This window comes from Streptomyces sp. SAS_281, from assembly GCF_052542855.1.
The window spans coordinates 1-54,715 of record NZ_JBMNDO010000002.1 but is presented as its reverse complement, the minus strand read 5'-3'; the positions used below and the strand labels follow the sequence as shown (position 1 = coordinate 54,715).

General features: G+C 70.3%; 62 protein-coding genes and 2 pseudogenes (1 of these 64 cut by a window edge). 21 read left to right on the top strand and 43 right to left on the bottom strand.

Annotated features, from left to right (window positions below):
• The 10 genes from ACN6LM_RS01530 to ACN6LM_RS01485 form a co-directional block, all read right to left on the bottom strand.
• Positions 1 to 1,268 carry the 5' portion of a TIGR02677 family protein gene (locus ACN6LM_RS01530; protein ID WP_445063426.1) on the bottom strand. The gene continues 301 nt to the left of window position 1, outside the view, so 1,268 of the gene's 1,569 nt are visible here — the first part of the coding sequence; it begins with the start codon at positions 1,266 to 1,268; the stop codon falls past the left edge of the window.
• A gap of 325 nt (positions 1,269 to 1,593) precedes the next feature.
• Positions 1,594 to 2,388, bottom strand: a complete 795-nt coding sequence (locus tag ACN6LM_RS01525; protein ID WP_445063425.1) for a phosphotransferase family protein — start codon at positions 2,386 to 2,388, stop codon at positions 1,594 to 1,596.
• A 4-nt stretch (positions 2,389 to 2,392) separates the two neighbouring features.
• A complete protein-coding gene (locus ACN6LM_RS01520; protein WP_445063424.1) occupies positions 2,393 to 2,872 on the bottom strand; it encodes an NUDIX domain-containing protein in 480 nt (159 codons plus the stop codon).
• A gap of 43 nt (positions 2,873 to 2,915) precedes the next feature.
• Positions 2,916 to 4,514, bottom strand: coding sequence for a hypothetical protein (locus tag ACN6LM_RS01515; RefSeq protein ID WP_445063423.1), 1,599 nt, complete (start codon positions 4,512 to 4,514; stop codon positions 2,916 to 2,918).
• Positions 4,511 to 5,527, bottom strand: a complete 1,017-nt coding sequence (locus tag ACN6LM_RS01510) for a glycosyltransferase family 4 protein (protein WP_445063422.1) — start codon at positions 5,525 to 5,527, stop codon at positions 4,511 to 4,513. The genes ACN6LM_RS01515 and ACN6LM_RS01510 overlap by 4 nt, the downstream gene beginning before the upstream one ends.
• A 6-nt stretch (positions 5,528 to 5,533) precedes the next feature.
• Entirely contained in the window at positions 5,534 to 6,085 is a 552-nt protein-coding gene (locus tag ACN6LM_RS01505; protein ID WP_445063421.1) for a hypothetical protein, read from the bottom strand.
• A complete protein-coding gene (locus ACN6LM_RS01500; RefSeq protein ID WP_445063420.1) occupies positions 6,082 to 7,167 on the bottom strand; it encodes an ATP-binding protein in 1,086 nt (361 codons plus the stop codon). The genes ACN6LM_RS01505 and ACN6LM_RS01500 overlap by 4 nt, the downstream gene beginning before the upstream one ends.
• Entirely contained in the window at positions 7,164 to 8,588 is a 1,425-nt protein-coding gene (locus ACN6LM_RS01495) for a protoporphyrinogen/coproporphyrinogen oxidase (protein WP_445063419.1), read from the bottom strand. Before ACN6LM_RS01495 ends, ACN6LM_RS01500 begins: the two co-directional genes overlap by 4 nt.
• 202 nt (positions 8,589 to 8,790) lie before the next feature.
• Positions 8,791 to 9,045: a hypothetical protein gene (locus tag ACN6LM_RS01490; RefSeq protein WP_445063418.1), complete on the bottom strand. Its 255-nt coding sequence runs from the start codon at positions 9,043 to 9,045 to the stop codon at positions 8,791 to 8,793.
• A gap of 64 nt (positions 9,046 to 9,109) precedes the next feature.
• The gene (locus tag ACN6LM_RS01485) at positions 9,110 to 10,294 is read right to left on the bottom strand and encodes a helix-turn-helix domain-containing protein (protein WP_445063417.1); all 1,185 of its coding nucleotides are present in this window, start codon (positions 10,292 to 10,294) and stop codon (positions 9,110 to 9,112) included.
• Between the two features lie 121 nt (positions 10,295 to 10,415).
• On the opposite strand from ACN6LM_RS01485, the gene ACN6LM_RS01480 reads away from it, so the two are divergent.
• Positions 10,416 to 10,970 carry a flavoprotein gene (locus ACN6LM_RS01480; RefSeq protein WP_445063416.1) on the top strand — a complete coding sequence of 185 codons (555 nt, stop codon included), beginning with the start codon at positions 10,416 to 10,418 and terminating at the stop codon, positions 10,968 to 10,970.
• Between the two features lie 115 nt (positions 10,971 to 11,085).
• Here ACN6LM_RS01480 and ACN6LM_RS01475 read toward each other — a convergent pair whose 3' ends face one another.
• Both ACN6LM_RS01475 and ACN6LM_RS01470 read right to left on the bottom strand, forming a co-directional pair.
• Complete coding sequence (locus tag ACN6LM_RS01475) at positions 11,086 to 11,325, bottom strand: peptide deformylase (protein WP_445063519.1); 240 nt, start codon at positions 11,323 to 11,325, stop codon at positions 11,086 to 11,088.
• Positions 11,326 to 11,502: 177 nt separating this feature from the next.
• Positions 11,503 to 11,925: an AAA family ATPase gene (locus tag ACN6LM_RS01470; RefSeq protein WP_445063415.1), complete on the bottom strand. Its 423-nt coding sequence runs from the start codon at positions 11,923 to 11,925 to the stop codon at positions 11,503 to 11,505.
• Between the two features lie 11 nt (positions 11,926 to 11,936).
• On the opposite strand from ACN6LM_RS01470, the pseudogene ACN6LM_RS01465 reads away from it, so the two are divergent.
• Together ACN6LM_RS01465 and ACN6LM_RS01460 are read left to right on the top strand one after the other, a co-directional pair.
• Positions 11,937 to 12,503: pseudogene (locus ACN6LM_RS01465) on the top strand (FkbM family methyltransferase); the annotation flags it as partial.
• Positions 12,487 to 12,939, top strand: a complete 453-nt coding sequence (locus ACN6LM_RS01460) for an FkbM family methyltransferase (RefSeq protein WP_445063414.1) — start codon at positions 12,487 to 12,489, stop codon at positions 12,937 to 12,939. The pseudogene ACN6LM_RS01465 and the gene ACN6LM_RS01460, both read left to right, overlap by 17 nt.
• 453 nt (positions 12,940 to 13,392) lie before the next feature.
• Here ACN6LM_RS01460 and ACN6LM_RS01455 read toward each other — a convergent pair whose 3' ends face one another.
• From ACN6LM_RS01455 to ACN6LM_RS01440, 4 genes are all read right to left on the bottom strand, one after another.
• A complete protein-coding gene (locus ACN6LM_RS01455; RefSeq protein WP_445063413.1) occupies positions 13,393 to 14,166 on the bottom strand; it encodes a PIG-L deacetylase family protein in 774 nt (257 codons plus the stop codon).
• A gap of 35 nt (positions 14,167 to 14,201) precedes the next feature.
• Positions 14,202 to 15,362 (bottom strand): bifunctional class I SAM-dependent methyltransferase/NUDIX hydrolase, encoded by a 1,161-nt coding sequence (locus tag ACN6LM_RS01450; RefSeq protein ID WP_445063412.1) that lies wholly within the window; start codon positions 15,360 to 15,362, stop codon positions 14,202 to 14,204.
• A gap of 31 nt (positions 15,363 to 15,393) precedes the next feature.
• Complete coding sequence (locus tag ACN6LM_RS01445; protein ID WP_445063411.1) at positions 15,394 to 15,978, bottom strand: class I SAM-dependent methyltransferase; 585 nt, start codon at positions 15,976 to 15,978, stop codon at positions 15,394 to 15,396.
• A gap of 110 nt (positions 15,979 to 16,088) precedes the next feature.
• Positions 16,089 to 17,858 (bottom strand): ABC transporter ATP-binding protein, encoded by a 1,770-nt coding sequence (locus ACN6LM_RS01440; protein WP_445063518.1) that lies wholly within the window; start codon positions 17,856 to 17,858, stop codon positions 16,089 to 16,091.
• A gap of 407 nt (positions 17,859 to 18,265) precedes the next feature.
• Here ACN6LM_RS01440 and ACN6LM_RS01435 point away from each other — a divergent pair, with 407 nt between their 5' ends.
• Complete coding sequence (locus ACN6LM_RS01435; RefSeq protein WP_445063410.1) at positions 18,266 to 18,826, top strand: NUDIX domain-containing protein; 561 nt, start codon at positions 18,266 to 18,268, stop codon at positions 18,824 to 18,826.
• Between the two features lie 252 nt (positions 18,827 to 19,078).
• Positions 19,079 to 19,462: an HIT domain-containing protein gene (locus ACN6LM_RS01430; protein WP_445063409.1), complete on the top strand. Its 384-nt coding sequence runs from the start codon at positions 19,079 to 19,081 to the stop codon at positions 19,460 to 19,462.
• 164 nt (positions 19,463 to 19,626) lie between these two features.
• Here the strand turns inward: ACN6LM_RS01430 and ACN6LM_RS01425 are convergent, their stop codons facing one another.
• Complete coding sequence (locus ACN6LM_RS01425) at positions 19,627 to 20,880, bottom strand: hypothetical protein (protein WP_445063408.1); 1,254 nt, start codon at positions 20,878 to 20,880, stop codon at positions 19,627 to 19,629.
• A 143-nt stretch (positions 20,881 to 21,023) separates the two neighbouring features.
• Here ACN6LM_RS01425 and ACN6LM_RS01420 point away from each other — a divergent pair, with 143 nt between their 5' ends.
• On the top strand, positions 21,024 to 21,551 hold the full coding sequence (locus ACN6LM_RS01420) for an NUDIX domain-containing protein (RefSeq protein WP_445063407.1): 528 nt from the start codon (positions 21,024 to 21,026) through the stop codon (positions 21,549 to 21,551).
• 20 nt (positions 21,552 to 21,571) lie between these two features.
• Here ACN6LM_RS01420 and ACN6LM_RS01415 read toward each other — a convergent pair whose 3' ends face one another.
• From ACN6LM_RS01415 to ACN6LM_RS01375, 9 genes are all read right to left on the bottom strand, one after another.
• Positions 21,572 to 22,111, bottom strand: coding sequence for an NUDIX hydrolase (locus ACN6LM_RS01415; RefSeq protein WP_445063406.1), 540 nt, complete (start codon positions 22,109 to 22,111; stop codon positions 21,572 to 21,574).
• A gap of 2 nt (positions 22,112 to 22,113) precedes the next feature.
• The gene (locus ACN6LM_RS01410; protein ID WP_445063405.1) at positions 22,114 to 22,962 is read right to left on the bottom strand and encodes a class I SAM-dependent methyltransferase; all 849 of its coding nucleotides are present in this window, start codon (positions 22,960 to 22,962) and stop codon (positions 22,114 to 22,116) included.
• A gap of 64 nt (positions 22,963 to 23,026) precedes the next feature.
• Positions 23,027 to 23,950: a DUF2797 domain-containing protein gene (locus tag ACN6LM_RS01405; RefSeq protein ID WP_445063404.1), complete on the bottom strand. Its 924-nt coding sequence runs from the start codon at positions 23,948 to 23,950 to the stop codon at positions 23,027 to 23,029.
• Positions 23,951 to 23,983: 33 nt separating this feature from the next.
• Complete coding sequence (locus tag ACN6LM_RS01400; protein WP_445063403.1) at positions 23,984 to 24,676, bottom strand: dTMP kinase; 693 nt, start codon at positions 24,674 to 24,676, stop codon at positions 23,984 to 23,986.
• Positions 24,673 to 25,752: a hypothetical protein gene (locus ACN6LM_RS01395; protein ID WP_388688911.1), complete on the bottom strand. Its 1,080-nt coding sequence runs from the start codon at positions 25,750 to 25,752 to the stop codon at positions 24,673 to 24,675. The genes ACN6LM_RS01400 and ACN6LM_RS01395 overlap by 4 nt, the downstream gene beginning before the upstream one ends.
• A complete protein-coding gene (locus tag ACN6LM_RS01390) occupies positions 25,749 to 26,570 on the bottom strand; it encodes a hypothetical protein (protein ID WP_445063402.1) in 822 nt (273 codons plus the stop codon). Before ACN6LM_RS01390 ends, ACN6LM_RS01395 begins: the two co-directional genes overlap by 4 nt.
• Positions 26,570 to 27,247 carry a GTP cyclohydrolase I gene (gene folE, locus ACN6LM_RS01385; protein ID WP_445063401.1) on the bottom strand — a complete coding sequence of 226 codons (678 nt, stop codon included), beginning with the start codon at positions 27,245 to 27,247 and terminating at the stop codon, positions 26,570 to 26,572. The genes ACN6LM_RS01390 and folE overlap by 1 nt, the downstream gene beginning before the upstream one ends.
• Before the next feature lie 2 nt (positions 27,248 to 27,249).
• A complete protein-coding gene (locus tag ACN6LM_RS01380; RefSeq protein WP_445063400.1) occupies positions 27,250 to 27,981 on the bottom strand; it encodes a 7-carboxy-7-deazaguanine synthase QueE in 732 nt (243 codons plus the stop codon).
• A complete protein-coding gene (locus ACN6LM_RS01375; RefSeq protein ID WP_445063399.1) occupies positions 27,978 to 28,385 on the bottom strand; it encodes a 6-pyruvoyl trahydropterin synthase family protein in 408 nt (135 codons plus the stop codon). Before ACN6LM_RS01375 ends, ACN6LM_RS01380 begins: the two co-directional genes overlap by 4 nt.
• A 342-nt stretch (positions 28,386 to 28,727) precedes the next feature.
• Here ACN6LM_RS01375 and ACN6LM_RS01370 point away from each other — a divergent pair, with 342 nt between their 5' ends.
• Positions 28,728 to 30,137, top strand: a complete 1,410-nt coding sequence (locus ACN6LM_RS01370; RefSeq protein WP_445063398.1) for a Twin-arginine translocation pathway signal — start codon at positions 28,728 to 28,730, stop codon at positions 30,135 to 30,137.
• 136 nt (positions 30,138 to 30,273) lie between these two features.
• On the opposite strand, the gene ACN6LM_RS01365 is transcribed toward ACN6LM_RS01370, so the two are convergent.
• The 15 genes from ACN6LM_RS01365 to ACN6LM_RS01295 all read right to left on the bottom strand — a co-directional run bounded on the left by ACN6LM_RS01365 (position 30,274) and on the right by ACN6LM_RS01295 (position 40,193).
• Entirely contained in the window at positions 30,274 to 31,581 is a 1,308-nt protein-coding gene (locus tag ACN6LM_RS01365) for a M14 family zinc carboxypeptidase (RefSeq protein WP_445063397.1), read from the bottom strand.
• Positions 31,578 to 31,943, bottom strand: coding sequence for a hypothetical protein (locus ACN6LM_RS01360; RefSeq protein WP_445063517.1), 366 nt, complete (start codon positions 31,941 to 31,943; stop codon positions 31,578 to 31,580). The genes ACN6LM_RS01365 and ACN6LM_RS01360 overlap by 4 nt, the downstream gene beginning before the upstream one ends.
• Before the next feature lie 5 nt (positions 31,944 to 31,948).
• Positions 31,949 to 32,884 carry a helix-turn-helix transcriptional regulator gene (locus tag ACN6LM_RS01355; protein WP_445063396.1) on the bottom strand — a complete coding sequence of 312 codons (936 nt, stop codon included), beginning with the start codon at positions 32,882 to 32,884 and terminating at the stop codon, positions 31,949 to 31,951.
• Positions 32,881 to 34,749 carry a glycoside hydrolase family 15 protein gene (locus ACN6LM_RS01350; RefSeq protein ID WP_445063516.1) on the bottom strand — a complete coding sequence of 623 codons (1,869 nt, stop codon included), beginning with the start codon at positions 34,747 to 34,749 and terminating at the stop codon, positions 32,881 to 32,883. Before ACN6LM_RS01350 ends, ACN6LM_RS01355 begins: the two co-directional genes overlap by 4 nt.
• Before the next feature lie 14 nt (positions 34,750 to 34,763).
• Positions 34,764 to 34,958 carry a DUF5999 family protein gene (locus ACN6LM_RS01345; protein ID WP_445063395.1) on the bottom strand — a complete coding sequence of 65 codons (195 nt, stop codon included), beginning with the start codon at positions 34,956 to 34,958 and terminating at the stop codon, positions 34,764 to 34,766.
• Between the two features lie 60 nt (positions 34,959 to 35,018).
• Complete coding sequence (locus tag ACN6LM_RS01340; RefSeq protein ID WP_445063394.1) at positions 35,019 to 35,807, bottom strand: hypothetical protein; 789 nt, start codon at positions 35,805 to 35,807, stop codon at positions 35,019 to 35,021.
• Positions 35,804 to 36,376, bottom strand: a complete 573-nt coding sequence (locus ACN6LM_RS01335; RefSeq protein ID WP_445063393.1) for a hypothetical protein — start codon at positions 36,374 to 36,376, stop codon at positions 35,804 to 35,806. Before ACN6LM_RS01335 ends, ACN6LM_RS01340 begins: the two co-directional genes overlap by 4 nt.
• 59 nt (positions 36,377 to 36,435) lie before the next feature.
• Entirely contained in the window at positions 36,436 to 36,612 is a 177-nt protein-coding gene (locus tag ACN6LM_RS01330; RefSeq protein ID WP_445063392.1) for a hypothetical protein, read from the bottom strand.
• Positions 36,609 to 37,328 carry a GntR family transcriptional regulator gene (locus tag ACN6LM_RS01325; RefSeq protein WP_445063391.1) on the bottom strand — a complete coding sequence of 240 codons (720 nt, stop codon included), beginning with the start codon at positions 37,326 to 37,328 and terminating at the stop codon, positions 36,609 to 36,611. The genes ACN6LM_RS01330 and ACN6LM_RS01325 overlap by 4 nt, the downstream gene beginning before the upstream one ends.
• Positions 37,329 to 37,330: 2 nt before the next feature.
• The gene (locus ACN6LM_RS01320) at positions 37,331 to 37,492 is read right to left on the bottom strand and encodes a hypothetical protein (protein ID WP_445063390.1); all 162 of its coding nucleotides are present in this window, start codon (positions 37,490 to 37,492) and stop codon (positions 37,331 to 37,333) included.
• A gap of 281 nt (positions 37,493 to 37,773) precedes the next feature.
• Positions 37,774 to 38,247, bottom strand: a complete 474-nt coding sequence (locus ACN6LM_RS01315; RefSeq protein ID WP_445063389.1) for a DUF6082 family protein — start codon at positions 38,245 to 38,247, stop codon at positions 37,774 to 37,776.
• Between the two features lie 14 nt (positions 38,248 to 38,261).
• Positions 38,262 to 38,669 (bottom strand): hypothetical protein, encoded by a 408-nt coding sequence (locus ACN6LM_RS01310; protein ID WP_445063388.1) that lies wholly within the window; start codon positions 38,667 to 38,669, stop codon positions 38,262 to 38,264.
• Positions 38,666 to 39,277, bottom strand: coding sequence for a DUF6624 domain-containing protein (locus tag ACN6LM_RS01305; protein WP_445063387.1), 612 nt, complete (start codon positions 39,275 to 39,277; stop codon positions 38,666 to 38,668). The genes ACN6LM_RS01310 and ACN6LM_RS01305 overlap by 4 nt, the downstream gene beginning before the upstream one ends.
• Positions 39,274 to 39,735: a hypothetical protein gene (locus ACN6LM_RS01300; protein ID WP_445063386.1), complete on the bottom strand. Its 462-nt coding sequence runs from the start codon at positions 39,733 to 39,735 to the stop codon at positions 39,274 to 39,276. The genes ACN6LM_RS01305 and ACN6LM_RS01300 overlap by 4 nt, the downstream gene beginning before the upstream one ends.
• Positions 39,729 to 40,193: an ATP-binding protein gene (locus ACN6LM_RS01295; protein ID WP_445063385.1), complete on the bottom strand. Its 465-nt coding sequence runs from the start codon at positions 40,191 to 40,193 to the stop codon at positions 39,729 to 39,731. Before ACN6LM_RS01295 ends, ACN6LM_RS01300 begins: the two co-directional genes overlap by 7 nt.
• Positions 40,194 to 40,473: 280 nt before the next feature.
• Here ACN6LM_RS01295 and ACN6LM_RS01290 point away from each other — a divergent pair, with 280 nt between their 5' ends.
• The 4 genes from ACN6LM_RS01290 to ACN6LM_RS01275 all read left to right on the top strand — a co-directional run bounded on the left by ACN6LM_RS01290 (position 40,474) and on the right by ACN6LM_RS01275 (position 44,039).
• Positions 40,474 to 41,382: a helix-turn-helix domain-containing protein gene (locus tag ACN6LM_RS01290; RefSeq protein ID WP_445063384.1), complete on the top strand. Its 909-nt coding sequence runs from the start codon at positions 40,474 to 40,476 to the stop codon at positions 41,380 to 41,382.
• Between the two features lie 7 nt (positions 41,383 to 41,389).
• The gene (locus tag ACN6LM_RS01285) at positions 41,390 to 41,578 is read left to right on the top strand and encodes a DUF397 domain-containing protein (protein WP_445063383.1); all 189 of its coding nucleotides are present in this window, start codon (positions 41,390 to 41,392) and stop codon (positions 41,576 to 41,578) included.
• A gap of 164 nt (positions 41,579 to 41,742) precedes the next feature.
• On the top strand, positions 41,743 to 43,149 hold the full coding sequence (locus tag ACN6LM_RS01280) for a helix-turn-helix domain-containing protein (RefSeq protein ID WP_445063382.1): 1,407 nt from the start codon (positions 41,743 to 41,745) through the stop codon (positions 43,147 to 43,149).
• Complete coding sequence (locus ACN6LM_RS01275; RefSeq protein WP_445063381.1) at positions 43,146 to 44,039, top strand: phosphotransferase family protein; 894 nt, start codon at positions 43,146 to 43,148, stop codon at positions 44,037 to 44,039. The genes ACN6LM_RS01280 and ACN6LM_RS01275 overlap by 4 nt, the downstream gene beginning before the upstream one ends.
• Positions 44,040 to 44,084: 45 nt before the next feature.
• On the opposite strand, the gene ACN6LM_RS01270 is transcribed toward ACN6LM_RS01275, so the two are convergent.
• A complete protein-coding gene (locus tag ACN6LM_RS01270) occupies positions 44,085 to 45,200 on the bottom strand; it encodes a hypothetical protein (protein ID WP_445063380.1) in 1,116 nt (371 codons plus the stop codon).
• A gap of 172 nt (positions 45,201 to 45,372) precedes the next feature.
• Between ACN6LM_RS01270 and ACN6LM_RS01265 the strand changes: the two genes are divergently transcribed.
• The 10 genes from ACN6LM_RS01265 (at position 45,373) to ACN6LM_RS01220 (ending at position 54,455) form a co-directional block, all read left to right on the top strand.
• A complete protein-coding gene (locus ACN6LM_RS01265) occupies positions 45,373 to 45,714 on the top strand; it encodes a hypothetical protein (protein ID WP_445063379.1) in 342 nt (113 codons plus the stop codon).
• Between the two features lie 988 nt (positions 45,715 to 46,702).
• The gene (locus ACN6LM_RS01260; RefSeq protein ID WP_445063378.1) at positions 46,703 to 47,008 is read left to right on the top strand and encodes a helix-turn-helix transcriptional regulator; all 306 of its coding nucleotides are present in this window, start codon (positions 46,703 to 46,705) and stop codon (positions 47,006 to 47,008) included.
• 50 nt (positions 47,009 to 47,058) lie between these two features.
• On the top strand, positions 47,059 to 48,285 hold the full coding sequence (locus ACN6LM_RS01255; protein ID WP_445063377.1) for a tyrosine-type recombinase/integrase: 1,227 nt from the start codon (positions 47,059 to 47,061) through the stop codon (positions 48,283 to 48,285).
• 119 nt (positions 48,286 to 48,404) lie between these two features.
• Complete coding sequence (locus tag ACN6LM_RS01250; protein WP_445063376.1) at positions 48,405 to 49,256, top strand: HipA family kinase; 852 nt, start codon at positions 48,405 to 48,407, stop codon at positions 49,254 to 49,256.
• Entirely contained in the window at positions 49,253 to 49,636 is a 384-nt protein-coding gene (locus ACN6LM_RS01245) for a DUF3037 domain-containing protein (RefSeq protein ID WP_445063375.1), read from the top strand. The genes ACN6LM_RS01250 and ACN6LM_RS01245 overlap by 4 nt, the downstream gene beginning before the upstream one ends.
• A gap of 212 nt (positions 49,637 to 49,848) precedes the next feature.
• Positions 49,849 to 50,610, top strand: a complete 762-nt coding sequence (gene fabG, locus ACN6LM_RS01240; protein ID WP_445063374.1) for a 3-oxoacyl-ACP reductase FabG — start codon at positions 49,849 to 49,851, stop codon at positions 50,608 to 50,610.
• Between the two features lie 20 nt (positions 50,611 to 50,630).
• A complete protein-coding gene (locus ACN6LM_RS01235; RefSeq protein ID WP_445063373.1) occupies positions 50,631 to 51,386 on the top strand; it encodes an SDR family oxidoreductase in 756 nt (251 codons plus the stop codon).
• Between the two features lie 117 nt (positions 51,387 to 51,503).
• The gene (locus tag ACN6LM_RS01230; protein ID WP_445063372.1) at positions 51,504 to 53,090 is read left to right on the top strand and encodes an ABC transporter substrate-binding protein; all 1,587 of its coding nucleotides are present in this window, start codon (positions 51,504 to 51,506) and stop codon (positions 53,088 to 53,090) included.
• A 101-nt stretch (positions 53,091 to 53,191) separates the two neighbouring features.
• Positions 53,192 to 53,875, top strand: a complete 684-nt coding sequence (locus ACN6LM_RS01225; RefSeq protein ID WP_445063371.1) for a uracil-DNA glycosylase — start codon at positions 53,192 to 53,194, stop codon at positions 53,873 to 53,875.
• Between the two features lie 94 nt (positions 53,876 to 53,969).
• Positions 53,970 to 54,455: a hypothetical protein gene (locus ACN6LM_RS01220; RefSeq protein ID WP_445063370.1), complete on the top strand. Its 486-nt coding sequence runs from the start codon at positions 53,970 to 53,972 to the stop codon at positions 54,453 to 54,455.
• 25 nt (positions 54,456 to 54,480) lie between these two features.
• Here the strand turns inward: ACN6LM_RS01220 and ACN6LM_RS01215 are convergent.
• A pseudogene (locus ACN6LM_RS01215) lies at positions 54,481 to 54,715 on the bottom strand (hypothetical protein); the annotation flags it as partial.

Genomic DNA, 54,715 nt, shown 5'->3' with positions numbered 1-54,715 from the left:
CGATCCGCCAACTGCTGCTCACGTAGCCGGGCATGGGCACCACGGCGGGTACGGACCGGTTGCGGGCCACCCGGTGCTGGCCGCTTGCCGTGCCGGAACAGGCTGATGCTGACCTCTACACCAGGCGCATCCCACCACGTCGTCCGCGGCGAGATCTGGTCATCGTCGTCGTGGGCACCCGATAGATGCCGTACCGAGCGGAGGTCGAAGGCGGCGGACACGAGGGCGTTCGCAGCCTGCTCATCCGGCGCAGCCGCTGCCCAGGCGGCAAGATGCCGGAGTTGGGTGGTCCGGCTCACCCCTCCTCGACGTGACTCCGTCACCTGCCGCAGCAGGGCGATGACCCCCGAAATGGCCGTGCGCGTAGCGCCTTGCAAATGGGCGGCTTTGGTCTCCGCGGGGCCGTCCGCCAAGAACCATTGGCGCAGCCCGATCCAGCGCCGCCGCCAGTCCTCCAGGCGTGCGGACGGCCGCATCATGGGCCGCTCATCCACTGCGGCGGCCCGCTCCAGCAAGGTCTCGACCCCGGTGTCTTCCACCTCGTACACGGCCTCGGCCAGCCGGGGCGCGTAGCGCTCCAGTTCCGCTGTGAACTCACTCATGTGTGCCAGCAGCGCGTGCTTGTAGCGCAGGAACGTCTCAGGAGAGACATCTGTCGTGCGCGCCACGTCGTTCAGGGTCAGATAGAAGCGCGCCGCCCGCTGGGTCATGTCTTCCAGCACGCTGTCGAGGCGTGCGAGCTTGCGGTACACCTCGTCCCGGTCGCCTTCCCGGTTCGCTGTCGCCAGCGCCTTGAAGTCCGTCAGGATGTCGGCAAAGGCCAGCCGCGACAGGTTCGCGTCCTGTACGCGGGAGCCGATGACCTCCTCCACCGCGCGGTAGACGCGGTAGCCGATCTCCGTGAACTGGTAGACCGATTGCCGGTTCCGGTATGCGGCAAGATTGCCGCACCGCAACGGATCTTCCACTCGATAGAGGACCTGCTCGTCGTCCGAGGAGAGGTTGTCGAGCATGCCCCGCAGATTCAGATCCGCAGCAGACGGTACCTCGTCGTGCTCTGTGGCGAGCTCCTTCAACGTGTTCGCCACGTCGTCAGGGTGAACCTGTAACTGGTGTACCGATCGCAGTACGTTCATCGCACGCAGCACCCACAAATATGCGACAGGATCATCGCGCTGCGTGAAGTTGAACAGTCGCAGGCGGTCGCCCACCGTCAATGAATCAAGATCGAATGACTTGGAGACTCCAGAGTCATCACGCTGGAACACTTACGCCGCCCCTCATCTCGGCACGCATTGCGCATACCCTGACAGACACCACTGACAATCGAGGCCAGAAGAGAAGCGGCTCCCCCTCTTCAGCGCTCTCGGCAGAATCGAACGGCCTCGCCTCCTTCGATCGTTTGGCCGCCCCGACTCGTTGCCGCCACCCTCGCGAGTCTCGGCATCGCCCTCGCCATCGCCCGCGAGCCGATGCGCCTGGAATGGGGCGACTGAAACCAAGTTCCTGGCCAACGATCTTCCAGAACTGTTGGATACGCAGAGTCGCCCCTCAGTAGCGGTGAACAGCGAGGGGCCTGCGAGAGGTCGTGGTTCACGAGGGAAGGAGTGGGTACAGCTCTCCCCCCAGGCGAGCCCGGCCGCGGTGCCGTACGACTGGATCGGTGCTGAGGGCTGCGTCGGCGAACTGATGAATGCGCCAGTACATCTGGACTCTGCGGACGGCGTTCGGAGCGGGCTGGTGGGCGACCTGAAGCACACGGGTGGGATCGGTGAGGTCGAGACGGACGGCGAGGCGGGCGAGGTCGGACAGCGGGTCGCCGAAGGCGGCGAGTTCCCAGTCCAGTAGCAGTGACCCGCCAGCAGCGGGCCTGACGAGGTGGCCCGGCTGCAGGTCGTGGTGCAGCAGTCTGGGCTCGATGTCCAGGTTCGTCGTGTCGAGTTGGCGGCGGAGGGCCGCCGCGGCGGGCGCGAGGTCGGGCGCGGCAGTCGTGTACATGTCGAGACGGCCGTGAAGGTAGCGGTGCCAGGTGCGGTACTGCCGGGCTCCGGCGAGCCGACCGGTATGGGGGCCCGTGATGCGATGGACGGCGGCGAGGGGGCCGGCCAGCTCGTGAAGGAGCAGGCCGGCGGGGACGGGCTCAGCGTGGACCGCGGTCTGCGCGGTCCACGCCGGACTGCCCCCGGGACCGGATCCGAGGAGCTCGGGAGCCGGGGCACCGTGCATGGTGAGGAGGGCCAGGGCGGCAGCCTCGTTGGCGGCGCGGTTCGGGTCGCCGTAGTGCTTGAGTACATACGGCACTGGGCCGTCGACGTACCAGACGCGGTTGGCCTGTCCGGTCGTGATCTCTCGGGCACCGTCAGGGACCCTGCCGTCTATCGCCGCCACGGGTTCAGGCGACGTCGCCGAGGTAGCCGGATGAGGGCTGGCCCGTGGCGAGGGCGGCGATCGGCTGCCGGAGGGCGTGGGGCAGCAGGTTCAGACCGGGAACCTTCTCCAGTTCCACCCATTCCAGGCCGGTCTGCACGTCGTCTTCGGCGTGTCCGCCGAGGCGGCCGGGGGTGCCTTCGGGGGTGCAGTGGAAGATCGCTTCGATGCGGTGGGTGCCGGCCTCGGTGTCGGCGTGGTCGTGGTTGGCGCCGATGTACTCGCGTAGCCACAGCAGCTTGTCCACGGTGACGGTCAGGCCGGTTTCCTCGTGGACCTCGCGGCGGGCGGTCTGGTTGAGGGGTTCGCCGGGGTTCTGGCCGCCGCCGGGCAGGAAGTAGCAGTCCTGGCCCTCCCAGTTGGCTCGTTGGAGCAGGACCTGACCATCGTGGACGACGACGGCTTTGGCGGAGGTGCGGATGGTAGGCGTGACAGGCTCGGCCACGAGTGGGCTCCAACTCTGCTTCGGTGGTGGGTGGGAAGGGTTGTCAGCGTTCAGTCTTGCCGAAACCTCGGTGGCGTCCGGCCGCCTTCGCGAAGATCAGCTGCCAGGGTCCGGCCAGTCGTACGAATGGCTGGAACGGGCTGGCTGCCACCAGCGATGCAAGGTGTGCTGGGGACGTCCGGGGCAGGGCGGCGAGACCGGGCGGTGGGATGACGGCCGCGTGCAGGGCCGGGGCGAGGGCCAGTAGCCGGGCGGTGGCCACGGGGCCGTGCAGCAGCACACCGGCCGTTGCGACGACCGTCCAGACGGGCCCGGCCCACCAGGCGGACAGGACGGCCGCCGCCATCAGCGGGGCGCCGAGCAGCCAGGCGGCCTCGTCCGCCCACTCCCGGGCCACCAGGACCACCTTGGCTGGGCGGGAGAGGGCGGTGGGAAGGTGCGCGACGGCGGCAGCGTGGCGGTCCGGGCGGGCGGAGGCGGTGAAGGCCAGCGCGTGGAGGTTGGCCAGTCCGGAGGGTTCGGTGTAGGGCTCGTCGAGGACGGCGACGGTGGAGGCGGTGAGGTCGGCGCCGAGCAGGGACAGCCGGTGCCCGGTGCCGAGGTCTTCCATCGGTTCGGGGAAGCCGCCGAGCGCTTGGACAGCAGGGAGATGGACGGCCATGCCGCAGCCCACGCCGTACACCATGGGCCGCAGCCACATCCGTACTGCCTCCGGCAGACGGGAGGCGGCCAGGAAGCGGTGGAGGCGGACGCGGGCGAGTTCGATGCCGAGGGAGCGCCGTAGCTGGTAGGCCCATTCCCCCTCCAGCAGCAGACCTATCGGGCCGGCCGGGAAGGGGCGGCGGGCCAGCAGCGGCAGCCGCTGCTGCTGGATGAGGGCCGGTGCGTGTCGGGTGCGGGTTCGGTGTGCGGTGGCCTCGGTGGCGAACGCCTGAAGGGTGCGGCGGTCGGGGGCCGCGTCGGCGTCGTAGACCACTGCGTACGTGTCGTCAGCGTGCTCGTCCTCCCTCCACCCGAGTGGGCCGAGAACCCGCTGCAGGCGGTCGAGGGCGAAGTTGAGCTGTCCGGCCTTGCGTCCGCCGACATCGGGCTGGTGGAGGTGCACCAGCGGCAGCCCTCTCTCCGGCAGGCGGGCGGCCAGGGCCGTCACGATGTCGGCGGTGGTCGGCTCGGTGTCGAACAGTTCGGTCAACACCCGTAGCCGGTCGGCTGGTCGTTCGGCGTTGACCGTCTCGGCGACCTTGCGGCAGCGGGCGGCCGGGAATAGGCCCCGCAACTGCCCTGCCTCCAGCGGGGCGTGGGCTGTCAGGGCCGCCAGCCGGTCGCGGTGTCCGGCGCGTGCGGAGACTTCGCGTTCGGTGGTGATGACCACGACGGCGGCGCGGTCGCGCGGGTAGTCCAGTGCCCTGAACGCGGTCACCGTCTCCTCCGCGATGGTCTGCTCGCGCAGCATCGGCAGCAGCACCACCAGCCACGGCACCGCGTCCTTCCCCACCTGCGTCTCAATGGGTGTGCTGCCGGCGGAGGCGAGGAGCCACCTCGCGCATACCTCGACCGCGATCAAGGCCCACATCGCGCGGGCCAGCAGCAGCGCCAGCAGGACGGGCACGGTGGCCTGCAGCCACATCTCGGGCGCGGTCACCGTGCTTCCTCCATCAGTTGGTAGACGCCGCGCATTTGGTCGGCGACGAGGGGCCAGGCGAACCGTTCCGCCTGTTCACGAGCGGAGGCCCGCCTGGCGGCGTGCGCGGCGGTGCCTGTGTCGGTGAGGACTTTCTCCACCGCTTCCGTCGCAGCGGCGGCGTCGCCGGGTGGGGGGAGCTGGGCTGCCTCCCCCGCGTAGTGGCGGATGCCGCCGACGTCGGTGGCGACGACCGGCGTGCCGCAAGCCATCGCCTCCAGGAGCGCGTTGTTGGCGGTCGCGTCGAGTAGAGGCAGCAGCATCACGGCTGCCTGCCGGTACAGCGCGACCAGGGTCTGCTCGGCGACGCCTTCGAGGACGCGAGCGGCCGGGTGCCAGGCCCGGGTATGGGCCTGGCGGGTGACGACGACCAGCTCGACGCCGTCGCCATAGCGGCGGTGCAGCCGCTCGTGGACCGCGTCCAGGACGGTCCAGTCCCGCAGCCACCAGCCGACGGTCAGCACCAGCGGTCGGTCCGACGGGGGCGGTGCGGGCGCCGGAGTGAAGGCAGTGGTATCGATCCCGTGGGGTATCAGGTGGACGCGGTCGGCAGGCACCAGGTCGGCGAAGAACGTCTGCTGGTGCGGGTCGAGGACGACGATGCGTTCGGCAGTCGGCGCGAGCTTTCGCCACGTGCGGGCCGGCAGGTGCTGCTGGAGGTGTGCGGGCGGCTGGTGATAGGTGACGGCGGTTGGGCCGAGGCGGCGGCGGGAGAACCAGTATTGCTCGTCCCCGTACAGCACGTGGGCGGCCGAGCGAGAGGCCAGCAGGTACAGGTCGGTGGCGCAGTGCTCGACCGGGTAGAAGGGCAGCGGGCAGCTTCGGACGAGCAGGCGGTGGGCCTGTCCGGTTGCCCTGGTGGCGAGCGGTCCGGCGGGTGGGGTGATGCGGCGGACTTCGGGGAGATGGTCGAGAAGGCGGTCGTAGCCGCCGTGGGCGGTGTGCCAGGGGACGCGGACGACGGAGGCGATCACGGCGACTCACGCCTCCTTCGGGGCGAGAAGACCGAGAGACCGCAGTCGGCCGGTGATGGCGTGGGGACGGTTGAGGTGGACGACGGGCTGTCCGTCGGCCTGGTCCGGGTTGAGATGCTCGGCCCAGCGGCGGCGGTGCCGGCGGTGGTGGGCCGGGCCCCACCACAGGATCGAGTCGCGGGCGAGCAGGTGGCTGAAGGTCTCCCGATTCCCGGCGAACAGCTCCTGCCGGGTGCCGGCCCGCCGGAGCGAGCGGCGGATCAGCCGGGGCAGACAGACCCTCAGCGGCAGGTCGAGCCAGATCACGAGTTCGGCGCGGGCCAGCAACCTCTCGCCGACTTCGCCGCCGTAGTTGCCGTCGGCGATCCAGAGATCCGAGGCCAGGGCTTCGCGGACGCGGGAGCGGAAGAGCTCAGGGCTGACGGGGGTCCACATCGGTCCCCAGAACAGCTCGTCCAGGTCGAGGTGGGGCAGTCCGGTGTGGGCCGCGATGGCGGCGGCGAGGGTGGACTTCCCGGAGGCCACCGGGCCGACCAGCGCGATGCGCTTGGGTATCACGGAAGCCTCCTCGCGACGGCGTCAGCGAGCCGTTCCAGCAGGTGAGAGGTGTGCACTCCGACGGTCACCTGCATCACCGGCACCCGGGCGACCAGCTCGTCCATGACGTCGGCGGCCTGCCGGGCCAGTTCGCCCTCGGGACGGGTGCGGTCGGCGAACCACGGGTGCAACCAGTCCTCGTCGTACGGGGTGCAGCACACGGCGGCCAGCGCGGCGCGAGCCGCCGCCGCGCCAGGGAAGGCGATGCTGATGTCCCGGTCGTCGTCATGGAGCCGCGGGAACACGACGAGCCGCAGCGGGGCGCTTTCCCTCACACGGACGGCGAAGGCACCAGCGAAGCCGTTCGGGGTGCACGAGGCTTTTCGGGACGTGCCGAAGTCGGTCGGCAGCACGCTGTGCGGCGGCAGGCTGCTGTTCGGGGCCAGCGCGGACAGGGTGCCGCCGGCGATGCGGACCGAGATCGGTACCCCGACCACGCTCGCGGCGGACTCGGTGACCAGTACGCGGTCAGACCCGACGAGGTCGGCGCGGTGATGGGCGGCCAGGGCTGTGAGCAGGGTGGTCTTGCCGGCCCCGGATGGGCCGACGATCAGGACCCCGTGGTTGTCGACCGTGGCGGCTGCGGCGTGGAAGGCGGTCCAGCCGCGGTGTTCGGCGCAGCGCAGGACGACCTCGCGGATCACCCGCAGGGCGTACCGCTCGCCGCGGTCGGTCCCTGGGTGCAGCACGATGTGCAGCTGGCCGGTCGCGTCGCGGGCGTACAGGTGGTCTGCCGGCAGGTGCGAGGCGGGGTCGGGCCTCCACCAGCGGACCTGCCCGAGCCGTGAGGACAAATACGGCTCGTCGCGGAACGGCAACACCTCCAGCGACTGTGCATCGGCCAGGCGGGCCTCGTGGTCGCGAAAGAGGTCTTCGCTGTGGTGGATGCGTATCTGCGTGAGCTGCCCGCACATCGGTGCCGGCGAGGTCTCGGGGGAGAAGCTCTGCAGGTGGATGCTTTGGTCAGCGTGGAAGGTCTCGTCGGTGCGAACGTCGAAGCGGTGCCCGGCGAAGGCGACCGTCCCGTTGCTGCGGCCGCTCACCTCCGTCCCCCTGTTGCCGCCATGGCGTCGGGTGCCTGAATGAGGAGTTCTTCAGCGGTGCCGTGCACCAGGCGTCGGGCGATGTCGATGCCCATCTTCACCGCGTGGTCCATGTTGCCGATCTCGTACCGCCACGTCCCGAACCGGCCTCGTGGGTAGATCCCTTGGGACTCCATCCACGGCACCACTGTGTCCAGGACCTCATCACGGTCGAGGGTGGGTATCGGGTAGGCGTAGTCGATCAGTTCCAGGTGGGTACTGGCCAGCGGCGCGTCCTCGGGCACGAGGCCGTGGCGCCGCAGGGCCTGGTCGCAGTCGCGTATGAGCCGGTGATGGTCTAGCCGGGTCCCCGGCAGCAGGGAGGTCTCGGTCATCCACGCGCTGAATGCCATTGTGTCGGCGCCGGGGACGTTGGCGGGCGCGTACTTGCTGAAGTTCGTGGCCCGGTAGAACGGCACCTCAGGCTGGGGGAAGTACAACCAGGACCGTTCGTCGGTGGTCGGGGCCTCGTAGCCGAGGCCGACCATGGCCACCGTGGTGTGCCGCAGCCGTCCGGCTGCCGCTCGCACCGCGTCCGGGGCGCCGGCCGTGATGGCGGAGAGCTGGTCAAGGGGACCGGTGGCCACCAGGTGGTCGAAGCCGATGAGCTCGCCGTCGGAGAGCGTGACAGCGCGGGCGGCCGGGTCGACGGCGACCGCGCGGACTGACGTCCGCAGGCCCGCGTCGAGCCGTGCGGCCAGGCGGCGCCAAATCTCTCCGGTGCCGCCGCGGGCGGGGAAGGCGAAGGTGGCGTTGGGTCCCCACCGGCGGGCCGGCGGGGCGGTCCCCGAGAAGGCAGCCAGGATTTCACCGGGATCGACCGGGGCGACGCGTTCGGCGACCCAGGACGAGGCCATCTGCTCAGGATGCGTCGCCCAGACCTTGGAGTTGTACGGGCCGAAGAACCGCTCCACCAGGCCCGATCCGTACATCGCCTGCAGCCACGTGGCGAAGTCCGTACCCGCGGCCATCCCTTCCTCGCGCCGTTGGCAGGCGCGAAGAAGATCGTGCACACACGCCTCGGCATCCTCGGCCGGGAGACGGTGAAGGTACTGCTGAAAGGGGTAGGGCACCCACCGGTCGCGGAAGCGGACGTAGGACGACCGGTCATGATGCAGCAGCTCGTCGGGGGCGAACAGCTCGGCAAGCAGCCGGTCGAACTCGCCGAAGTGGGAGAAGACCACGTGCCCGCCCAGGTCCCAGGTGAAGCCGGCCGGATCGACCACGGACGAGGCAAGTCCGCCGGGCAGAGGGGCAGCCTCCAGCAGCGTCCAGGAACGGTGACCCAGCCGCTTCAACTCGTCCGCACAGGCCAGGCCACAAGGGCCGGCACCGAGAATGACAATCCTCTCGGAGGGTAAGACGTGCGGTGAATCGGGCATGAAGCCTCCTTCGATCGGCAGACGGTAAAGCTATGGCCCGCGTCCGGCGGGCGCCGGTGAGAGAACGGGGGGTGGGGTGACCCGACCGACGATGCACGGGAAGCGGCGGGGTCACCCTGCTCAGGGTCGGCTTCGACCGCGAGAGGTTGGTGCGTGAGCGCGGGCCGCCAACAAGGTCCGGCCGGCGCAAGCTGAAGGAGCCTCAGGTCGCCAGCCCCTCGATGTCCGGGTCCACGTGTGCGTTGTGGATGTGGAAGTAGGCCACCTCCACCTGCTCCTCGAAGCCCTTGCCGTCCACGAGCGCCTGGAACATCGTCTCGCTGACGGACCGGCAGTAGTCGCAGGACTCCACGCCAGCGGGTCCCTCGCGGCGCGCCATGGCCGCACGGGCCTGCTCCACTGCTTCGGGAGACAGCCCGTCCAACAATTCCTCGGTCAGGTCCGCGTCATCGCTCACGCCGCCATCGTGGCCACTGAGGACCCTGGAAACTCTTTCACTTGAGCGAGAGTCCCAGCGGCCCCTACATGCCGATCCAGCCCGCCATGTTCCGCAACGGCTCCGGCGTCCGGCGGGAGAGGTGAACGAGCCCGCGGATCGTCTCCCTGGCACCAGGGTGATAGCGGGTCTGCTCCGGCGCCGCCCGCCGCGCCGCCCAGAGCGACCTCAACGACGGCTCTGCTTTGCCCAGTTCCATCTCGACGCGGGCCCGGTCGATGAAGAAGTGCGCGCGGCGGGACGTCGCGAGCGAGGCCGGCAGCTTGATCGCCTTGGCCTGCCGCAGCGCCTCGTCGTACTGACGCATCTCCACCGCCACGGTCATCTCGTGCAAGGCCACGTTCACCGGGCCGAAATTGAGCCAGTGCACCTTGCTGGCGTCTCCGACCCGCCCCGCGTACTCGCGGGCCCGTGCGATGTGGTCGGCGGCCGCGCTAGCGTCCTCCGCCCGCGCCGCCAACACGGAACCGCCGAGGTGAAGCTGGCCGGCGACGGTGAGGGCTTCACGGGTCGAGTCGCCCGGGCCGAGCAGTTTGTGGCCGGAGTGGACCAGGCGCAGGCCGATGCCGTACTCCCCTTCGCGGAAGTAGACCAGCCCCCGGAAGTACTGCCGCATGGCCGCCAGGCAAGGGTCCGAGGCCCGCTCCGCGGCCCAGCCGAGCCGGTCGAGGGCGACGCCGGCAAGATCGAAGTACCCCAGCTTCACCGTGACGTCGTGCGCGGTGCGATAGGCGGAACCCAGGGCCTGCCACAGCTCCGTCGTCGGCGAGCGCCAGCACAGGACGGTCAGCTCCGTGATGACGTCCGGAAGGGCTGCCGCCGCCGCGTGCAGGTGGGTGGCGCGGACGTGGGCGCACAATTCCTCGGTGGCGGTGACGAGCTCCTCGGCCGTGCGCGTGGTGACCCGGGGATCGTCGCCGAGGTCGTACAGGTCGAGGGACTCACGGATCGGCCGGATCAGCTCCGCCAGCCGGTCCTCCTGCATCTGCGTCACGTACGGTTGACCCGTCAGCACGGTGACATCGATCCGCAGCGCTCGCGCGACGGCCGCGACGAAGTCCGAGGACGCCGGCCGGGCGCCGCACTCGACCTGGGTGAGCCAGCTGTACGAGTACGGAATCCGGTCGGACAGCTCTCGCTGCGTCAGCCCCGCTAGCCTCCGCTGCTCCTTGATCCGCGTACCGGTGTGGTCCCCGTCCCGCGTCGGCATACCGGACTCCCGTCTCTGACTCGTTACTTGGAACGCTACGCGTTGCTCTATGCCGCGACAGGTGGATTCACAAGGGACTCCGCCGAGTTGGTGGGCGCCTGGCTGTGATCGGATAGCCCCCATGACCACTCCGACCCTGTACCTGTTCAGCAGCGCGGCCCCGCCTGTCTTCGACGTCGCGCGCGTCATCGAGGAAGCGCAGGCCGACGGCTGGGACGTATGCCTCGGTCTTACCCCGACAGCCGCCCGCTGGCTCGCCGACTCCCTCAACGGCCTCGCCGCCCTCACCGGCCACCCCGTCCGCTGGGACTACCGCCTCCCCGGACAGCCGGACGTGTGGCCGAAGCCGGATGCCGTCATCGTCGCTCCAGCGACCTTCAACACGATCAACCAGTGGGCGCTCGGGATCACGGATAAATGGCTCGTCGGCGTAGTTGCCGAGGGCATCGGCAAGGGCATCCCCATGGCGATGATGCCGTGCGTGAACCGGGCATACGTTGCGCACCCGCAGTTCGAGCGCTCGATCGATGCCCTTCGGAGCGCTGGGGTCCGGGTGCTGTACGGCGAGGGCGGCTTCATCGCGAACGAACCGGGCCAGGGAAATCCCGCCACCTACCCGTGGCGGTCTGCCCTGGACGCCGTCGCCGACGTACTCGACCCGACCTCGACCGTTTAACAGGACCTGCTGACCGGCTGGTAAGGCCGCAGGAACACAGCAGCGGCACGAATCAGAGGTGTCCGACGGCAAGAACCTTCGGGTGCGGGGCGAGCTCGGTTGACGTCCAGGCGGCCTACTTGTCGTAGGTCCATGCCCGTCCGGTCTGGCGATACTCCTCGACAGGGATGGGTACGACGCCGGCCCGCCTCTGTGCGGTGTAGAGCAGGCCGTCCAGGTGGTCGATCTCGTGGTGGACCAGCCGAGCGAGCCCACGCTCGTAGACGGCGGTCTCCACCCGGCCCTCCAGGGTGGCGGTCTCCACGGTGATCCGCAGCGGCCGGGGGACAAGGCCGCGGACGTCGAAGAACGACAGGCAGCCTTCCCCGGGTCACCCTCGACCGTCTCCCCGAGGGCTGGGCCACCGAAGCGGCCACGATCACCACCGCCTGGCGCCCGCCCACACCTCAGAACCAGTCTGGGGCCACGATCTCCTCGCCCTCGCCCTGAGGCTCCTCGAACCGGGCGAAGAAGTCGTCCAGCGCCTCCGGCGTCACGACGAGCGCGTTCGCGTCCCCCCGTGCGTTGCGCTCCGCCAGCCGACGCAGCAGCTCGGCACGGGCCACGGGGAAGTACAACAGCCGCCACCGCCCGCGCCGGCCGACTCCACCAGCGTCTTCATCGCATCACGGTCCTTGCGCGGCCACAGCCCGTGGTCCCACGCCACATCCCGGCCCTCCGCGACCAGCTCGGCCAGCCGCTCGTGCAGCTCGGCGACGACCGGGGCCTCCTTCTCGAAGTAGGTGTTCTCCGCGTAGTCGACGTCGTACCGGCCGTGCCGCTCAAAGACCACCTCGTCCACCGACAGCCGCACCGCCCCCCTGGGCTCCAGCACCCGCTGGGCATAGGTCGTCTTCCCCGATCCGGTGAGCCCCACCAGCAGGAAGACCGTCGGAGCGCCACTCTCGACCACCATCAACTCCCCTCATGCCCGCCGTCGTTCCCGGCAGTCTGCCACCGCCGGCCGGGCCGGACTCCCGGTCCCGGCCGCCGCCACCCGAAGGAGCCCGTCCGTGCCCGCCTCCGCCCTCGCCCGCGCTCTGCGCACCTACGTCCGCCACGCCCCCGGCACCCTCGGCAAGGCCCAACTCGTCGACCGCTTCCTCGACGAGCACCTGCGCACCCACCCCGTCCACACCACCGTCCGGCTCCTGTCCGGCGATACGGTCCCCGTCACCACCAGCGACGTCATCCAGCGCTTCCAGTACCTGTTCGGCGAGTGGGAGCCGAACCTGTCGGCCTTCCTGCGCGACCGGCTCCACCCCGGCGAACACCTTCATCGACGTCGGCGCCCACCGCGGCGCCTTCAGCCTCCTGGCCTCCCACGCCGTCGGCCCCCACGGCCGCGTCGTCGCCATCGAACTCCACCCCCGCTTCCACGACGACCTGACCGCCGCAGCCGCCGCCAACCGCCGCACCAACATCCACACCGTCCGCTCCACCGCATCCGACACCACCGGAGCCCTGACCTTGTACCTTGAGGACCCCTCCAACTTGGGCCACACCACCGCCATCCGCCCCCGCCACGTCCACGCGACCGCCGAGGTCCCCATCGCCCCTGTCCGACCTGATCAGCCGGGCCGACCTCGCCACCACGCGCGTCATCAAGATCGATGTCGAAGGCGCCGAAGCCGCCGCGATCCGCGGACGCCTGCCCGCACTCCCGTACCTGCGCGACGACCCCGAGCTCGTCGTCGAGGTCACCCCCCGGCTCCTGGCCAAACAGGGCGAGAGCGCCGCCGCAATCATCGCCACCCTGCGCACGCACGGCTTCCACCCCTACACGCTCACCAACGACTACGACCCGGCCACTTACCCCCGGGCCATGTGCCGGCCACAGCCGCCCATCCGGTGCACCACGACCCCGAAGGACATGACCGACCTGGTCTTCGCCCGCACCGACGCCACTAGCCTCCCGCTCGCGCCCTGAGCACCGCTGGCTGTTCTCAGGCCCCTTCGAGGGGTGGCACGACAGCCTCATCGCCGAGGGCCAAGAACCGGGCGGCCTTTCGGGCGAGCAGGGCTTCGAAGAATGCCGGGGCCTCGTCACCGAGCATCCGGTGCAATGTGACGAGACTCGTGATCGCAGTGTCGACGACCTCCTCCTGGACGTGCTCCCAGGTGTGGCTCTGCCCCTTCCGCGGATTGGTGGCCCAGGCACCGATCCGCGGAAGGGGCCGACTCGCCCACCTCCTCAGTGAGTCTGAGGACCTGCAGGGTCCACTGCTGCTCAGCGGAAATCCCGCGCGCGGTATCAAGGCGGGTGAAGAGATCGGCGAGTCGGCCGATGGTCTCCCACGGGGAGGGGCTCAAAACGGGCTCCAAGGTCTTGGGTCCGGCGCGCGTAGCGCGCCGGTGATCCGGTTTGTGGTCATTGCGCGCTTCAGCTGGTCAGTTCCGGCAGCATGCCGGGCACGAAGCCGGTGGAGAGGCGAGTGAAGTACTCGGTCCGGATGAGCGGCTCGCGGTCGACGGGAGCGAGACGGGAGAGGATGCCGGGCAAAGGGCGTTCCCTGGCGACCTGGCTCCTGTGGGCGAGGATGGCTCTCCACTTCTGGTCGAGATGACTGCCCACGTCGACCGCCGTGGTGACCTGCTCGTCCGGGACGCTCAGTGTTGTCTTGCCGACCCGCTTCATGAGCGCGCTCAGCGTGCCGGCACGCGAGTGCGGGTGCGTGGCCGCGTACAGGGCCTGGGCGTGCCAGGGCGGTCCCGCGTCCGGGTAGCGGTGTTCGAGGCCGACGGCGTGGAAGGCGAGGACGGTCGCCTGGTGGGTGCGGACGTGATCAGGATGCCCGGTCAGCTGACCGTACGCGTCGTGGGTGATCAGGACCTGCGGGCGTACCGCCCTGATGTGCGCGACGATCGCCTCGACCAGCTCGTCGATCGGCGCGTCGCACAGTCGTGGCCGACCCGGGGACGACTTGGGGACTCGCGCATCGGCGTAGCCGAGCATCCGCGGTTCCCCGGCGCCCAGAACGGTCAACGCATCGGCCAGCTCCGTGGCTCGATGGGTGCCAGTGGCCCACGTCGCAGTGACGACGGCCGTCTCCGCTCCTGCGGCGGCGTGCTGCGCCAGGACGCCTCCTGCCAGCAGCGCTTCGTCGTCGGGGTGGCCGAAGACGGCGAGAAGTGAAGGGCGGGATGGTCGGGCCATGACGGGGCTCCTTTCCTGAGGTGGTGGCCGCCGGGCTAGGCGAGGCGGGTGTTGTAGGGCTGGAAGTCGGCCGGTGGGTGGTCGAGGGGGAGGTCCTGATTCCACGCCGTCAGGCACTGGCTGCTCGGCACGAAGAGGGGCTGGGGCAGTGCGTCGAGGCTCCAGAACCGCCACGAGCCGATCGTTCTCTCCAGCTCCCGTGGGGTGCCGGACCAGCGGGTGATCAGCGCGGGCACCGTGAGCCGGAGGACTCCGCCCACATGGTCGAGAAGAGTGCCGAGCACCTGCACGTCAGTCGGCTTCGCGATCAGTCCGGTTTCCTCGGCGAGCTCTCGGATCACGGCCTCGACGAACGTCTCGCCGGGCTCCAGCGATCCGCCGGGCACTTCCCACGTGCCGAGCCGGTGGCGCCCCAACAGAACACCGTCCGGGCCGTGCACGATGATGCCGACCCCCAGCGCCGCGTGGGGCGCGGGCGGCGCCGACGTCCGGGCCCGGCTGCGGATCCGTTCCGGGCGGCGAGCCGCGTACAGCCGGTACGACAGCGGCTGGCCGGCCTGCGGGGAGTCGATCGTCGTGACCGTCTCCATGACGAGGCCGTGGTCGACGAGGAGGTCCTCCCACAGCTGCGGTTCGAGGACCCACATGGGCAGCTGGTGCTCGGTGTCCGCACCAGGGAGCCGCAGGATCTCGGGGCGGGCGGTGACGGCGTTGGAGGGGCCGTCGCCGTTCGAGTTGGTGTGCAGCGCGCTGAACAGAAGCCGCCCACCGGGCCTGAGGCTGTTGGCCAGGGCGGGCAGAAGGCGGTGCGGATCCAGGAAAGGGACGCCGCTGACGGAGTAGATCAGATCGTAGGGGTCGGCTTCCTGCAGGTGGTCTACGGTGTCGGCGCACACCAGGCGAAGGCCGGCGGTGTCGGGGTAGCGGGCGAGGGCACGCTGGTGCTGGGTGGGGGAGGCGTCGACAGCGGTGACGTCGGCGCCGAGGGCGGCCAAGTGTGCGGCGTGCCGGCCGACGCCGGCTCCCAGGTCCAGGACGCGTAGGCCGGCGACCTCGCCGAGCACCTCGATGCCGGGCCCGGCCTGCGGGATATCCCAGGCCCACGTGTCCAGCTCCGGCAGATCGAACGAGCGGCCGAGCTGATGGCGGCCATAGAGATTCCAGATCTCGCCGATGTCCTTCTCAATGTCCAGCACGAGGGACTTCCTTCCGTTCGCGGGCGGATGATCAGGGGCGCAGGGCATAGCAGCGCAGGACGTCGAGGTCGGCGGTCCGCGCGACGGACCAGCCGGTCGCGAGCAGCTCGGCGTCCGTCGGCGGGATGCCGAGTCCGAGGAGAGCCGGGTCGGTGGTCGTGCGGCGGCCGGCGATCTCGGTGACGACCCAGAACGTGCCGCCAGGCGCGAGCAGGCTGCGGACCCGGCCGAGGAAACCGGGCTTGTCGTCCATCCACCGGTAGACCAGACGACAGGTGATGAGGGCGTATGCCGGATCCGGCAGGGTGTCGAGGTCGCCCGTGGCGATGTCCAGGCACTGCCACGTCGGTCCGGGGCCGGAGCCCTGGGCGGCGGCGAGCGTGATGGCGCTGGGGGAGCAGTCGATGCCGGTCGTGCGGTAGCCGAGCTCGTGGTGGAGGTGGCGGGCGAGCCCGCCGTCGCCGCTGCCGATGTCGAGGGCGGGGCGGCCCTCGCCAGGGCCGAGGTGTTCTGCCATCAGCTGTTTCTCGGCCTCGCACAGCTGCCGGTAGCGGCGGCCGTCGGCCCAGAGCAGCTCCCAGTAGGCCGCGTTCGCGGTTGATGTGGTGGCGGTCACAAGGTTCCCTCTCGGGCGGACGGCACGGCCGCAGGGGCGGGCAGGATGGGCATGGTTCGCAGAGCGCATACGGGAGAGGCTGTGCGGCAGGGGCGGGACGGACAGCGGCGTCAGCGGTCCTGGGAAAGTTCCAGGAGTTCGGCGAAAGTCCCGCCGCCGTGGGCGAGGTCGTCGTACCGGCCCTGCTCGGTGATCCGGCCGTGCTCCATCACGATGATGTGGTCGGCGATCTTGGTGTTCTCCAGGCGGTGGGTGACGACGATGGTGATGCGGTCGGCGGCGATGGCCTTGATCTGCTCGAAGATCTGGTGCTCGCCCCGGGGGTCCATCTGGGAGGTGGGCTCGTCGAGGATCAGCAGTTCGGGCCGGCGGTACAGGGCCCTGGAACACGCGATGCGCTGCCACTGACCGCCAGACAGCTCCGTGCCGCCCCACAGGTCCCGGGCGAGGAGGGTGTCGAGGCCGGCGGGTAGGTCTTCGATGGCGTCGAGCAGCCCGACCGCGTCGACGGCCTCCCACACCGGGGCGTCGTCGCCGCTACGAGGCTGGCCGAGGGTCACGTTCTCGCGGACGCGCAGCGGCCACTGCGCGAAGATCTGCGGCACCAGGCCGGTCAGGCGCCAGACCGAGGCCGGGTCGGCGTCGGCGAGGTCGGTGCCGTTCCACGAGACCGTGCCCTTGTCCGCCAGGTAAATGCCGGTCAGCAGCCGCGTCAGGGTGCTCTTCCCGGACCCGTTCGCCCCGACGATCGCAAGGATCTGACCGCGCCGCAGGGTCAGCGAGACGCCGTCGACGGCGGGCTTGTCCTTGCCCGGGTACCGGTAGACGACTTCTTCCAGACGGATCTCGTCTACCGGCGCGGCCAGACGGCAAGGACCCCGCTGGGGCGCGCGGTCGACGGCCTCGTCGAGGAAGCTCTGCATGTCACCGAGGTACAGGCTGGTGTGGAAGACTGCGGCACCGCCGGTGACGACCCGGGTCAAGGCGGCGAGCATGGTCTGCACCGCGATCACGGCCGTCGCGGCGACCGCGAGGTCGATCCGGCCGGAGACCGCCAGCCAGGCCAGTGCACCCCACGTCGCCGCAAGGCAGATGCCGCCGGCGAGCGCGGACAGGAGAGCGATCCGCAGGGTTCGTGGCGCGGCGGCCAGGGTGCGCCGATCACACCGGTCCGATAGGGCCCGGTACCAGTAGACGAGATAGTCGACCATGGAGTTCGCACGGACCTCGTCGCTGTACTTGGATTCGGTGGCCCACCAGCGCATCATCCCGCGTACGTTGCGATCGGCGATGTTGCCGTAGTGGATCTCGTAGTCCACCCGCGCGCTCAGCACGGCCCCGATCCCGGCCGGTAGCACGGCGAGCAGCAGCAGCGGCAGCATCAGTGGGTTCAGCAATGACAGAACACCCCCGGCGGTGACCAGGCGGATCACCGCCGATACGAACTGCTGCGCGTCGGCCACCATCACATGGGTGCGCATCACCCCCATCTCAGCCGCCTCACGCCGGTCGGAGAAACCGTCCTCCGCGTACGCAGCCGCCTCCACCCGGCACACCGCCTCGACCAGCGCCGAGTCCATCTCCGTCGTCAGACGTGGCGTGATCCGCCGCCCCGCGTACGAGGCCACCGCCCCCGCCGCCCGAGCCATAGCGGCGGCGACCGTCACCACGAGCAGCGCCGGCAGGGCACCCCGCAGGCGGTCTCCGGCGGGCCCGGCTCCGAGCACGGGTTCCATGGCGCGGGCGGTGGCCGTCAGCAGGACGGCGGCCGAGACGCCGGTGACCAGCTGGCAGCCGAGAAGCAGCTGCACGGCCCGCCGGTCGATCTGCCACGACAGCCGCGCGATCCGGCCCAGGACGGCGGGGATCTGCGCGCACATCCGCCGGAAGGACACCTCGGCGAGGGGGTTGATGGAGTACTGCCCGGTGTAGGTGATCTCCGCCGGCGGCGGCGGTGTGGTCTTGCGCTGATCGTTCACGGGAGTCGAGGTCAACGGCGGTTCCTCCTGGACGGTCGCGTGGGGCGGTCGGGTAGCTCAACGACCACGCCGGGATATCGAACTGGTGTCTTTCGGTCTCAGTGGGATCCCCGAGATTCGGCGCGTGTCGGAGCGTGGACAGTGCATCGACCCGCCTGCAGCAACAGGGCTACTGAGGAAGGAGGTTGGCCGAAACGCCGCCAGCGAGCGCTTCGGCGTGAGGATGGGCGCGCTGGCGTACTGCGAATCCCGTGCGACTTGTAGAGTGCGAGCCTTCCCGCCCCGTACGCCTTCGCTGGAGTTGACTTGTGGCGATCACGGACACCGACATCTCGGACGCCCTCGGTGCCCATCTGCAGCACTACCCGGACGAGGCTGAGCAGCTGTCTGAGCCTCTGCGTCTCTTGGGGCAAGGCCAGGGCTTCGCCTCCCGGTTCACCTTCCCCTTGCATGTGACCGTCGGTGCCCTGCTTGTCCGCAGAGGCGCCGAGATCCTGCTCGTCGAGCACCGCGCCTACGGAATCACCTTGCAGCCGGGCGGCCACGTCGAGCCGACCGATGCCACGCTGGTCGAGGCGGCAGCGCGCGAGCTGGCGGAGGAGACCGGTATGGACCCCAGCCAGGTCTCTGCCGCCTCGCCGGCTCCCGTTTACGTCGAGTACGGCTTGGTGCCCGCCCGGCCTCAGAAGGGTGAGCCGGAGCACTTCCACCTGGACCTCGGCTTCGCCTTCACCACGGTCCGCGGCGGGGTGGGGCGTCTGCAGGAGTCCGAGGTGACAGGCGCTGGTTGGTACCCGCTCGATGTCGCCGAACGCCTTGTCGGAAGCCGTATCGCCCGAGCGATCTGCGCGCCGACGCAGGTCAACTGACTTAGAGGCGGCGCGCGGGGACGCTGCGCCCGTCGTGCGCTGCCAGTCCTTGGGGTGCGACGCATCACCCGATCGGGCATGGATTAAGGCGAGCTCGAAGGCGAGCCGGTCCATCAAGCGCGCCAGTAACACCCCTTTGTGTACCTTGAGTTTGCCTGCACCCGGCTGGTCCGGTTGATTCCCAGGGTGTGGTGAGACGCGCCCTGCAGGCCGGCGCGCGACTCGCCCGACGAAAACAGAAAGTGACCGACTGTGACGACTGGTCATGCTGCTGTCTCTGACTTCTACTGCCACCAGGCGCTGTCCGGTCTGGTGCCGATCGAGATCGTCGCGGAGACGGACCGGGCTCTCGCCTTCCACCACACCAACCCCGCGCACCCGGTGCACATCGTGGTGATCCCCAAAGAACACGTGCCGTCGCTGACGGACCTGGGCCACGCCGACGCGAGCCTGCTGACGGAGGTCGTCGGGCTGGTGCGCGAGGTGGCCGCGGGGGTCGAGAAGGAGCACGGGTCGTGCTCGGTGACCACGAACCTCGGGCTGTACCAGGAGTCCAAGCACATGCCCTGGCACGTGGTCTTCCGGGGCGAGAGCACCAAGCAGATCCTCGACACCTACGGTCATCACGACGGCTGAGACCAGCCTCGCCGACGTCGGGAGGTTCGCGCGTCCACCGCGATCCACGCGTCTCACGCCGCGTCGGCGTGCACGTGGTCTCGGCTTGCCTTCGGAAGGCGCGCACCGGTTAACGGGGCGAGAGTCTCGCACGCCTTCGCCGGCGAGCCCATCCGGCGAGCCGGTCATCGTCCGGGACAAAACGGCACCGGTCCGGTCGCTGCGTGGCGTACGCAGCCGGCCGTCACCAGGGTCGGCCGGGCGGCGACGGCGCCCCGGAGGAAGCTCAGCTTGGAGTGGAAGGTGTGCTCGACCGCCCAACCACGGCTGGCGACGTAGTTTCGGAGCCAGCCGTTGATGCGCTCCATCTCGCCGAGGACTTCGTCCTGGTCCTGGGCGAGGACCCCCCGCGTGCGCAGGTACTCCAGCTCGCACTGCGAGAGGATCACCGTGGGGTCCGCGAGGAGAGCGCAGCGGTCGAGGAAGATTCCGTAGACGTGACCGGTGCGCATCGACTCACACTGGATGTCGTAGCGGACACGCTCGAAGGGCGGCATAGCCCGTACCTGAAGGCCCAGTTCGCTACGTAGGTAAGCCTCGAAGCTGTCGGAGGTGACGTTGATGCCGTACACCAGCTCTTCTCGGCGGGCGAAGGTGTCCTTGGCGAACCACTTCCGCTTGAGCACGTAGCCGGCTGTGACCGTGGGAACGAAGGAGGCGTAGCCGACCTCCGGATCGGGGCCGGTGACCTCGAAGAGGTAGTTCTCGGTGTGGTGGATCTGGAATTCCTCCCGGTACTCCGGCCGGCAACCCTCCAGCTCACCGTCGCGCAGCGCCTTGAGGAGTTCCATGGAGGCGGCCCAGATGTCGGGCGTCGGGTCGAGGGTGTACTTGTACTCCAGCTCGGTGCCTTCAAAGTGCTTGCGGAAGTATCGGCGGTGGTTGTTGAGTGCCGTGCTCGACACGTGGTGCGCGGCCAGGACCGGGTCGAGCCAGTGAAGGGCCTGAACCGGTCCGCGGCCGATCGGCTCGCTGGTGGTGCGCACGAAGCAGGCATCCTCGGGGTGGAACCGGATCTGCGCGTAGGCGTGGTAGCCATCGGGGTATTCGGCCAGGTAGCACAGGGGTACCAGGCTCGCGGCGGCCTCGGCACCGATCAGCCCGCGCAGGGCAGTGCCGGCGATGGCGTCGGGGAACAGGTCCTCACCGTTGATCCGGGCCGAGCCGATCCGGATGCCGTCGCTGCGGAGCGCTTCGGCGGAACATGTTCCGAGCGTGTCCCAGCGGATGATCACGGTGGTGCTCGGCCGGCTCACCTCCTGCGGGGTGACCCGGACGAGGACGAGGGGCTCGATTGCCCGACGTGGCAGGGTGCGGTTGAGGAGATGGACGCCGCCGAGGACCACCCATGCTCCTGACGCCGTCGTGCTGGTGTTCATGTCCTGCCTTCCTTTCGTGAAGCGGGCACCGCGCTTGCCGCCTCGCTGCCTTTGCGACACAGGGCCCCTGGTCAGGCACGGTCGTCTGTTCGGCGGGCCAGTCCTGCGCCGCACGGGTGGGGTGTCGGCCTAGGGTGGTGCGGGTGAGTCTTGGTGAAGCTGTTCAGGTGGTCGTGGACGAGGCTGTTGCGGATGCCGGTCTTGCCGCGCTGGAGTTCGACGGGGCGCGGGCCTGGCTGGAGGAAGCACGCCGGCGCCGGATGGAGCCGTTGGCGGCCGAGGTGTGGGTGACCGATCCCGCCTTCGAGTACGTGCTGCTGGTCAAGCACCGTGTCCGCGGATGGGTGCCGCCCGGCGGCAAGGCAGAGCCGGGGGAGACGCCGCGTGCGGCAGCCGTCCGTGAGCTGCTGGAGGAGACCGGCCTGCGGGCCGAGCTGCTGGCCGAGCCCGCTGCCGTGGCGGTGCGGTCCTACCGGTCCGACTGGTCCCCGACGCTGGGCCTGTCCTACGCCGCGATAGTCGACCGCGAAGTATCGCTCGCGGCGGAGCCGGGGCAGCCGGCGGCGTGGTTCCGCCTGGACGAGGAGTGGGAGAGCGTGTTCCCCGACGACCGCGACCGCATCCGTACGCACGCCCGGCGCCTGGCCACCTCGGCGGCTCGCGCCCGCTGACCGGATGGTTCGGCGGGCGTTCACAGGACGGTGTCAATCCGGGCGAGGGCGGACGGCGGCAGAGTGATCAGCTGGAGGGCATGCAGGAAGTGGCACCACACCGGGGCCAGGCCGGGACGGCTTTCGAACTCGGTCCTGGTTAGGCGGCCTTCGGCGTAGTCGACGGTGCGCAGCGCGGTGTGCTGGAGCTGCTCGGGACGGACCCACCGAGGGGCCCGTACCTCCCTGGCCGAGAAACGCAGAGTTCCGCGGACCTCGGCCTGGAAGATCCACCACTGGTGCCCGACCGGGCCGCTGGGCGTGCGCCGGCAGTGGTTGGAGCGCCACTGGGTCAGCAGCGGGTGCAGGCGGGTAACGGTGAGCCCGACCTCTTCGGCCACCTCGTTGCGGGCGGCCTGTTCGGGGCTGCCGTGCTGGTCGATGTGGCCGGCGACCGGTGCGAGACCGGCCGGCGGCGTCGCCCGCTCGAACACCAGCAGCCCCTCCGGTCCGGGAACCAGCACCCCGACGCTGGTGTGGTCGCAGGGGTTCTCGGTGGTAACGGGGGAAGAGCCGGCCATGCTCATGGCGTGTCCACGGGCCGCTGGGCGACGGCGACGAGCCAGCTCGTCACGGTCGGGGTGTCGGGCGTGGTCAGGGAGTAGGCCGCGTCCAGGATCTCCATCCGCTGGGCGTGGGTGAACCCGCCGCCTGCCGGACGGGCGAACACGGGAATGGACAGCCACGCCTTCTTCTCCGCCATAGTGCCGTGCTGGGCGGTGACCTCTGTCTCGATGAGGGCCAGTCCGGCGGCGGCCAGCTCGGTGGTTACCGTCTCCAGCGGCAGTTTCGGTGCCGTATCCGTGGCCTTCGGCGGAGGGGTGTAGCCGTGATCGCGGGCGGCGACCAGATGGATGAGGGTGTTCAGCGACGGGCCGGTACGGATGGTGTGCTCGTCGGGGTGGTGCACGCCCGCGAAGCCGCCGCCGATGTTGAAGACGAACCGGCCGCCCGGGCGCAGGACGCGGGCGACGGCGGCGAAGACCGCCGCGACGTCGGCCTTCCAGATCGCCGAGTTGCACACCACCGCGTCCACGCCGCCGGCCGGGACGTGTGCGGCGAGCTGCTCGGCCGGGGCGGTGATCCAGGACAGCCGGGGATCGGACAGGGAGCGTCGGCCGACACGCTGCATCGCGCCGGCGCTGTCCACGGAAACGACCCGGGCCCGGTCCGGGACCAGGCCGAGAATCGCGCGTGCGGTCGCACCCGCCCCGCCGCACAGGTCCACCACCAGATCGGCGTCGGCCAGCCCGGCTCTGCCGGCGAGGTCGAGGCTGGTGACGTTGTACATCGGGTGGGTGCGGGTGAAGGCTTCGTACGCCTCGGCGGTGGCGTTCTCGTCCCAGCCGGTCAGGGCGTCCTGGGGTGCCATGGTGGAGAGGTCCTCGCTTCACGGATCGGGGCCGCGGCCGGGGCCGGACCAGAGGCTTGAAGGGTCAGAAGAGAGCGGACTGCACCGCGGCGGCGGGGGAGGAGAACTGCGGCCCGAGGGTGATGCGGTGGCCCTTGAGGACGCCGAGGTCGAGCAGGTAGGGCAGGTCGTCACCGTCGAGCGTGGCCAGGCCCTGGGAGCCAACGCAGGCGAGCACCGTCAGGCCGTGCTCGCCCTCGCGCAGGTCGTGCGGGTACAGGGCACGCTCGGTGACGGGGGCACGGAGCAGGTCGCCTTCGGCGGGTGGCGCCCACGGCTCCAGCAGGGCCGGAATGCTCATCTCGGACAGGGCTTCGGCCGCCCGGTCGAGGTGCTGCTGGTGGGCGGCGCGGACGGGGGCGAGGTCGCGCAGAGCCGCCAGAGCCTTCAGTTTGGCCGCGGCCCGAACGGTCTGCGTCAGGTCCAGGCGCCGGGAGAGAGCGTCCTCGACGAACCGCACCGTGCGCCCGTCGGGGCTCTTGGCCAGGTAGGTTGCCGCCAGGGCCCCCTGCTCGTCGAGGCGGGAGCGCTTTCGGGGTTCGGCTGCGGTGCCGACCTTGGTGGTGCCGTCGGCGAACGTCGCCAGGTAGAGCCAGTGCGGCTGAGCCATGTAGGCGGCCAGGGCGCCGGGGACGTGGCCCCCGGAGTGGAACTGGTGGGCGAAGCGGAATTCGTCCCGCGCGGTGCAGGCGGCGCACTGGCCGCCGGTCTCGGCCGGGGCCTGGTCGGGGCAGGCGACGGCTTCGACGCGGACGCGGTCGGCGAACCGGTACCGGCCGGTGCACCACCGGCCGGCACCGTTCACCTGGTAGGCCAGACGCCCGCCCACGACCTGGGCGTGAAGCAGGGGTTCGCCGGGCGGCGGGGCGAGCAGGAGACAGGGGGCTCCGTTCGCCCAGGTGATGCCGTGGCATACGTACGTCCCGCTGGTGGGCAGGCTCTGGTCCATGGTGGTTCCTCGCCGATCAGTGCGTGGGGTGGGTCAGGCGGTCAGGTTCAGGCGGTCAGCCAGGTTGCCGGCGGCCGTCTTGAAGACCTCGTCCCGGTCCAGGCCCGCGACGTCGAGCCACAGCCAGTCGCTGCAGGACGCCTGTTCGCGCATCTGGTTCAGGACGGTGTCCTGGTAGCGGATGAAGTCCTCGTCTCCGTCGCCGGAGTGGCCGGTCTCCAGAGAGGTGAACGAGCCCTTGCGGGCGAGGGCTTCGCGGGCGCCGATGTTCAGGAAGAACACCAGGTCGGGTTCGGTCAGATGGGCGAAGACCTGTTCGGCGAGGCGGGCGGGGACCTCGGGGTTGACCACGTAGCGGGCGAGGATCTTGTGGTGGGCGTTGTCGAGGACCACGTGGGTGCCGGCAGCGAGCGCGGGCCGGATCACGAGTCGGTCCTGCAGGGTGTACCAGGAGGCCAGGGCCAGCAGCCAGTAGTGGTCGCCGCACGCCTGGGCGACGTGGGCGTCGCGCCGGTAGACCAGCTGGTTGAGGTGGTCGAGGTAGGCGGACAGCTCCGGGTCCGCCGGGATGCCGGTGGTGTGCTTGCCGACGAGGATCGCCTCGTGGCTGGCGTCGGTCAGGGCCTGGTGCAGGCGGGTGGCGAGGGTGGACTTGCCGGCTCCGTCGCCGCCGACGAAGGTGATCAGCCGCCCGGGCTCAGGGGCGGACGTCGTGCTGGTCGTCATCGGGTTCCTTCCCCGGAGCGGGCCGGAGTGCCGGCCAGGCGGTGGGTGATGATGGTGCGGATCCGGTCGATGAGGACGGCTCGTCGCCGCAGGACGTCGTCGTGCCGCTCGTTGGACAGGTCGGCGGGGTAGTGCGCGGTGAGGTTGTTGGAGATGACGTGCAGGTATCCGAACCGGATCCCTGCCGTGTGGGCGGCTGCCCCCATCGGGCCGATCTCCGGGTCGACGAAGGCGTACGAGGGCATGTGCCGGGCCAGCCAGTCGGTGTCCTCCAGCAGGATCGAGGGCGAGGAAACGTGCAGGCCGCTCTGCACGCCGCCCTGGGCGGCGGCGAAGTCGCCGAAGAAGTCGTCCCAGGTCACCAGCGACCCCCGCAGCAGGCTGGTGTTGCCCGTCGCCAGCCAGGTGTTCGGCTCGATCCCGGGGGCCAGCGAGCCGACCTTGCCGATGTAGACGACGTCGCCGGCGCCGAGCTGGGCCAGCCGTGCGACGACCCGTCCGGCGACGTCGCCCCAGATGCTGTGGAGGAACCCGAGGTAGACCACGCGCCGTCCGGCTATCTCCGCGCGCTGCCAGGCGTAGCCGGGCCCCCGCATCCACACCCCGTTCGTGGGGGCGAGGTGCTGAAGGCCCCAGCCGACGATCACCAGATCGCCGTCCAGGTCCAGATCGAGCGTGTCGAAAGCGGAACGGCACTGTTCCTGCCCGGGCGGCTGGTAGGTGACGATGTCCGCCGGCCGCCCTGTCAGGGCCAGATAGGTGGCGATGATCAGCGCGTAGTGCTGGACGTAGTCGGCGCCGGGGAACGCCTGGAGGACCAGGTCCCGGCCCTGTACGGTCGCGGTGGGCCGCTCGATGTTGAACAGCTTCCCGGTTTTCTCGTATCGGGAGACCACCGCGGTGCGGTCGTAGCCGCCCACCACGCGGATGCTGTCCCAGTCCTTTTCCTGGATGAGGTCGTGGACCTTGATCTCCAGGTAACGAAGCAGACGGCTGGGGCTCATGGTGTGCCCGTGGAAGTCGACCGGGCTCGCGTGCAGCAGCCCGGGGGCGGGAGCGGCGATCAGCGACGTCATCGGTTCTCCTCGGCGATCGTGACACTGCTGCCGGCCGCGGTACGGACGACGGCGATGTTCCGCCGGATCAGGTCGAAGCGGTTCGGGAGGATCGGGCCGAGGTTCTCGATGCGGGGCGTGGAGGGCTTCTCGTAGGGGCCTTCGAGTCGCAGGGCGATGCCCATCGCGCCGAGGATGACCGGCGCTGCGCCGTCCACGGAGGAGATCCACTCGTGCTCGCGCTGCTCGATGAGTTCCAGGTGCCCGGTCCGGCCCAGACCCAGCAGCCGGTAGACGATCAGGTCGTCGACCAGACCGTGCTCTTCCAGGTAGGCGGTCGCCAGCCAGCGGGTGCGGCACAGCTGCCCGTCCGGATCCGGACGGCGCGAGGCCGGCAGGGCGATGGCCCCGGCCCAGCCGCTGTTCACGAACGCGTCGTAGGTCCGCCGCCACTCCTCGTCGTCCGAGGCGTGCAGGACCGCGCACAGCCGGAAGGTGTCACCAGACAGCTCCCGGATCTCGCGCGCGGCCTGCTCGCTGGCCTTCAAGGTGGCGGCCGCGTCCCGCATGACGTCCGGCAGGATGATCTCCCGCGCCGACACCGCGAGCGCGGCCCGGACGAGGTCGGCGGCGGGCAGGGCGTAGCCGAGGTCGAAGAGTCCGTTGTCGACGATGATCTCGGCGCCGCGTACAGCCTCCCGGGCGAAGAAGTCCCGGTAGGAGAGGTCCGTCAGGACCCGCTGGGCGGCGACGTGGTGGACCCGTGCGGGCTCCTGGGCGACGAAGGCACGGAGGTAGGCGGGCGGGGCGATCACGGAGAAGTCGATGCTCTTGGCCATCACCGCCCTCCCCACTGCCCGGCGGCGATGGTGAGGAACTCCTGGGAGAGAACCGGGTCGGTGCGGAAACGACCGCCCCGATGCACCGTCGTGGTGCGGGCGTCCTCCATCCGCACGCCGCGCATGCTCATGCACAGGTGCACCCCGCGCACGGTGACCGCGACGTCCTCGCGGCCGAGGACGCCGACGAGGTGCTCGGCGACCTGGCGGGTGAAGCGTTCCTGGACCTGCAGCCGTCCGGCGGCGAACTGGGCGAGGCGGCCGAACTTCGACAGGCCCACCACTTCGCCGTCTGCCACGTAGCCGGCCGCCACCTGCAGGTTCATGGGGAGCATGTGATGCTCGCAGAGGGACCACACGCTCATGCCGCCCACCACGACCAGCTGGCCGTCCAGATGGGACTCGGTGAAGTACGTGAGCGCGGGGGCGTCGGCCGGGGAGAGGAAGTCCCTCCACCAGGCCGCGACCCGCTCAGGGGTGCCGTTCAGCCCTTCGCGGGCGGGGTCCTCGCCCAGCTCGACCAGGAGGTCGCCGATCAGGGCAGCGACCCGGCTGGTGTCCACGCGCGGCATGGGGCGGCTGGGTTCGGTGGTACTGGGGACCATCGTGGTGGCGCTCGTCATGGGTGTCGTCTCGCTTCCGGGGACGGTGGAGAAGAGCAGATGAGTGGGGTGCACGGTCAGCGGCCTCGGGCGTCGGCGAAGGCGAGCACGTGCAGGCGCGTGGTGAAGTACCAGTGACGCGTCGCGACCGCGTCCGCGAGCTCCCGGGCCGTCGCGGTGATGGCCTCCGCGGTGGTGCCCTCGGGCATCACCCACACCGGCGCGAGACCGTGCCGGTTCACCAGCTCGGCGATCCGGTCGACGTCGGCGACGGAGGAGGCGACGAACTTGAACGCGGCCCGCCCGGATTCGGCGAGCGCCCGCAGGACGGACGGCACGATGCTCTTGGCCTCGTCCATCCCGAAGCTCGCCAGCTTCGGCGATACGTTGAACCGGACACCGGCGACCAGCAGCGCGGGGTCGGGCACGACTGTGCCGTTGGTCTCGAACTCGACCCGCCGGCCTTCATCCAGCAATCGCCGCACCAGGGGAATCAGGTTCCGCTGCTGGAGCAGCGGCTCTCCGCCCGTGATGACCACGAGCTCGACCGGCGACTGGAGCACCCACGCCAGGAGGTCCGGCACGGACTCGCGCGTCGAGACCTCCGTTGGGTTGAACTGGCTCCAGTCCCACGTCTCCTTCGTGTCGCAGGACGCGCAGGTCAAGTTGCAGCGGGACAGCCGGATGAAGATCGCCGGGTGGCCGCAGCTCGGCCCCTCGCCCTGGAACGTGGGCACCTCGACACCGAAGCGCTCGGCGACGATCAGCTGCCCCACAGGGCCGCCCACGGTTGCCGCGGCGCCGGTCACGAGGCCACCTCGAACCGGGCCCAGCTCCGCTGGGTCTCGCGGACGCGGACGGCGGCCAGCTGCCCGGCGATCCCCGGCGGCATGTTCGCGAGGAACCAGCCCGCCAGGTACTGCGCCAGCAGCTCGGACGTCGGCTCGAAGTCGAAGACCTCGTGCAGGTTGCGGTGGTCGAGCTCGCTGTCGAGGTACCGCTTGAACGGGCTGAGGTCACCGAAGTCCGTCACGAATCCCGGCCCCTGGAGGGAGGCCGCAGAGAGCACGACCTCGACCTGGTAGGTGTGGCCGTGCTGCCTGCTGCACTTGTGCTCGGGCGGGAGGCTGGCGAGGCGGTGACCGGCCTCGAAGTCGAACGTCTTGCCGATCGTGAACCTGCCGGAAGGCAGGGGAACAGGGGCGGTCTCCACGGGAGTCCCTTTCTCGTGACGGAGGGAGCGAGGGCATCTGCGGCCCTCTTCGGCGCCTCGCTCGGGAGTCGCCAGTACCGGTACGGATTCCTGGGGCGCCGGCGGTCCCCGCGCGGCCGGCGAACGCGTCCCGACGAGTGCGTCCCGCACGATCCGCCTGCGGCCATGGGCTGGTCCGGCGCAGTGGTGTCGCTCAGGGCAGTTGGAGCGCTGGCTCCTACGATGCGCCTCGTGCTGAGGGGCAGTCATTGAGCGTGTGCTGTAGGAACATTGACTGCTGCGGTCAATGCCCGTCGGCATCCTGAGTGGTGTGGGCGTGGCAGGGCGACGAGGGGGCGGACGGTGGGGAAGGTATCGCGAGCGCGGCGGGCGGAGATCCAGCGGGAAGCTACCCGGCTGCGGGCACAGTGCCAGCGAGACGGCGACAGCCAGGAGCGGACCGTCACCGTGCTCCGGGCCGCGATTCCCGAACTCACGGCGCTGGAAGCGTGGCGCCTGGCTCTGGGATGGTCCCGAGCACAGGCGATCCGCGAGGTCGCTCAGGTCTACCTGGCGGACGACCTGCTGCCGCCGGCCCTGTCGCAGGCTCTGCTGTGCCGGTACGAGCACGGGCAGGCACAGCCCGGCGACGAGTACCGGATCATGATCTCCCGGGCGTACGGGGCACGCCCGGACCAGCTCGGGCTCGCCACGAACCATCTGTGGTGCAGTACGTGCGCGGCTCCGTTGCCGCTCGACTACGGTCGGCGGCAGCGTGAGGAACAGGGCATCGACCGAAAGGCATCCATGACGACCGAGAGCGGCCTGCCCGCCATCCGTGAATCCGTGCAGTGGGCCGTCCTGGACGCGCCCGAGGGCTCGCCGTCGCTCGTCGCCCTGGCCGAGGCCGCAGTGGAGCACTACGCCCTCAACTACAGCAAGCACCCGCCGTCCACCCTCCACGACGAGGTCCGGGCCACCCGCAACCTGCTGTCCACCGTGGTCGCCGCAGCCGACCGGGACACCGCCCGCGGCCTGCGTCGGCAAGTCGGCTGGCTCTCCGCGCTCCTTGGAAATCTCGCCTACCACCTCGACGACCGTGCCGGCGCCCGCGCTCACCTGACCCTGGCGGGAGCCATCGGCAAGTCCACCGGCGAGACGGCACTCACCGCCTGGTCCAGCGGAGCCCTGGCCATGGTCGCCACCTCCCGACGCGACTGGGACCACGCCCGCGGACACGCCGAGCACGGCCTCCAGCACGCCCCCGCCGGCCTGCGCCGGGCCCAGCTCCTGGGCTGGGCCCTGCTGCCGACGCTTGCCGCACTGGGGGACGCCTCCCGAGCGGACGACGTCGTCAGCGAGAGCGACGAGATCATGCGGACGGCCGTCGAAATCCCGGGCCGCTTCGGATACGACCGTGCCGAGCACCGTCTCCATGTCGCCGAGGCCCACCTCACCCTGGAGCGCTACGACCGGGCCGCCGGCGTAGCCCGCACATCCATTGCGGCAGCCCCCGAGCACACCCCGGGATGGGTTGCGGCCACTCTCGTGCTTGCCCTCGCCGAAGCCCACGACGCTCCCGAGGCAGCAGTCGGCCGCGCGCTGAACGTCCTGGACCTCATTCCGCCCGCGAGGCTGCGAGCCACTGCTCGCAGCCGTTTTGCCCGCCTTACCCGAATCCTCGACCCGGCAACGAGCAGTGCGGGCGCCGAACTGGCTGAGCGCCTGCGCGCCCTGCCCGCTCCGGTCCGGACGGACGGCACTGCCGCGTAGATGTCTGGCGTACGCGGCCCCCTGCCGCCGGAGGGAACGGCCCCGGGGCAGCACCGGGCTGGTCGGCTGGATCAGCGGGACGATGATCTGCGCGCGGATGCCCTGGGCGCGGTGGCGGTCGGCCAGGAGAGACCCGTCAGCGGCCATCGCGTAGCTCCGGGCCGGGTGTTGAGGCAGACGTTGCCGGGTGCAGGTCGGCCATGGCCAGGACCATCTCTGCCTGGTAGCCGGCCGTACGCGACAGCGGCATGGGCCGGGGCCGGAGGGCTTTTTCCGCCCGGTGGCACCAGGCGATGAGGACGGCCTCGGTTTTCGCTCGCAGGGCCTGGAGCTGTTCGTGGTCCGGGGCGGCGGCGAGGAGCTGGTCGGCGTGCCGCAGGAGCATGCCCGCGGCGCGCGCCGGGACGAGGAGGACGAGGTCCTGGTCTCGGCCGGCATCGGGGTTCTCCTGGATCTGGCGGATCATCAGGGGGGTGATCGAGCGGACCTCCTTCGCGGAGGCCAGGAACACGGTCTCTTCTTCCGAGGCCGCTGTGTGTTCGGCGATGAGGTTGCCGAGGACGTGGCGCCCGTCTTCGAGGATGCCGACGGCTTCTTGAGGGGAGAGCCGGATGGGGGCGGAGTCCCACATCGGGACTTCGGGGAAGAGGCCGAGGCCGCCGTGCCGGGCGGTGTAGTGGGCGCTGCTGGATCCGGCCGGCTCCCACTCGCGGTCGTCGCCCGCGCCGTGAGAGCTGGCCGGCTCGGTGGCGGCGGGAGGCGGCAAGAGGTAGGCGCCTGGTCCGAAGGAGGTCAGTCCGATGCAGTCCGACGGGGTCTGCTCGACGCGCAGGCCGTACCGGGCCGCCAGGTCTCCCATGATCTTGGGGAGGGCGGGTTCGGCGCGGGAGGCCATCGCCCACACCCCGCCGGAGTCGCTTCCGTGGAGCGAGACGGTCAGCGCCGGCCGTACGGTGTCGATCACCCTCATGAGGGCACGGGTTTCCGGCAGGGTGGCTTTGAACGAGGGGCTGGGGAAGGCCCACTCGGGCTGGTGGCGAGCCTGGGGCCGGTACAGGCCGCGGTGGTAGTCCTCCAGCGTCGGCGGCCAGGTCTTCGTCCACCAGTTCTGGTTGGCGGCGACGCCGTCGGGGTCGGCGCATCCCACGAGGTGCCAGGAGACCTCCTCCCGTGCCTGGGGGTGCTCGGTGAGGTACCGGGCCAGGGCGGTGACCACGGTCAGACCGATCGGTTCGTTGGGGTGCGGGGCGCCGAGGACGAGGACGTGCTTGGGGCCGCCCTGGACGGTCAGCATGGTCATGGGCCTGCCCTGGCGGGAGCGGCCGATCTCGGACAGGGTGCTGAGCGTCGGGTGTTCGGCGGCGGTCTTCCGCAGCTCCTGGTCCAGTTCGTCCAGGGTGGGCGGCCGGTCGCCGATGTAGGGGGCGAGCGGGTCGGGGGTCACGCCCAGCCCTCCCCGCGCAGAGCGCCGTGGGCCGGCGGGACGTCCTGGCGGGCGGGCCCGGGCGCGTCGGGCTGGTAGCGGTTGGTGCTGGTGCTGGTGCTGGTGCTGGTGCTGGTGCTGGTGTTGGTGCCTGCCGTGGCGTTGGCCGCGTCGTGCTGCGGCTGCTCTTCGGCGTGCGGCTCCAGGTCCGGTACGGACGCGGCGGCGAGCCCGTGGGGGCTGCCGATCTCGTCGGCGATCAGGCTTCCGGTCAGGACGAGGCCGGCGGCGTTCATGCCGAGGAGCATGAGCCCGGGGACGGTTTCGAGGAGGTCGAGGGCGGACCACCCGATTCTGGTGGCGGGGGCGGGTAAGCGGGCCATGCGGATCACGGCAGCTGCTCCTTTCCGGAGGCGGTGGCGGGGGCGATGAGGTCGGGCAGGAGTTCCCAGAAGGCGGCCAGGGCGATGAGGTGCGGGTCGCTGCGGGCTCCGCACCGCTCACGCAGCTCGTCGACGCGGTCGAGGAACAGACCGGTGGGCCGAAGGTCTTCGGGGAGTTCGTCCTCCGTGGCGAGGCCGGCGAGGACGCGCAGGACGGTGAGGTCGGTCTCGGTGAGGTCCGGGGCGAGCGTCGACACCGGAGGCGGAGGGACGTGGCCGCCCGCGAGCAGGGCGGTGGCCCTGCGGGCAGCGGTCGGGGCGCCGAAGCGGCGGCCGATCGAGGTCAGGTGCCGGCGGACGATCCCGACAGGCAGGCCCAGCTCCTCGGCGATCTGTGCGTCCGACGCCCCGGTGAGCAGGAGTTGCCCGACCCGCAGCTGGGCTGAGGTGAGTGGGCGTGGCCTGGCCGGGGCGGCGGCGCGGACCGGCATCGTCGCAGCGGTCGGCGGTTCGTCCGGCGCGGGAGCGGCGCGGGCGGTCAGGAGCCGGGGGTCGCGCAGCACGCGGTGCAGGTCGGCGGGCGAGGTGGAGCCCTGGCCGGGGGGCACGGCCCAGTGGACGTCCAGGCCGCCGGTCGTGGTCAGCGGGGGGATGCCTATGGACCTGCCCTTCGGCATGACCCGCACGCCGTGGGGCCAGTCGGCCGGGAGGACGGAGTCGGACGGCAGGAGGAAGTGCCAGGTCCGCGTGGTGCGGTTGGCGAGGACGGGGCCGGTGCGCGGCCCCAGCGTGGTCAGCGCCGGGCGGGCGAGGTCGGCCGGGACGCGGATCGCGGTGAAGTCCTCGCCGCAGCGGGCAGGCAGGGTCTGGCTGCTGTCCGGCATCCAGTGGGGCATGTCCCAGCGGCTCAGGACCGGACGCGTTCGGGCCCTGGTCGTCACGACTCCGCTCCCGCCGGCTCGGCGATGCTGCAGGCTTCGAGGGCCGTGATTTCGGCGGTCGCGTCGAGGTGGGCGATATGGCTGAACGCCTGCGGGAAGTTGCCGAGCTGGCGGCCGGTGGCGGGGTCGTACTCCTCGGCGAGCAGGCCGAGCCCGTTGCGGACGGCGAGCAGGCTGGCCAGGGCGGTGCGGGCGTCGTCGGGCCGGCCGATCCGGGCGAGGGCCTCGGCCAGCCACCCGGTGCAGATCAGGAACCGGCCCTCTTCACCGGCGAATCCGTCGGGCCCGACCTCGCCGCCGTGGGTCCGGTAGCGCAGCAGGAACCCGTCGTCGGTGCCCAGCTCGCGCTGGACCGCCTCGACGGTGCCGATGAAACGCTTGTCGTCGGCGGGCAGGAAGCCGGCGAGCAGGCCGTGCAGGAGCGAGGCGTCCAGCTCCCGCGACCCGTACGACTGGGTGAAGGCGTTGCGGTCGGAGTCGTAGCCGTGCTCGCACACCTCGGCGTGGATCTTCTCGCGCAGGCCCCGGAACCGGTCCAGGGGGCCGTCGGCGTGGCCGGCCTCGATGGTGCGGACGGCACGGTCGACGGTCGCCCAGGCCATCATCTTGGAGTGGGTGAAGTGCTGTTCGGGCCCGCGCATCTCCCAGATGCCCGAGTCCGGCTGGTCCCAGACCTGCTCCAGCTCGGTGGCGAGCGTGACGACGAGCGAGCCGAAGCGCGGTGACCAGCTGCTGTCGGCCAGGGCGAGCTCGTGGAACTCGATGGCGAGTTCGCCGTAGACGTCGATCTGGAGCTGGTGCGCGGCGGCGTTGCCGATGCGGACGGGCTTCGATCCCTCGTACCCCGGCAGCCAGTCCAGTTCTCGCTCGGGCAGCTCCGTCTCGCCGCCGACGCCGAACATGATCTGCAGGCGGCCGGCGCTGCTGACGGCCTGCGCCGCCCACATCGCCCAGGCGAACGTCTCGCGCAGGTAGCCGAACCGGCGAAAGGAGCCGGCGGCGATGGCCGTGTCGCGCAGCCAGCCGAAGCGGTAGTCGAAGTTGCGGGTACCGCCGATCTCCTCGGGCAGAGAGGTCGTCGGGGCCGCCACGATCGCGCCCGTCGGAGCGTAGATGAGCCCCGCCAGGGTAAGCAGGGAGCGGACGACATCCTCGCGGTCCGGGCCGGTGTAGGTGCAGCGGGCCGCCCACTCCTCCCAGAAATCGAGGGCGAACTGCAGCAGGGCGTCGTCGACGGGGACGGGCGGCGGGCTGTCCACGCCCTCCCGCCAGGAGAGCCCGAAGGAGACCGTCTCGCCTTCGGCAACGGTGAAGTCCGATACGAGATCGGCGCCTTCGACGCGCACTCGGGCGTCGGCGTCGAGCCACAGCCGGGCGTCTTCGCCCTGGGGGAGGTCGATCGCGTGCCGCCGGTCGACGGCGGCGATCCGGGGCACGGCGCGTCCGTAGTCCGGGCGGGCCCGCAGCAGCGACCTCATGGCCACCTTGCCGGCCACGCCGGTCACGATCCGCACCAGGCGCGGGGACCCACCGCCGAGCACCATGAAGTCGCGGACGACCGCCGTTCCGGTGTCACAGACCCATGTGGTCTCAAGGACAAGGGAGTTGCCCACGTACCGGCGGCCCGAGCCAGGGACGGCGGTGCCCTCCATGAGGCAGGCGGGCGCGATCTGCCAGAAGCCGTGCTCCTCGGTGCCCAGGAGGCTCGCGAAGACGGCGGGGGAGTCGAAGCGCGGCATGCACAGCCAGACGACGGCGCCGTCCCGGCGGACCAGGGCGCTGCCCTGCTGGTCGCTCAGCAGCCCGTGGTCCTCGATCCGCGGGCCGGCGACGGGCGGGGGGCCGGCGGTGTGCTGGCGGGGGATGTAGGGGAGGGCGGTCACGCGGCCACCGCCGTCGTGGGGCGGTGCGGGGCGATGATCCGGCCGTCGGGCAGCAGTTCGCCGGTGTCCTCGAAGAGCAGGACGCCGTTGCACAGCAGGGTCCAGCCCTGCTCGGGGTGGCTCGCGAAGGGCTTGGCCGCCTCCCGGTCGGCGGAGTCGGCGGTGGGGCAGACGGGTTGGTGCTGGCACATGAGGCAGTCCTTGAACGAGAGGAAGGGGACAGAGGGAGCGAGACCGGACGCGGCCGGGGGTCAGGCGGACCGGCGGTGATCGGGGCCCTGGAGCGCGGCGGCGAAGCCGTGCCACGGCTGGGCCGCCGCGGTCCGCCGGCCCCAGCTCACGCGGTACGGGCGGCCGGGCTGCGAGGGCTGCGTGACCCACAGGGGGGCGTAGCCCTCGCGGTCGGCGAGGAAGCGGGCCGCGACAAGCGCTTCCTCGCCGTCGGCGATGTCGAGGTGCCGGCTGGGGGAGCGCCCAGTGGCCGGGGCCGCCAGACGGTAGCCGCTGAGCAGGGGCACGATCAGCCACCGCCCGGTCTCCGACGGACGCGGGCGCTCGTCGTGCAGGGCGGCGAGGTCGGCGGCGAACGCGCGGGGGCCGAGGATCTGCCGCTGCCAGGCGTGCCGGATCAGCGAGGGCCGCGTCGTCGCCCCAAGCCTGGCGGAGGTCTTCTCCAACAGGTAAGCGGCCTGGTAGGAGGCCGTTCCCTGCCGGCGTGCGTAGGCGGCGAGGGCCGTGCCGGCGGCGAGCGCCCGGACCAGGTCGAACGCGTCCGCGTCCAGGAGGAGCGGCTGCAGCACAGGGGGTGATGGCACCGCGCCGCAGGCGTAGCCGTGGTGGACGAGCTGCGGCCGGACTGCGGCCTCCAGACCGAAGTGGCGGGCGATCTGGTCGAGCCGGTACCGCACGCGCGCGGCGGTTCCCAGGCCGAGCCGGGCCGCCACCTCCGGATCCCTGTGGCCTTCGGCGATGAGCTCCAGAACCTGCCGGCCCAGGGGAGGCAGAGAAGCCGTGGCGAGCGAGGGCGTGAGAGTGGTCATGCCGCTCCCACCGAGGTCTCGTCTATAGCGGGGTCCTGCTGGAGACCGGGAGCGCTCATGCGGGCGGCGGAGTCCAGGACGACGGCGCTCCCGCTGGCGCGGATCTCCACCAGCTTCCTCGCGGCCAGGTCCGCGAGCGCCAGGTCGACGTACACGGCCGGCACCCGAAGACGCCTGGCCAGCGATCTGCGGGGAACCCGGGCGGCGGGCTTCAGAGCCCCTGCCCGGATGAGCTGTTCGATCTCCTTGGAGACCGACCCGACCGAGGGACAGGGGGCGAGTGTCTCGCGCAGCGCCCGCAGCATCTCCCGGCCCTGACCGACGAGGACGCACGACTGGGCGTAGGTGCCCCGGACCGACCGCTCGGGAGGGGTGAGCGCCGCGATCCACACGTCCCACCGGGCCCGGTCGGCCGGCGAGTCCGTCGTGTCGCGCCGCGTCCGGGCCAGGCTGAGCCACGGCTGCGTCGAGGTGTAGACGCGGCGGAAGGCACCCTCGATGGCCTCCGCCGGCCAGTCGGTGCGCCGGCCGGTCACCGGCCGCAGCGCGTCGATGTCAGCTGTCAGCATGGCCGCCGTCCGTACGACGGCCGGGTCCGCCGGTCGGCGGAGAGGAAGAAGAAACACGGTCACTCCGAGGTCGAGAGCTGGGCGGCGGCGCGGTAGACGAGGAAGCCGGCGCAGGACGGAGACCCGCTCCGCCTGCTCGGGAAGGCAGGCGCCGGATTCTTCTGTCTGTGCCGGGCGCTCGCACCCGCCAGGCCGAGCGGCAGCAGGGCGACGATCACGGTGAAGGCGTCGGTCACGGCTCAGCCCCCGCTCGTGCGGCGGAGCCGACGAGAACGTGCAGCGCGCGCTCGACGGCGTCGGGGTACTCCGCCCGCGTCCACCCGCCCCGGCGCATCGCCACCTGCAGATCGGCCAGGAGAAGAGCCTCCCGGGCCTCCCGGGACGGGTCGAGGACGTACGTCCCGGGCCTCTCGGCCGCCTGGTGGCGGCGCAGCAGGCCCTCCAGCGTGAGCTGGAGAAAGGCGAGCTGGATCGTCGTCCGTGACGTGCCGAACTCAAGGGCGAGGGACTGCTGGGGCGGCATTTGCTCGCCGGGCTGGTAGGTGTGGTCGGTGAGCCGCTTCCGGATCGCCTGCACGACCAGGTCGGTCGCGGTGCTGGTGCGGTGGGCCGGCCGGCCTTCGGGCCCGAGGGCCCGCACACCGGGCAGCCCGTCGAGGGCGACCAGGCCCTCGTCGCGCAGGACACGGGTCACGGCCGTGGTCATGAGGTGGGTCTCGCCGAAGCGGCCCCGCAGGCCGGTCTGGGTACGCACCGTCCCGGGCCGCCAGACGCCCGAGCGCAGCTCCTCGCGCAGGGTGAGGAGCATCGGCTGGTCGGGCCCCGCTCCCTTTCCGCGGACGCGGGGGAGCTGTTGCGTACCGGATCTTGCCCGGCCGGGGGCGGGCATACGGGGATTCGCTGCGGAGAGCGCCGTGCGGGTGCTTCTGCGCATCGTGGAAGAGGACCTCATGGTCAAGGCGCTCCCTTCTGGTCGTCGTGGGCGTGCTGGTCGGTCGGTGGTGGCGCTGTTCCCGCGTCGGCGCGGCGCCGGCCCGGCAGGCGGGGGGCGATCTCCACGAGGAAGAGGACCGTGCAGCAGAACCCGGCGACGAACAGGGCTCCCCACAAGGTCATCGCTCTCCTCCGTGTCTGCCGACGGCTGCCGCACGAAGCGGGCGGCCGGGACACCGCCCACGCTTTCGCCAGCGGGCATATCTGCATAAATGGGGTGCTCTTGGGGTGAGGGGTGCCGTGCCGGCCCCGGACTGCCGGTACCGGTGAGGGGAAGGGCCGGCCGCGAGCTCCCCCACGGAGGTGCGGCCGGGGCGCGGACGGGTGCGCCACCTCCCTCGGGCGAGGAAGGCCCCGGTTCAGGTCCGCACCGCCAGGACGGCGCGGGTATGTCCCCCTCCGCGTCAGGCGGCGGCGGGCTGGGTCTCGCGCTCGGCCGCCCGTACGGCGTCGTCCGCGGCCTTCTCCAGGGCGTCGTTCAGCCGCTCGGCCCGCGGGTCTCCCAGGGCCTCCTGGATCCGCAGGTCCCCGAACCGGTCCCAGTACCGCCGGGCCGTCTCGTTGCGCATGATCATCGAGGCGTAGAGGCGGAGCTGGTGCCTGCTCACGAGGCCGAGCCGGTCGCGCAGGCTGAGGGTGCAGATCATGTGGTTGGCGGACATCAGCCCCATGTACTCCTCGGGCTTCATGTCGGCGGGCGCCCACGTCGCCGCCACGGCGGGGTCCGTGGAGACCTTCTCCAGCCAGTCGAGCTGGTTGCGGGCGAGGGCGATGTCGACCCGCTCCCGCTGGTGCTTCGCCTCCTGGCGCAGGCGGGCCGCACCGACGCCGGCCACAGCCGCGCCCGCCAGCAGTACCGCCGCGGTACCGAACTTCATCGGAAAGTCCTCTCTCAAGGGGTGTTGGTGGTGCTTCCGCCCAGATCGGACGGAGCGGAAGGGCCGGCGTCCAGGGCGGACAGCAGCCCGGCGACCAGGCGCGCGAGGTTCTGCGCCCGGCGGACGACGACGTCGGTCGTGAGGACGAACGGCGGAACGGGGGACGCCAGCGGCTGGCCTAGCCGCCCGCGCGCCTCGCCGAGGACGGCCAGTGTGCGGTCGGGAGAGTCCGGCCGCACACCGGCCTGGACCGCGCCCTGCAGGTGCTCCCCGTACGCGTTGAGCTGGTGCACCGCGGCGACGGCCTGGTCCAGCGACGGCCGGTCCTCACCGTCCGGCGCCCACGCCAGAACCTCCTCCGCGAGCGTCCGCGCCTCCTCCCGGAGGCTCTCAGCCGCCTCCGGGGCGGCAGCGGCGGTCACGCCGCGCCCATGAGAACAGCGGGCGCCGCCGCGCCGAAGCGCGGGTCTGCGGCCAGACGATCACGCAGCCTCCCCAGCGCGAGACCAGCCGCCGGAAGTCCCACCGCGGCCCGGCGCGCGTCGAGGTCGCCGGCCGGGTCGGACACCCTCTGCAGCTCGGGCCCGCCGGGACCGAGGCGGTACTGGGTGCCGTAGAGCTGTGGCAGGTACGCGTTCACGAGACACCGGTCGTAGAGGTGAGCCCACTGCCGAAGCGAAGCGGTGCCCCGGCCCACGGCGTCGTACATCAGCCGGGAGGCGAGCCGCTGGACGTCGGCCCGGGTGTCGGCGCGAAGAGCAAGGCGCCACGCTGCCCTCGCACCTTCCTCTCCGACGAGCGGCACGCCCGGCCAGCCGTAGTCCGCGACGGCCCGCGCCAGAACCGCGGCGTTGCCGTGATCGATGTGACGGGCCGCGCCGATCTGCTGGTCGGCCGGCTGCATCCGGGCCAGCCGGGCCCAGTGCTCGTCAGCCCTCTCCGCCCGGGCGATCAGCTCGCGCGCGAGGTGGGGGTGCATCGGGGCGGTACTCATTTCGCTCCGGGTCTGGGGCAGGCGGTCGGCGCTCACGCGGCATCCCTCGTGAGGTCCAGGAGGTCCAGGAGGGTCTGGGCGTAACGACGCAGGTAGCCGACGGTGTCATCGCCCTCGGGCATCCCCTGGTGGAGCGCACGTGCCTGCGCGATCAGCCGGGTCGGAACAGGCCGGACTCGGACTGTCGCTCGGGTGATGGTCGGCTCAGTCGCACGCCTGAGCTGGAAGCCGATCCAGGCCACGTCCTCCTCGGAGAGCCCGCCGGCCTTCAGTACGACCTCCTCGCGGCGCCGGGGCCGGAAGGGGAGACGGTCCAGCAGGGCATCGGTCGCGGACGGCGCCGCCGGGGGCGCCGGCGCGTGGCAGGGATCCATGACCGCGTCGATGGCGGCGAGCAGGTCCTCCTCGTCGTCCTGCGGGTCGTCCGCCACGGACCGCGCGAGCGAGGTCAGGAGCCACTCCAGCGTGGTCTCGTCCTTGCGCGCGATCAGCATGCTCGCTCCTGTGGGCGAGTCGTAAGGCGAGCCCAAGTGGTGCGGTTCTTGTCGCGGACACCCCAGTCTTTGGCCAGCCTCGTCACCAGGAGAAGACCTCGGCCCCCCGTCTCCGCGGCCCCTGCGGTCTTGAGCCGGGCCGGCTTCGAGGTCCCGTCGGTGACCTCGACCACCAGCTCGTCGCCGCAGTGCTCGATGCGCAGACCGACGACCTCCTCGGCGCTGCCCTCACCGCCGTGCAGGACCGCGTTCGTCACCAGCTCGGACACGACGACGAGCGCGTCATCCGCCACCGCCGCGGGGATGCCACCCCACCGATCCATCGCTTCCGCCGCAACCTGCCGCGACGTTCGGACGCACGCCGGCGAGCTGGGCAGGGAGACGGCGACGGCGTTCCGGAGCGGCGCCAGGCGAGAGGACGGACGTTCATAGGTCCGGAGGGTGTGCTCATGTGCCATGGGGGGCTCCTCAGGCGTACGAGGCGACGGACTGCTCGGGGAACGTGCATGTGCGGGAAGGGCGCCGCATCGCAGCGTCAGCAGGGATGCGAACGGCCGGGTACTTGGTGGCGCGACTGGAGTATGTCGCCGCCCGGCACGTCGTGAAACTCTCACGATGAGAGTGTCCGCATGAGCGGATCATGCATATGCCGCTGCCGAAACCGTGCCGTGTACCTTGCCTTGTGGCCGCCCCGTACGAGCGGGAAGGATGGCGGCACTCGCGTAAGGGGAGTACGCCATGCTGACACCGACTGGGCCAGCCGCCTCGGCTGATGTCCCCGGGTGGGAAGGTCCGACCACCCGCCTTCGCCTGCTCGGCATCCGCCTGGCAGCCCTCCGGAAGCAGTCCGGACTGTCCGGGGAGGAAGCCGGGGCCGGAGTAGGCATCTCCAAGGCCACGCTGAGCCGGTACGAGCGCGCGAAGACCAAGGTGCGGTGGCCGCTCGTAGATCAGCTCTGCAGGCTCTACGAGGCATCGGACGAGGAGCGCTTGGAGCTGGTCGACCTGGCCAAGAACAGCCAGGACACCGGCGGATGGTGGATGGACCGCGGCGATCTACCGGAGCACATGCGGCTTCTGCTGGCCCTGGAGGACGAGGCGACCCACATCCGCCAGCTCGCCGGCGGAGTGATTCCTGGCCTGCTGCAGACGATGGACTACGCCAAATCCATCAAGACGACTCCAGGTTGGTCCTTGCCGGAGGACGACCTGGGGGACCGCCTGAGCCTGCGGATGCGGCGGCAGCAGATTCTTGACCGAGACCTGCCGCCCCGGTACGAGGTGTTCCTCGACGAGGCCGTGCTACGGCGCGTAGTCGGCAGCCCCGAGGTGATGGCGGCCCAGATGTCGCAGCTCCTGAAGCGCGGCAGCCAGGACACCATCGCGATCCAGGTCCTCCCCTTCGAAGGCGGGGTCTACAGCGCGGGACTCGGCAGCCATGTGATCTACGGTGGATTCGGTGGGCCCGCCCTCGATGTCGTCTTTCTGGAGCACCAGACCGGCGGCGTCTTCCTGGAGCACACCGAAGCGCTTGAGGAGTACGCAGGCGGCCATGCCTACCTGCGCCAGCAGGCGCTTGACCCATCCGCATCGGCGGCCCTCATCGCCGAGGCACGTGATCGATTCCTGCATCTCGCAAGTAAGTAGAGGACACGTGGAAGACCAGCTCGAATACTTCACCAGCTCGTACAGCGGCTCGCCTAACAACGAGTGCCTGGAGTGCGCGTTCGCGGGGAACGGCCTCCGAGTGCGTGACTCCAAGCGGCCCGACAGCGGCACGCTCAGTCTGGGCCACGACGCATGGGCGGCCTTCACCGCTGCGGTGGACCAAGGCACGATCTGACTCCTGCCCGCCTGTGCCGGCCCGGCGCCTCCCTGGGAGGAGCCGGGCTTCGTCGTACCGCGGCCTTCCTGCCCGGGCGAGTGGAGTCTGGCGGTTTTGCCGAACTCGAAGCCCGGAGTGGGGTATTCAAAGAATCTGCCCATGCGGACAAGCCTCTTGTCCGCATGGAGAAGCTGAAAGGGGGAGCCGTGGCGCAGAAGCCGGTACCGCTGGACGAGAACCAATCGGCGCGAGCCTGGTGGGGCAAGGAACTTCGGAACTGGCGCCGAGTGCGGCGCCTCTCCTCCAAGTCCCTAGGCGAGTTGGTCCAGCTCAGCGCCACGTACGTAGAGCGAATCGAGAAGAACCAGAGACGGTGCACCGCACAGTTGGCGGCCAAGTTCGATGTCGCGCTCGACGCCGGTGGCGCCTTAACACGACTGTGGCGGTACGTGGAACAAGAGGAGCAACAAGAGGGCTCTCATGCGGACAAGGACGTGACCCTTCCCGTCGTGGGCGGCATGGAAGACTGGCTCTCGGGCAGGGTGGGAGGGATCCCGGTCGCCTACCTAGAGAGGATGTCTGCAGTGGACCGCCGCAAGCTGATGACCTTACTTGGGGGCCTCGGCGTTGCAGCCACAGCCCTGCCCACTGGTCCGCCCCGCCCGCGGCAGGTTCGCGCGGAGGACATCCAACAGGTCCGGGCCGCCTCCACCACACTGTCCCGGTGGGACGCTCGGTTCGGTGGAGACGGACTCGTCCAGAGTGCCGCCGAAGGGGAGATGGCCAGAGCGCGCGCCCTTCTGGAGCTGAGCTGCCCCCCATCGCTCAGGCAGGATCTGTTCACGGACGTCGGCCGGCTGGCGATTGTGCTTGGCGCCGCGGCGTTTGACCGGCTCCAGCACGATGAGGCGGCTGCGCTCCTGGAGCTGGGGTGCCAGTGCGCGGAGGAAGCAGACAATTGGAGCCTGCGGGCTAGCGCCCTCAACTGGCACGCGAGGCAGGAGATCTGGCGCGGCCGACCGGAGAAGGGCCTCACGCTCGCGGAAGTGGGCCTGGTACGGTCCGATCGGCTCACTCCGCGCGAGCAAGCGATGCTCCACAACGCCAGGGCGCGGGCTTTGGCCAAGATGAAGCAAGCCAAGGAGGCCCGTGTTGCAATCAGCCTGTCTGATGACATCGTGACCCAGGCGAAGAGCCTCAGGGAGGAGGCTCCCTGGATGCTCTTCTACGACCAAGCCCAGCACCTCGGAGACACGGGGCATGCACTTTTCGATGTGGCGATGCTCGCGGGAGACAGGACCGCCGTCGAACTGGCGCGGCACCGGTTGGAGAGCGCAGTCGAAGGACACACCTCGGAATTCGCTCGGTCCCGTGCACTCTCCGGGACTAAGCTCGCGACGCTGCTGATGTCGACCCGCGAGCCGGATCGCGCTGCGGCTGTGGCCACCAAGGCTCTCGACGAGGTGGGTCGTCTGAGCTCCCGTCGTGCTGCTGCCGACGTCGTCTCCCTCGCGCAGGCCGCCGCCCCCTTCAGCCGGAGGCCAGAGCTCGCCGAGCTCCGAGCCAGGATCGGTACCGTACTGGCATGACCGCGTCCGACATCGAGCTGTCCCGAACGGTGCTCGCAGAGGCCGTGGCGGCGAGAGGGTTCTCTGCTCGGGGCGCCACGCTCATCCGGTTGGGCGAGAACGCACTGTGGAGGCTCGCCTCCAACGTCGTCGTCAGGATCGCCAGGCCCGGTCAGGACGAGGCCGCTGCTCGCGAAGTCGCCGTGGCGCGATGGTTGGCTTCAGCCGGTGTGCCCACGGTCGAACCTCTCGAGATAGACCAGCCCGTGATCGCGAGCGGTCGGGCGGCCACCTTCTGGAAACTCCTTCCCCCGCACAAGGCCGGCACGGAGGCAGACCTCGCCGGCCTGCTGGGCCAGCTCCACAGCCTCCCCCTCCCGACCTTCCCGATTAGCCGACTCGACCCGTTCGTCCGGATCGAGGAACGACTCGCCGCCTCCCACGCCGTGGCAGAGGAAGATCGTGCCTGGCTCCTGAACCGTCTCCGCGAGCTCGAAGCTCGATGGCGGGACCTGCCCGGCGGCCGGGGGGACTGCGTGGTCCATGGCGACGCCTGGACGGGGAACTGCGCGGTGGTCAAGACGCCGACGCGACGGGCCGTCCTCCTCGACTACGAACGCACATCCATCGGCCCCCCGGAGTGGGACCTCACGTCGACCGCCATCGAGGCCGACACCTTCGGGAACCTGTCCACCGACAGATACCGGGCTTACTGCGACCAGTACGGGTACGACGTCATGGATTGGCCCGGCTACCCGACGCTCCGCGCCATCCGCGAGCTCCGGCTGGTCACCTTCGCCCTGCAAATTGCAGATTCTGACCCCACGGTGAGGAGCGAAGCTCAAGGTCGGATTGACTGCCTACGAGGACGAAGGGGACCGCGCCCATGGGGATGGAGTCCGGTCGGGTAGTGGGTCTCTCCTCTTCACTCGCACAGGAGGTTGACGCCCAACCCTCTATTGCTTTGCTGCGCTTTGAACCACTGCCAGCCACTGGGTCATGAGGTCCTCCGCCGAGTCCAGTTCTCCAGCGACGCGGAAGACGCCTGCCATGTGCTCCGTCATGACCTCGCTGAGTTGCTCAGCGAGGTGGTCGAAGGAGGGGTCCAAACAGAAGCTCAGCACATTGGCCGCCTCGACTTTGTCGAAACATCGGGCTGCCGCGAGTGTGACTTCGCCCAGGCCCAGCTCGTCGATTCTGGCACGGATGGCTTGCTGGCCAGGGGTGTCCGGGAGCAGCAGACCGTGCATCAGGTACAGGCTGCCGCAGAAGGCCAGGACGCGGGTGGTTTCTCTTGCGTGATTGAGCCTCTCAGGGCTGACGGTTCTGGCTTCGGCCACCACGTCACGCTGCTGTGCCATGCGCAGTATCTTCTCCAAGATTCCGTCCCGCTCCGCCTGCTCGAAGGCGGCTGCCAGCGTCGCGCCGTCCACTCCTGGCAACAGCCCGCCGGCGGTCATTGCCTCCGCGAAGGTCTCCCCGCTCACCTCCCCCTGCGGAAGTCCGAGCAGTGCGACAAGGTGGACCAAGCTTCGCTGTCCACGGCGTGTCGGCGGCTGGATGTCCTGAGCGTTGTCGAGTAGGGCTTCGCGCATGCGAGCCGGATGGCCGAACGAGCCCGGTGATCGGGCCAGGAACTTCTCCGCATCGGCGTAGAGGGCATCCGTGTCGGTGTCGTCGCTTGCCCGACGGGCCTGCTCAATCAGGCGCTGGACCGGACCGCGGCGCAAGGCCCATACGAGAGCGTCGCGAACAGGCTCGAAGGGCGGCTCCGGAACCGGCTTCTGGGAGTGCGCTCCTGGCGTGCCAGCCCGCATGTACCAGGCAAGGACCGTGGCACGTAGGTCCCTTCCCTGCCCGCTGCAACGCGCCAGGACATCGGCGATCTCCACGGCCCGGGGATCCAGGACGGATGTCGTGCCGCGACCTCTGCCCAGGGCCTTGCGGGCGTGCCGCGGCAACAGGCCAGCCCGCCGCCAGCGTTCTAGCTGGGCTGCCGATACGGCCAGGTCGCGGTCATGGAGGAGCCTGAGCAGCTCCTGGTCCGCAGGTGAGGTGTTGTCACGGGTCACGTCGGCACCTTAGAACCCCGCGAAGTGCCGTGGAGCGGGAATTTGGCTGTCTGGCTCAATGGGCCGAAGGGGGAGGGCACAAGCAGGTGCTTCATGGACGTCTTCGGCCCGAATGCGGTCATGCGGCCGGGGCGCTGTGGGTAAGTGGACGAGAGGGAGAGAACTCACCGACATGCTGAACGACGTCATCACCGGCTCGATCGCGGAGCTCCTTGGGGGCTGCGCCGTGGTTATGGCCGTCGCTCTCGCCGCACGGGTCCGCGGCCGTCGGGGTGCCCGGTGCGGCATCGCGCCGGGTGGATACGCGGAAGCGGCGCGATCGGCTCGCACATACACCCTGATTGGTGAACGGGCTCCGGACGGCCACGCGGTCCTGCTCGCCAGCAGCCGGCCTGCCGGCACCGTCATCACCTGGCAGGAACCGGCCAGCGACCGTCGACAGCGGTTCGAACTGACGGACGCGGTCCTTTCCGACGGTACGTTTGCAGCGGAACCCCTCGACTGGTACCGCTGAGCTGTCTGGGGCCACCTACCTTCTTCCAGGAGCAGCTGGAGGACATTGTGCCGACGTCGGCACGGGCGGCGGCGACAGGGCACGGCCGGCGAGTAGTGCTCTACGCGCTCTCGCTGCCCGGAGGCTGTCCTTGGCGTCCAGCTTCAAGGCGAGATCGAGGAGGTGCCTGAGGGGCGGTGCTGCCGTAACTGGCTGTCCGTGTTGCTGGCGGCCTTCCAGATGCTGCTGGGGGTTTCGGAGTCGTCCTGTTGATCTCGGTTAGCGTCGGCCTCTTTGGATATCGCCCGGTGAAACGAGGTCGGGCTCTATATCGCTCACGGCAGACACATCTTCGGGATGAGGAGTGGAAATTGCTGCGGACGGATGTCAACCTATAGATCCGGCCCACTTATCTGTGATGCTCGCGTAGATGACTCTCGGGGGAATTTTGACAAATGTTTCGTTGCTCATCCGAGCTACTTGTCCTCTCCTGTTCGCCCTCGGTGCGCTGCAGGCCGTGATATCTGAAGCGCGACATGATTTCTCGGGTGTAGCGAACGGCCTGTTTCTGTGTGTGAGCGTTGCCTGGCTGATCGGAGAGGATTTTCTGCAACGCGACTACAGTCGGGATCGGTTTGTTCTTGCCTACGTCGCTAGGCACCCCGGAGTCGATTTTGGGCAGGTGGCTCGCGCCCTTGAAGGCCCGGAGCGGGTCGTCGCGCGTAGCCTCGCGCGACTTGAGGCGGAGGGCCTTCTTGCTTGTGTTGCGAAGCACGAAGTGTCAGGCGGCCGGCGGTACCGCATCGCAGACTGACAGCGCCCGAGGATGACGAGGGGTGCCGCGGCAGCTCGGAGGGCAGGGCAACATAGCCGATGATCGCCGGTTAGCCTAACCGGCGATCATCAGGATCATTTAGGTGTTCGCATTCGGCTGTGCTTGGCGGTGGAGTCGTCGTGGACGCGGGCTGCCTCGGCCCGTTTCGTTTCTCCCCCTCACAGGAAGCGCTCCATGCCCGCACGATCGCTACTTACCCCCTCAGTCGTGTCTAGCCCTGACAGCGCTGTGCGCCCCGGGTTTCTCAACGTAAGGGACGCTGCCGCGTACCTGGGTATATCGCCGCACACCCTCTATGTCTGGCGGCATCGGCGACAGGGGCCGCCGAGTTTTCGCATGGGCCCCCGTGGTCGTGTCATGTATCGGCGGACAGCTCTCGACGCCTGGATCCATCAGCAGGAACGCGCAGACTCCCGCTCTAACCCTGCCCTGAACCCACTGGGTGCGGCTCCGCAGCGCCGTGGTAACCCCGACGCTTGACGACCTGGCGTTATCAGGTGCCCTTTGTCTTCCTTTGAAAGGATGTTTATTTGGCCGGGTATATCGAGGATCGATGGCTCAAGAAGAAGAAGGATCCGGTCACCGGGAGACGGGAGAAGACCGCTCGCCACGGTAAGGGTAAGCGGTACAAGGTTGCCGGCATACCTGGGGTGCGAGACCGATCCTTTGACGTGCTGGAGGACGCCAAGGCGTGGCTTCGTCGGGCAGCCACGGACGAAGAGCGAGGCGAGTTCGTAGACCCGCGCGACGGGTCCATCACACTGGCCGAGTACATCGAGACGCACTGGGCACCAGGGCGAGGTGGTGCTCCGAAAACCCAGGACAGTCAGGAGCGTAGGTGGCGTCTCCATATCGTCCCGCACCTGGGCCAGCTTCCGCTCAGGAGCATCGCCGCAACGGATCTGCGCGCGTTCATAACCAAGCTGGAGTCGACAGTCTCGTCAGTCGACTACCAGCGCGGCATCCTGTCCGAGCTTTCCTCCATCCTGGAAGCGGCCGTCGATGACAGGCGTCTCGCGCGCAACCCCATGCACGCGAAATCCGTGCGGTGGCCCAAGTCGCCACGGGAGCGGCGCGACGCGTGGCCGGTGGACACGGCACTGCGAGTCCGCGATGCCATCAGTGAGCGGAACAGGATCGCCGTCGTAGTCGGTCTGGGGTGCGGACTCCGCCAGGGGGAGGTCTTCGGGCTCAGTCCGGAGGACATCGACTACGGGCGTGGCCTGCTGCACGTTCGGCGCCAAGTACAGGCGATTCACGGAAGGCTGTACTTCGCTCTGCCGAAGGGGAAGAAGATCCGCACGGTAGATCTGCCCCCATCGGTAGCCGAGGAACTCAAGCGTCACATCGAAGCGTTCCCGCCGGCAGAAGTGGAGCTGCCGTGGGGGAAGCCGGAGGGAGAGCGGAAGAAGTTCTCCCTGCTGCTCACCACGCGCTTCGGCAACGCTGTCGCGGTGAACACATGGAACACCTACACCTGGAAGCCCGCCTTGGCCAAGGCGGGCGTCATCCCGCCGCGCGCCGAGGGGTCGAAAGCCTGGCAGTGGGCGGCGGCCCCGAAGGACGGCTTCCATGTGCTTCGGCACACCTACGCCTCGATCATGTTGGAAGCCGGAGAGTCCGTCGTGACCCTGGCTCGATGGCTCGGGCACTCCTCGCCTGCGATCACTCTCGGTTACTATGCTCACTTCATGCCGGAGGCCGGCAGCAAGGGGCGCGGCACCATCGACGGTCTGCTTGGGGAGCGCGGGGGATGAGCTTGCTAGCCGAAACTCCCCAGATTCTCCCCAGCGCTATTGACTCGTGTTCCCGGCCCCTACGCTCCGGAGAAGCCTTCCGTGGATTGCAAGGTTGAAGAGATGGGTGGCCTGGGAAAGTGTTGCAAGAGGTCGTAGCGACCCGTTATGTCACGCCCTTGCGTGAGGGCGGCTCGCTTCCCGGGATCGTCGAGGCCGACGACCTGGGCACGTATGTCATGAAGTTCACCGGAGCCGGGCAGGGCCGCAAGACCCTCGTGGCCGAGGTGATCTGCGGGCAGCTCGGTCGGCGGCTCGGGCTGCGGGTGCCCGAGCTCGTGCGGATCCAGCTCGACCCGGTCATCGGGCTCGCCGAACCCGACCAGGAGGTGCAGGAGCTGCTGAAGGCCAGCGGCGGCCTGAACCTCGGGATGGACTTCCTGCCCGGCTCGCTCGGCTTCGACGCGCTCGCCTACGAGGTCGGCCCGCGCGAGGCCGGGCGGGTCGTCTGGTTCGACGCGCTGATCAACAACGTCGACCGGTCCTGGCGCAACCCGAACATGCTCGTCTGGCACGGCGACCTGTGGCTCATCGACCACGGCGCCACCATGATCTGGCACCACAACTGGCCCGGCGCCCAGGCGTCCGCCGCCAAGCCGTACAACGCCTCCGACCACGCCCTCGCCCCCTTCCGGCCCGACGTCGCGTCGGCCGCCGCCGAGCTCGCCCCGCTGGTGACGCCCGAGCTGCTCGCGGAGGTCGCGGCCGACGTCCCCGACGAGTGGCTGGTGGACGAGCCGGGCTTCGGCTCGACGGACGAGCTGCGGCAGGCGTACGTGGACGCGCTGGCCGCCCGCGCGGCCACCATCCACGAGCGGATCATCATGGACGCGCCCACCCCCGACAAGCCGTCCCAGGCCCCGGGCTGGATCACCGAACGCCTCGCCCCGCGCGGCCACGCCACCGACGGCGAGAAGGGCGGCCGGGCATGAGCGGGCGCGATGTCTTCGAGTACGCGCTGCTGCGCGTCGTCCCCCGCGTCCAGCGCGGGGAGTGCTTCAACGCCGGGGTGGTGGTCTACTGCCGCGCCAAGGGCTTCGTGGCCGCCCGCACGGAGCTGGACGAGACCAAGCTGAAGGCGCTCGACCCCGGCGCCGACGTGACCGGGGTCCGGGCCGCGCTGCGCGCCGTCGAGGGCGTCTGCCGCGGCGGTACGTACGCGGGCCAGGCCGCCGGCGACGACGCGGGGAGGCGCTTCCGCTGGCTGATCGCGCCGCGCTCCACCGTCGTCCAGCCCGGGCCCGTGCACAGCGGCCTCACCGCCGATCCCGAGGCCGAGGTGGAGCGGCTGCTCGACCTGCTGGTGCGCTGACCGCCGCCCCCGGCCGCCGTCCGCGCACCGCGCGACGGCGGCCCGCCGGAGTGTGACATGCGCCGCTGCGCCCGTGGCCCGTTGACACCGGGTGCCAGGGCTTCTAGCGTCTCGTCTGCTGAAGGTACTAAGCGGTTGCTCAGTCATCGGGCGGTCTCCCCGGAGGCCCCGACGTCCGCTGAGCCGCTATCCAAGGGCGAGGAGAGCCAAGCATGTCGACCAGCGAGCAGCGCGTAGCCATCGTGACGGGAGCGGCCCGGGGCATCGGTGCCGCCACCGCGGTACGCCTGGCGGCCGAGGGCCGCGCCGTCGCCGTACTCGACCTCGACGAGGCGGCCTGCAAGGACACCGTCGAGAAGATCACCGCCGCCGGGGGCAAGGCCCTCGCCGTCGGCTGCGACGTGTCGGACAGCACCCAGGTGGAGGCCGCCGTCGCGCGGGTCGCCGCCGAGCTGGGGGCCCCGACGATCCTCGTCAACAACGCGGGCGTGCTCCGCGACAACCTGCTCTTCAAGATGAGCGAGTCCGACTGGGACACCGTCATGAACGTGCACCTCAAGGGCGCGTTCCTGATGGCCAAGGCCGTCCAGAAGCACATGGTGGACGCCAAGTTCGGCCGTATCGTGTCGCTGTCCTCCTCCTCGGCGCTCGGCAACCGCGGCCAGGCCAACTACTCGGCGGTCAAGGCGGGCCTCCAGGGCTTCACCAAGACCCTCGCCAAGGAGCTCGGCAAGTTCGGCATCACCGCCAACGCCGTCGCGCCCGGCTTCATCGTCACCGAGATGACCGCGCAGACCGCGGCCCGGGTCGGCATGGGCTTCGAGGAGTTCCAGGCGGCCGCCGCGACGCAGATCCCGGTCCAGCGCGTCGGCGTCCCCGACGACATCGCCAACGCCATCGCCTTCTTCACGGGCGACGCCGCCGGCTTCGTCTCCGGCCAGGTCATGTACGTGGCCGGCGGACCGCTCAACTGACCCGAAGGGCTGCGGACATCATGACTGTGCAGGACAGCGGCAAGGTCGCGCTGATCACCGGCGCGAGCCGGGGCATCGGCTACGGCATCGCGCAGGCGCTCGTCGAGCGCGGCGACCGGGTGTGCATCACCGGGCGCAACGAGGACGCGCTGAAGGAGGCCGTCGGGACGCTCGGCGCCGACCGGGTCATCGGCGTCGCCGGCAAGGCGCACGACGAGGCGCACCAGGCGGCGGCCGTCGCCCGCACCATGGAGGCGTTCGGCCGGGTCGACTTCCTGGTCAACAACGCCGGCACCAACCCGGTCTTCGGGCCGATCGCGGAGCTCGACCTGAACGTCGCCCGCAAGGTCTTCGAGACCAACGTGGTCTCGGCGCTCGGCTTCGCCCAGCAGACCTGGAAGGCGTGGCAGAAGGAGAACGGCGGGGCGATCGTCAACATCGCCTCGGTCGCCGGCGTCTCCGCCTCGCCCTTCATCGGCGCGTACGGGATGAGCAAGGCGGCCATGGTCAACCTGACCCTCCAGCTGGCGCACGAGTTCGCGCCGGTGGTCCGGGTCAACTCGATCGCGCCGGCGGTCGTCAAGACCCGGTTCGCCCAGGCGCTGTACGAGGGCCGTGAGGAAGAGGCGGCGGCCGCCTACCCGCTCGGCAGGCTCGGGGTGCCGGAGGACATCGGCGGCGCGGCCGCCTTCCTCACCTCGGACCAGTCCGCCTGGATCACGGGCCAGACCCTGGTGGTCGACGGTGGCATTTTCCTGAATGCCGGAGTCGGCTGATCCGGCCTGGGCCGATATGGTCCCGATTGCCTCAAGTGCCCCGCCGGGCCTGCGGATTGACCCGGCGGGGCACTGCGGTATGGTCTGCCGACCCATGGCTGATCGAGGAGCGTGCACGTGTTCTACCGGGCCAGTCTGCAGGCCGCTGCAGCCCTTGCGTCCCTGTCGTTGCTGGCCGGCTGCGGGCTGCTGCCCGGCGGCGGATCGGATGTGGAGCAGAAGCTCGCCGTCGGGACGACCAGTGAGCCTTCGACCCTGGACCCGGCGGCGGCGTGGGACGGCTCCTGGGAGCTGATGCGGAACGTGTTCCAGACCCTGGTGAGCTTCCCCACCGGCAGTACGACGCCGGAGCCGGACGCGGCCGAGGAGTGCAGGTTCACCGACCGCACCAGTACCGCCTACCGCTGCCGGCTCCGTGAGGGGCTGAAGTTCTCCAACGGCGACAAGCTGGACGCGGCAGCCGTGAAGTACTCCATCGACCGGATCTCGGAGATCGGGGTCAAGGGCGGACCCGTCGGCATGCTCGGCTCGCTCGACCGGGTCGAGACCAAGGGCGACGACGTCGTCATCTTCAACCTGAAGAAGCCCGACGCCACCTTCCCCTTCGTCCTGGCCACCCCCGCCATGTCCCTGGTCGCGCCGAGCGCGTACTCGAAGCACAAGATCCGCGACGACGGCAAGGTCACCGGATCCGGTCCCTACCTGCTGGACGCCTACAAGCAGGGCGACCGCTCCGCGCTGGTGCGGAACCCCGACTACAAGGGGTTCGCGGACCGCAAGAACGACGCCGTGACCATCCGGTACTTCAAGGACTCCGGTGCCATGGTGAAGGCGCTCCGGAAGCACGAGATCGACGCCACCTACCGCGGCCTGTCCGCCGAGGACGTCGTCAGCATCGAGGACGGCAAGAGCAACGGGGAGGGTGACGACCTCCAGATCGTGGAGTCCACCGGCGCCGACATCCGCTTCCTGGTCTTCAACCCGGACGACCCCGCCTCCGGCCAGCCGGCCGTCCGGCGGGCGATAGCCCAGCTGGTCGACCGGGACGCGCTCGTGGCCAAGGTGTACCGGGGCACGGCCGAACCGCTGTACTCGATGGTCCCCAAGGGCATCGCGACGCACACCACCAGCTTCTTCGACACCTTCGGCAACCCCAGCAAGGCCAAGGCCCGCCAGATCCTGGCCGACGCGCACATCACCACGCCCGTCCCCATGACCTTCTGGTACACCACCGACCGCTACGGCTCCTCGACCGCGCCCGAGTTCGACGAGCTGAAGCGCCAGCTGGAGGCGTCCGGGCTCTTCCGCATCACCCTCAGGAGCCGCCCGTGGAAGACCTTCCAGGCGGGCTTCACCAAGGGGGAGTACCCGGTCTTCGGCCGAGGCTGGTTCCCGGACTTCCCGGACCCGGACAACTTCATCGCCCCGTTCGTGGGCAAGAACAGCGTCACGGGCATGCCGTACGTGAAGGACGAGATCACCAAGCAGCTGCTGCCCCGGTCCCGTAAGCAGAGCGACCGGGGCGCGGTCGCGAAGGAGTTCGAGCGGGCCCAGAAGATCCTGGTGGACGACGTGCGGCTGCTGCCGCTCTGGCAGGGCAAGCTGTACGTGGCGGCGGGGGAGGACATCGGCGGCGGCGAGCGCGCTCTGGACCCGCAGACCGTCATGCAGATGTGGGAGCTGTACCGCAAGGCGAGCTGGTAGCACTGTCCGGGGGGGACCGGCGGGACCACCCGGACGGCGTTGTCAGTGGTGCCCGGTAGGTTCTGGGAGCAAGAACGGATTGCTTACCGGAGGTTGTTCACGTGACCGACACCGACCTGCTGCCCGAGTCCTGGCGCGGCGTCCTCGGCGAAGAGCTGCAGAAGCCGTACTTCAAGGAGCTCACCGAGTTCGTCGAGGAGGAGCGCTCCGCCGGACCGGTCTACCCGCCCCGGGAGCAGGTGTTCGCGGCCCTGGAAGCGACCCCGTACGACAAGGTGAAGGTTTTGGTCCTCGGCCAGGACCCGTACCACGGCGAGGGCCAGGGGCACGGTCTTTGCTTCTCCGTGCGTCCCGGCGTGAAGACCCCGCCCTCGCTGCGCAACATCTACAAGGAGATGAAGGAGGAGCTGGGCCTGCCCGTCCCGGACAACGGCTATCTGATGCCGTGGGCCGAGCAGGGCGTCCTGCTGCTCAACGCCGTGCTCACCGTCCGCGCGGGCGAGGCCAACTCGCACAAGGGCAAGGGCTGGGAGAAGGTCACCGACGCGGTGATCCGCGCCGTCGCCGCCCGCCCCGACCCGGCGGTCTTCGTCCTCTGGGGCAACTACGCGCAGAAGAAGCTCCCCCTGATCGACACCGAGCGCCATGTGGTGGTGAAGGGCGCGCACCCCTCGCCGCTGTCGGCGAAGAAGTTCTTCGGCTCCCGCCCCTTTACCCGGATAAACGAGGCCGTCGCCCAGCAGGGCCACCAGCCCATCGACTGGCGCATCCCCGACCTCGGCTGAGCCGCGCCCGAGCCTCCGCGTGTCCGCCCGTCCCGGCGGCTAGCGTCGGTGGCCGGACCACCGGGTCCGGGCGGACGGGCGCGAGGAGGCCGTGGTGACGGAGCAGCGGGAGGCGTCGGAGGACGTCTTCATGACCAGGATCGGCCAGGCGGTCATGCTGCTGCACGGAGGCGACCGGGAGGAGGCCCGCAACCGCTTCACCGTGCTCTGGTCCGAGATCGGCGACGAGGGTGACGCCCTGCACCGGTGCACCCTGGCCCACTACATGGCCGACACACAGGACGATCCGGCCGACGAGCTGGCCTGGGACCTGCGCGCGCTGACCGCGGCCCGGGCCCTGGCCGACGACCGTGTGACGGGAGACCGGGACGCGCTCGCTCTGCGCGCCTTCTACCCGTCGCTCCACCTCAACCTCGCCGCGGACTACGTGAAGCTCCAGCGCCCGGCCGCCGCCCGGGACCACCTGGAGCGGGCCCGGGCGGCTTCGGCGGTCCTGGCCGACGACGGCACGGACGACGGATACGGGGGCGGCGTCCGGGCGGCGATCGGCCGGCTGGAACGGCGGCTGCGCGAGTGGTGACCGGCGCCTTCGGAGCGCCGCCGCCTCACCGCCCGTAGGCGCGGTCGCAGATCCGGGACTGCGGGCTGCCCGCCGGCCAGTGGCCGTAGCCCCTGCCGAGAGCGCACACCCCGGTCCCGCCGCCGGGCGCGGGCAGGGCGGGCGCGGGGGCGGGTGGCGCCGGGGCGATCCGGCGAGGCAGCGGCACCACCGGGGCGGGCGCGGGCCGCCGCGGCAGCGAAAGGCGCGGTTCGGCGGGGTGCGCGGGGGGGGGCCCCGCC

Excerpts from the sequence above, each read along its gene's own strand:
- ACN6LM_RS01405 (WP_445063404.1), bottom strand. The coding sequence starts at position 23,950 with ATGGACCAGAGCCTGCCCACCAGCGGGACGTACGTATGCCACGGCATC.
- ACN6LM_RS01415 (WP_445063406.1), bottom strand. The coding sequence starts at position 22,111 with ATGGCCGGCTCTTCCCCCGTTACCACCGAGAACCCCTGCGACCACACC.
- ACN6LM_RS01495 (WP_445063419.1), bottom strand. The coding sequence starts at position 8,588 with ATGCCCGATTCACCGCACGTCTTACCCTCCGAGAGGATTGTCATTCTC.
- ACN6LM_RS01340 (WP_445063394.1), bottom strand. The coding sequence starts at position 35,807 with ATGACCACTCTCACGCCCTCGCTCGCCACGGCTTCTCTGCCTCCCCTG.
- ACN6LM_RS01300 (WP_445063386.1), bottom strand. The coding sequence starts at position 39,735 with ATGCTGATCGCGCGCAAGGACGAGACCACGCTGGAGTGGCTCCTGACC.
- fabG (WP_445063374.1), top strand. The coding sequence starts at position 49,849 with ATGTCGACCAGCGAGCAGCGCGTAGCCATCGTGACGGGAGCGGCCCGG.
- ACN6LM_RS01440 (WP_445063518.1), bottom strand. The coding sequence starts at position 17,858 with ATGTGCGCGCAGATCCCCGCCGTCCTGGGCCGGATCGCGCGGCTGTCG.
- ACN6LM_RS01320 (WP_445063390.1), bottom strand. The coding sequence starts at position 37,492 with ATGACCTTGTGGGGAGCCCTGTTCGTCGCCGGGTTCTGCTGCACGGTC.
- ACN6LM_RS01245 (WP_445063375.1), top strand. The coding sequence starts at position 49,253 with ATGAGCGGGCGCGATGTCTTCGAGTACGCGCTGCTGCGCGTCGTCCCC.
- ACN6LM_RS01390 (WP_445063402.1), bottom strand. The coding sequence starts at position 26,570 with ATGGCCAAGAGCATCGACTTCTCCGTGATCGCCCCGCCCGCCTACCTC.
- ACN6LM_RS01335 (WP_445063393.1), bottom strand. The coding sequence starts at position 36,376 with ATGCTGACAGCTGACATCGACGCGCTGCGGCCGGTGACCGGCCGGCGC.
- ACN6LM_RS01315 (WP_445063389.1), bottom strand. The coding sequence starts at position 38,247 with ATGAAGTTCGGTACCGCGGCGGTACTGCTGGCGGGCGCGGCTGTGGCC.
- ACN6LM_RS01400 (WP_445063403.1), bottom strand. The coding sequence starts at position 24,676 with ATGACGACCAGCACGACGTCCGCCCCTGAGCCCGGGCGGCTGATCACC.
- ACN6LM_RS01345 (WP_445063395.1), bottom strand. The coding sequence starts at position 34,958 with ATGTGCCAGCACCAACCCGTCTGCCCCACCGCCGACTCCGCCGACCGG.
- ACN6LM_RS01275 (WP_445063381.1), top strand. The coding sequence starts at position 43,146 with ATGACCGCGTCCGACATCGAGCTGTCCCGAACGGTGCTCGCAGAGGCC.
- ACN6LM_RS01425 (WP_445063408.1), bottom strand. The coding sequence starts at position 20,880 with ATGAACACCAGCACGACGGCGTCAGGAGCATGGGTGGTCCTCGGCGGC.
- ACN6LM_RS01455 (WP_445063413.1), bottom strand. The coding sequence starts at position 14,166 with ATGGCCCGACCATCCCGCCCTTCACTTCTCGCCGTCTTCGGCCACCCC.
- ACN6LM_RS01290 (WP_445063384.1), top strand. The coding sequence starts at position 40,474 with ATGCTGACACCGACTGGGCCAGCCGCCTCGGCTGATGTCCCCGGGTGG.
- ACN6LM_RS01470 (WP_445063415.1), bottom strand. The coding sequence starts at position 11,925 with ATGGTGGTCGAGAGTGGCGCTCCGACGGTCTTCCTGCTGGTGGGGCTC.
- ACN6LM_RS01260 (WP_445063378.1), top strand. The coding sequence starts at position 46,703 with ATGCCCGCACGATCGCTACTTACCCCCTCAGTCGTGTCTAGCCCTGAC.
- ACN6LM_RS01395 (WP_388688911.1), bottom strand. The coding sequence starts at position 25,752 with ATGACGTCGCTGATCGCCGCTCCCGCCCCCGGGCTGCTGCACGCGAGC.
- ACN6LM_RS01235 (WP_445063373.1), top strand. The coding sequence starts at position 50,631 with ATGACTGTGCAGGACAGCGGCAAGGTCGCGCTGATCACCGGCGCGAGC.
- ACN6LM_RS01410 (WP_445063405.1), bottom strand. The coding sequence starts at position 22,962 with ATGGCACCCCAGGACGCCCTGACCGGCTGGGACGAGAACGCCACCGCC.
- ACN6LM_RS01480 (WP_445063416.1), top strand. The coding sequence starts at position 10,416 with ATGACCACTCCGACCCTGTACCTGTTCAGCAGCGCGGCCCCGCCTGTC.
- ACN6LM_RS01280 (WP_445063382.1), top strand. The coding sequence starts at position 41,743 with ATGGAGAAGCTGAAAGGGGGAGCCGTGGCGCAGAAGCCGGTACCGCTG.
- ACN6LM_RS01295 (WP_445063385.1), bottom strand. The coding sequence starts at position 40,193 with ATGGCACATGAGCACACCCTCCGGACCTATGAACGTCCGTCCTCTCGC.
- ACN6LM_RS01485 (WP_445063417.1), bottom strand. The coding sequence starts at position 10,294 with ATGCCGACGCGGGACGGGGACCACACCGGTACGCGGATCAAGGAGCAG.
- ACN6LM_RS01265 (WP_445063379.1), top strand. The coding sequence starts at position 45,373 with ATGCTGAACGACGTCATCACCGGCTCGATCGCGGAGCTCCTTGGGGGC.
- ACN6LM_RS01360 (WP_445063517.1), bottom strand. The coding sequence starts at position 31,943 with ATGGCCCGCTTACCCGCCCCCGCCACCAGAATCGGGTGGTCCGCCCTC.
- ACN6LM_RS01325 (WP_445063391.1), bottom strand. The coding sequence starts at position 37,328 with ATGAGGTCCTCTTCCACGATGCGCAGAAGCACCCGCACGGCGCTCTCC.